Annotated in this window: 53 protein-coding genes, 2 tRNA genes and 2 riboswitches (1 of these 57 only partly in view); of the genes, 28 read left to right on the top strand and 27 right to left on the bottom strand. The window is 64.0% G+C overall.

The annotated features are described in order from the left end of the window. The 3 genes in view from cobT to GQO94_RS16530 are tightly spaced (at most 1 nt apart) and all read right to left on the bottom strand, a layout consistent with a single transcriptional unit that may run on beyond the window. Positions 1-784, bottom strand: the 5' portion of a protein-coding gene (gene cobT, locus GQO94_RS16540) for a nicotinate-nucleotide--dimethylbenzimidazole phosphoribosyltransferase (protein WP_156842538.1). 233 nt of this gene lie to the left of the window's left edge; the window shows 784 of its 1,017 coding nt (coding positions 1-784); it begins with the start codon at positions 782-784; its stop codon lies off the left edge, out of view. Next, on the bottom strand, positions 781-1,188 hold the full coding sequence (locus tag GQO94_RS16535; protein ID WP_156842537.1) for a DUF1636 domain-containing protein: 408 nt from the start codon (positions 1,186-1,188) through the stop codon (positions 781-783). Before GQO94_RS16535 ends, cobT begins: the two co-directional genes overlap by 4 nt. 1 nt (position 1,189) lies before the next feature. After that, positions 1,190-3,154 (bottom strand): TonB-dependent receptor plug domain-containing protein, encoded by a 1,965-nt coding sequence (locus GQO94_RS16530; protein WP_232332978.1) that lies wholly within the window; start codon positions 3,152-3,154, stop codon positions 1,190-1,192. Between the two features lie 176 nt (positions 3,155-3,330). Next, positions 3,331-3,520, bottom strand: a riboswitch (cobalamin riboswitch). A 72-nt stretch (positions 3,521-3,592) separates the two neighbouring features. Beyond that, a riboswitch (cobalamin riboswitch) is annotated at positions 3,593-3,792 on the top strand. An 80-nt stretch (positions 3,793-3,872) separates the two neighbouring features. Between GQO94_RS16530 and GQO94_RS16525 the strand changes: the two genes are divergently transcribed. The 6 genes from GQO94_RS16525 (at position 3,873) to GQO94_RS16500 (ending at position 10,060) form a co-directional block, all read left to right on the top strand. Continuing rightward, a complete protein-coding gene (locus tag GQO94_RS16525; protein WP_156842536.1) occupies positions 3,873-4,445 on the top strand; it encodes a hypothetical protein in 573 nt (190 codons plus the stop codon). Beyond that, positions 4,445-5,050: a cob(I)yrinic acid a,c-diamide adenosyltransferase gene (cobO, locus tag GQO94_RS16520; RefSeq protein ID WP_156842535.1), complete on the top strand. Its 606-nt coding sequence runs from the start codon at positions 4,445-4,447 to the stop codon at positions 5,048-5,050. The genes GQO94_RS16525 and cobO overlap by 1 nt, the downstream gene beginning before the upstream one ends. Continuing rightward, positions 5,047-6,357 carry a cobyrinate a,c-diamide synthase gene (locus GQO94_RS16515; RefSeq protein ID WP_156842534.1) on the top strand — a complete coding sequence of 437 codons (1,311 nt, stop codon included), beginning with the start codon at positions 5,047-5,049 and terminating at the stop codon, positions 6,355-6,357. The genes cobO and GQO94_RS16515 overlap by 4 nt, the downstream gene beginning before the upstream one ends. Positions 6,358-6,543: 186 nt before the next feature. After that, a complete protein-coding gene (locus GQO94_RS16510) occupies positions 6,544-7,974 on the top strand; it encodes a phospholipase D-like domain-containing protein (protein ID WP_156842533.1) in 1,431 nt (476 codons plus the stop codon). A 10-nt stretch (positions 7,975-7,984) separates the two neighbouring features. Further along, a complete protein-coding gene (locus GQO94_RS16505; RefSeq protein ID WP_232332984.1) occupies positions 7,985-9,358 on the top strand; it encodes an ABC1 kinase family protein in 1,374 nt (457 codons plus the stop codon). Between the two features lie 63 nt (positions 9,359-9,421). Further along, on the top strand, positions 9,422-10,060 hold the full coding sequence (locus GQO94_RS16500; protein WP_156842532.1) for an SOUL family heme-binding protein: 639 nt from the start codon (positions 9,422-9,424) through the stop codon (positions 10,058-10,060). On the opposite strand, the gene GQO94_RS16495 is transcribed toward GQO94_RS16500, so the two are convergent. Together GQO94_RS16495 and GQO94_RS16490 are read right to left on the bottom strand one after the other, a co-directional pair. Beyond that, a complete protein-coding gene (locus GQO94_RS16495; RefSeq protein WP_156842531.1) occupies positions 10,057-11,478 on the bottom strand; it encodes a sigma-54-dependent transcriptional regulator in 1,422 nt (473 codons plus the stop codon). The genes GQO94_RS16500 and GQO94_RS16495 overlap by 4 nt on opposite strands. Continuing rightward, the gene (locus GQO94_RS16490) at positions 11,478-12,011 is read right to left on the bottom strand and encodes a heme NO-binding domain-containing protein (RefSeq protein ID WP_198046005.1); all 534 of its coding nucleotides are present in this window, start codon (positions 12,009-12,011) and stop codon (positions 11,478-11,480) included. Before GQO94_RS16490 ends, GQO94_RS16495 begins: the two co-directional genes overlap by 1 nt. Positions 12,012-12,278: 267 nt before the next feature. Between GQO94_RS16490 and GQO94_RS16485 the strand changes: the two genes are divergently transcribed. The 3 genes from GQO94_RS16485 to GQO94_RS16475 are packed head-to-tail and all read left to right on the top strand — an operon-like array spanning position 12,279 to position 16,230. Next, positions 12,279-13,526, top strand: coding sequence for a polysaccharide biosynthesis/export family protein (locus GQO94_RS16485; protein ID WP_156842529.1), 1,248 nt, complete (start codon positions 12,279-12,281; stop codon positions 13,524-13,526). Next, positions 13,526-14,947 (top strand): GumC family protein, encoded by a 1,422-nt coding sequence (locus GQO94_RS16480; RefSeq protein WP_156842528.1) that lies wholly within the window; start codon positions 13,526-13,528, stop codon positions 14,945-14,947. The genes GQO94_RS16485 and GQO94_RS16480 overlap by 1 nt, the downstream gene beginning before the upstream one ends. Then, entirely contained in the window at positions 14,902-16,230 is a 1,329-nt protein-coding gene (locus GQO94_RS16475; RefSeq protein ID WP_232332977.1) for an O-antigen ligase family protein, read from the top strand. Before GQO94_RS16480 ends, GQO94_RS16475 begins: the two co-directional genes overlap by 46 nt. 497 nt (positions 16,231-16,727) lie before the next feature. Here the strand turns inward: GQO94_RS16475 and GQO94_RS16470 are convergent, their stop codons facing one another. From GQO94_RS16470 to GQO94_RS16455, 4 genes are read right to left on the bottom strand one after another with little or no spacing between them, the layout of a single operon-like run. Continuing rightward, complete coding sequence (locus GQO94_RS16470; protein ID WP_156842527.1) at positions 16,728-17,765, bottom strand: glycosyltransferase family 4 protein; 1,038 nt, start codon at positions 17,763-17,765, stop codon at positions 16,728-16,730. Beyond that, entirely contained in the window at positions 17,762-18,751 is a 990-nt protein-coding gene (locus GQO94_RS16465; RefSeq protein ID WP_156842526.1) for a glycosyltransferase family 2 protein, read from the bottom strand. Before GQO94_RS16465 ends, GQO94_RS16470 begins: the two co-directional genes overlap by 4 nt. Before the next feature lie 26 nt (positions 18,752-18,777). Continuing rightward, entirely contained in the window at positions 18,778-19,707 is a 930-nt protein-coding gene (locus tag GQO94_RS16460; RefSeq protein ID WP_156842525.1) for a glycosyltransferase family 2 protein, read from the bottom strand. A 16-nt stretch (positions 19,708-19,723) separates the two neighbouring features. Beyond that, a complete protein-coding gene (locus GQO94_RS16455; RefSeq protein WP_232332976.1) occupies positions 19,724-20,917 on the bottom strand; it encodes an oligosaccharide flippase family protein in 1,194 nt (397 codons plus the stop codon). Between the two features lie 366 nt (positions 20,918-21,283). On the opposite strand from GQO94_RS16455, the gene GQO94_RS16450 reads away from it, so the two are divergent. Then, entirely contained in the window at positions 21,284-22,711 is a 1,428-nt protein-coding gene (locus GQO94_RS16450) for a WecB/TagA/CpsF family glycosyltransferase (protein WP_156842523.1), read from the top strand. On the opposite strand, the gene GQO94_RS16445 is transcribed toward GQO94_RS16450, so the two are convergent. Further along, positions 22,705-24,456, bottom strand: a complete 1,752-nt coding sequence (locus tag GQO94_RS16445) for a response regulator (protein WP_156842522.1) — start codon at positions 24,454-24,456, stop codon at positions 22,705-22,707. The genes GQO94_RS16450 and GQO94_RS16445 overlap by 7 nt on opposite strands. 368 nt (positions 24,457-24,824) lie before the next feature. Between GQO94_RS16445 and GQO94_RS16440 the strand changes: the two genes are divergently transcribed. From GQO94_RS16440 to GQO94_RS16425, 4 genes are read left to right on the top strand one after another with little or no spacing between them, the layout of a single operon-like run. Then, entirely contained in the window at positions 24,825-25,208 is a 384-nt protein-coding gene (locus GQO94_RS16440; RefSeq protein WP_156842521.1) for a response regulator transcription factor, read from the top strand. Further along, positions 25,201-26,313 carry a YaiO family outer membrane beta-barrel protein gene (locus tag GQO94_RS16435; RefSeq protein WP_156842520.1) on the top strand — a complete coding sequence of 371 codons (1,113 nt, stop codon included), beginning with the start codon at positions 25,201-25,203 and terminating at the stop codon, positions 26,311-26,313. Before GQO94_RS16440 ends, GQO94_RS16435 begins: the two co-directional genes overlap by 8 nt. Further along, positions 26,314-27,285, top strand: coding sequence for a HEAT repeat domain-containing protein (locus GQO94_RS16430; RefSeq protein ID WP_156842519.1), 972 nt, complete (start codon positions 26,314-26,316; stop codon positions 27,283-27,285). Further along, complete coding sequence (locus GQO94_RS16425) at positions 27,285-28,706, top strand: glycosyltransferase family 2 protein (protein ID WP_156842518.1); 1,422 nt, start codon at positions 27,285-27,287, stop codon at positions 28,704-28,706. The genes GQO94_RS16430 and GQO94_RS16425 overlap by 1 nt, the downstream gene beginning before the upstream one ends. A gap of 38 nt (positions 28,707-28,744) precedes the next feature. Here the strand turns inward: GQO94_RS16425 and GQO94_RS16420 are convergent, their stop codons facing one another. The 4 genes from GQO94_RS16420 to GQO94_RS20830 all read right to left on the bottom strand — a co-directional run bounded on the left by GQO94_RS16420 (position 28,745) and on the right by GQO94_RS20830 (position 33,948). Next, positions 28,745-30,250, bottom strand: a complete 1,506-nt coding sequence (locus GQO94_RS16420; RefSeq protein ID WP_156842517.1) for an ATP-binding protein — start codon at positions 30,248-30,250, stop codon at positions 28,745-28,747. After that, the gene (locus GQO94_RS16415) at positions 30,235-33,069 is read right to left on the bottom strand and encodes a PAS domain S-box protein (RefSeq protein WP_156842516.1); all 2,835 of its coding nucleotides are present in this window, start codon (positions 33,067-33,069) and stop codon (positions 30,235-30,237) included. Before GQO94_RS16415 ends, GQO94_RS16420 begins: the two co-directional genes overlap by 16 nt. A 3-nt stretch (positions 33,070-33,072) precedes the next feature. Further along, positions 33,073-33,585 (bottom strand): GAF domain-containing protein, encoded by a 513-nt coding sequence (locus tag GQO94_RS16410; protein WP_232332975.1) that lies wholly within the window; start codon positions 33,583-33,585, stop codon positions 33,073-33,075. 96 nt (positions 33,586-33,681) lie between these two features. Continuing rightward, positions 33,682-33,948, bottom strand: coding sequence for a hypothetical protein (locus GQO94_RS20830; RefSeq protein WP_198046004.1), 267 nt, complete (start codon positions 33,946-33,948; stop codon positions 33,682-33,684). A gap of 21 nt (positions 33,949-33,969) precedes the next feature. On the opposite strand from GQO94_RS20830, the gene GQO94_RS20825 reads away from it, so the two are divergent. Then, the gene (locus tag GQO94_RS20825; RefSeq protein WP_198046003.1) at positions 33,970-34,158 is read left to right on the top strand and encodes a hypothetical protein; all 189 of its coding nucleotides are present in this window, start codon (positions 33,970-33,972) and stop codon (positions 34,156-34,158) included. 89 nt (positions 34,159-34,247) lie between these two features. Here the strand turns inward: GQO94_RS20825 and GQO94_RS16400 are convergent, their stop codons facing one another. The 4 genes from GQO94_RS16400 to GQO94_RS16385 form a co-directional block, all read right to left on the bottom strand. Next, a complete protein-coding gene (locus GQO94_RS16400; protein ID WP_156842514.1) occupies positions 34,248-34,919 on the bottom strand; it encodes a spermine/spermidine synthase domain-containing protein in 672 nt (223 codons plus the stop codon). Between the two features lie 29 nt (positions 34,920-34,948). Beyond that, complete coding sequence (locus tag GQO94_RS16395) at positions 34,949-35,281, bottom strand: DUF6481 family protein (RefSeq protein ID WP_156842513.1); 333 nt, start codon at positions 35,279-35,281, stop codon at positions 34,949-34,951. Between the two features lie 209 nt (positions 35,282-35,490). Then, positions 35,491-35,577: transfer RNA gene (locus GQO94_RS16390), tRNA-Leu, on the bottom strand. Between the two features lie 131 nt (positions 35,578-35,708). Beyond that, on the bottom strand, positions 35,709-36,638 hold the full coding sequence (locus GQO94_RS16385) for an MJ0042-type zinc finger domain-containing protein (RefSeq protein ID WP_156842557.1): 930 nt from the start codon (positions 36,636-36,638) through the stop codon (positions 35,709-35,711). Between the two features lie 171 nt (positions 36,639-36,809). Here GQO94_RS16385 and ftsE point away from each other — a divergent pair, with 171 nt between their 5' ends. Genes ftsE through GQO94_RS16365 form a run of 4 tightly spaced genes read left to right on the top strand, consistent with a single transcriptional unit; the run spans position 36,810 to position 39,710 of the window. Continuing rightward, complete coding sequence (gene ftsE, locus GQO94_RS16380) at positions 36,810-37,532, top strand: cell division ATP-binding protein FtsE (RefSeq protein WP_156842512.1); 723 nt, start codon at positions 36,810-36,812, stop codon at positions 37,530-37,532. Continuing rightward, positions 37,529-38,467 (top strand): cell division protein FtsX, encoded by a 939-nt coding sequence (locus GQO94_RS16375; RefSeq protein WP_408636647.1) that lies wholly within the window; start codon positions 37,529-37,531, stop codon positions 38,465-38,467. The genes ftsE and GQO94_RS16375 overlap by 4 nt, the downstream gene beginning before the upstream one ends. Positions 38,468-38,478: 11 nt before the next feature. Beyond that, positions 38,479-39,012: a YdcF family protein gene (locus GQO94_RS16370; RefSeq protein ID WP_156842511.1), complete on the top strand. Its 534-nt coding sequence runs from the start codon at positions 38,479-38,481 to the stop codon at positions 39,010-39,012. After that, entirely contained in the window at positions 39,009-39,710 is a 702-nt protein-coding gene (locus GQO94_RS16365; RefSeq protein WP_156842510.1) for a lysophospholipid acyltransferase family protein, read from the top strand. Before GQO94_RS16370 ends, GQO94_RS16365 begins: the two co-directional genes overlap by 4 nt. A 6-nt stretch (positions 39,711-39,716) precedes the next feature. Here the strand turns inward: GQO94_RS16365 and GQO94_RS16360 are convergent, their stop codons facing one another. From GQO94_RS16360 to hisC, 3 genes are all read right to left on the bottom strand, one after another. Continuing rightward, a complete protein-coding gene (locus GQO94_RS16360) occupies positions 39,717-40,493 on the bottom strand; it encodes a transglutaminase-like domain-containing protein (protein ID WP_156842509.1) in 777 nt (258 codons plus the stop codon). A gap of 84 nt (positions 40,494-40,577) precedes the next feature. Next, positions 40,578-41,498 carry a prephenate/arogenate dehydrogenase family protein gene (locus tag GQO94_RS16355; RefSeq protein ID WP_156842508.1) on the bottom strand — a complete coding sequence of 307 codons (921 nt, stop codon included), beginning with the start codon at positions 41,496-41,498 and terminating at the stop codon, positions 40,578-40,580. After that, entirely contained in the window at positions 41,495-42,613 is a 1,119-nt protein-coding gene (hisC, locus tag GQO94_RS16350; protein WP_156842507.1) for a histidinol-phosphate transaminase, read from the bottom strand. Before hisC ends, GQO94_RS16355 begins: the two co-directional genes overlap by 4 nt. A gap of 110 nt (positions 42,614-42,723) precedes the next feature. Here hisC and metX point away from each other — a divergent pair, with 110 nt between their 5' ends. The 3 genes from metX to metW are packed head-to-tail and all read left to right on the top strand — an operon-like array spanning position 42,724 to position 44,863. Beyond that, positions 42,724-43,830, top strand: a complete 1,107-nt coding sequence (metX, locus tag GQO94_RS16345; RefSeq protein ID WP_156842555.1) for a homoserine O-acetyltransferase MetX — start codon at positions 42,724-42,726, stop codon at positions 43,828-43,830. Further along, positions 43,827-44,276: a GNAT family N-acetyltransferase gene (locus GQO94_RS16340; RefSeq protein ID WP_156842506.1), complete on the top strand. Its 450-nt coding sequence runs from the start codon at positions 43,827-43,829 to the stop codon at positions 44,274-44,276. Before metX ends, GQO94_RS16340 begins: the two co-directional genes overlap by 4 nt. Next, positions 44,273-44,863, top strand: coding sequence for a methionine biosynthesis protein MetW (gene metW / locus GQO94_RS16335; protein ID WP_156842505.1), 591 nt, complete (start codon positions 44,273-44,275; stop codon positions 44,861-44,863). The genes GQO94_RS16340 and metW overlap by 4 nt, the downstream gene beginning before the upstream one ends. A 37-nt stretch (positions 44,864-44,900) precedes the next feature. On the opposite strand, the gene fdhD is transcribed toward metW, so the two are convergent. Both fdhD and GQO94_RS16325 read right to left on the bottom strand, forming a co-directional pair. After that, positions 44,901-45,683: a formate dehydrogenase accessory sulfurtransferase FdhD gene (fdhD, locus tag GQO94_RS16330; RefSeq protein WP_232332974.1), complete on the bottom strand. Its 783-nt coding sequence runs from the start codon at positions 45,681-45,683 to the stop codon at positions 44,901-44,903. 11 nt (positions 45,684-45,694) lie between these two features. After that, the gene (locus GQO94_RS16325) at positions 45,695-46,081 is read right to left on the bottom strand and encodes a VOC family protein (RefSeq protein ID WP_156842503.1); all 387 of its coding nucleotides are present in this window, start codon (positions 46,079-46,081) and stop codon (positions 45,695-45,697) included. Positions 46,082-46,353: 272 nt separating this feature from the next. Here GQO94_RS16325 and GQO94_RS16320 point away from each other — a divergent pair, with 272 nt between their 5' ends. Continuing rightward, a complete protein-coding gene (locus GQO94_RS16320) occupies positions 46,354-47,022 on the top strand; it encodes a glutathione S-transferase family protein (protein WP_156842502.1) in 669 nt (222 codons plus the stop codon). Positions 47,023-47,089: 67 nt separating this feature from the next. Here the strand turns inward: GQO94_RS16320 and GQO94_RS16315 are convergent, their stop codons facing one another. Then, positions 47,090-48,055, bottom strand: coding sequence for a complex I NDUFA9 subunit family protein (locus tag GQO94_RS16315; RefSeq protein WP_156842501.1), 966 nt, complete (start codon positions 48,053-48,055; stop codon positions 47,090-47,092). 173 nt (positions 48,056-48,228) lie between these two features. Here GQO94_RS16315 and GQO94_RS16310 point away from each other — a divergent pair. The 3 genes from GQO94_RS16310 (at position 48,229) to GQO94_RS16300 (ending at position 50,838) form a co-directional block, all read left to right on the top strand. Continuing rightward, positions 48,229-48,315, top strand: a tRNA-Leu gene (locus GQO94_RS16310). A gap of 166 nt (positions 48,316-48,481) precedes the next feature. Further along, positions 48,482-49,705, top strand: a complete 1,224-nt coding sequence (locus GQO94_RS16305) for a tyrosine-type recombinase/integrase (RefSeq protein WP_156842554.1) — start codon at positions 48,482-48,484, stop codon at positions 49,703-49,705. Between the two features lie 122 nt (positions 49,706-49,827). Then, positions 49,828-50,838, top strand: coding sequence for a hypothetical protein (locus tag GQO94_RS16300; RefSeq protein ID WP_156842500.1), 1,011 nt, complete (start codon positions 49,828-49,830; stop codon positions 50,836-50,838). Here GQO94_RS16300 and GQO94_RS21420 read toward each other — a convergent pair. The 3 genes from GQO94_RS21420 to GQO94_RS16290 form a co-directional block, all read right to left on the bottom strand. Further along, a complete protein-coding gene (locus tag GQO94_RS21420; RefSeq protein WP_408636645.1) occupies positions 50,835-51,035 on the bottom strand; it encodes a DUF6961 family protein in 201 nt (66 codons plus the stop codon). The two genes, GQO94_RS16300 and GQO94_RS21420, sit on opposite strands and share 4 nt — an antisense overlap. After that, on the bottom strand, positions 51,029-51,388 hold the full coding sequence (locus tag GQO94_RS21065) for a thermonuclease family protein (RefSeq protein WP_332310849.1): 360 nt from the start codon (positions 51,386-51,388) through the stop codon (positions 51,029-51,031). Before GQO94_RS21065 ends, GQO94_RS21420 begins: the two co-directional genes overlap by 7 nt. A 282-nt stretch (positions 51,389-51,670) precedes the next feature. After that, the gene (locus tag GQO94_RS16290) at positions 51,671-52,261 is read right to left on the bottom strand and encodes a lytic transglycosylase domain-containing protein (RefSeq protein WP_198046007.1); all 591 of its coding nucleotides are present in this window, start codon (positions 52,259-52,261) and stop codon (positions 51,671-51,673) included. Between GQO94_RS16290 and GQO94_RS16285 the strand changes: the two genes are divergently transcribed. Together GQO94_RS16285 and GQO94_RS16280 are read left to right on the top strand one after the other, a co-directional pair. Further along, a complete protein-coding gene (locus tag GQO94_RS16285) occupies positions 52,163-53,308 on the top strand; it encodes a DUF7146 domain-containing protein (RefSeq protein WP_332310848.1) in 1,146 nt (381 codons plus the stop codon). The two genes, GQO94_RS16290 and GQO94_RS16285, sit on opposite strands and share 99 nt — an antisense overlap. A 74-nt stretch (positions 53,309-53,382) precedes the next feature. Beyond that, entirely contained in the window at positions 53,383-55,857 is a 2,475-nt protein-coding gene (locus GQO94_RS16280) for a strawberry notch-like NTP hydrolase domain-containing protein (RefSeq protein ID WP_156842499.1), read from the top strand. Positions 55,858-55,998: the final 141 nt, after the last annotated feature.

Raw genomic sequence — 55,998 nt, 5'->3', positions numbered from 1 at the left:
GCGGCGCGATCGCGGCGCAGCAGATGAACCCGTCGAGGAGCACCGGAATGCGCTGCCGTCGCGCTTCCAGGATCGCACCCGCCATCGCGGCAATCTCGCGACCGCCCAAGCGGCGCAGCGTCTCGAAAGGCGTCGTGCAATGGGAACCGTGCAATTGCAGCGCGGCATCGACGGCCTGCCGCTTGCGGTTGAGCCCGTCCAGATCGACGCCGGTCCCCCGGCCGACCCAGGCTTCGGCGCTTTCTCCAAAGCCCTGCGCGCAGATCGCCGAGGCGGGCGTGGTGTTGCCGATGCCCATTTCGCCGACGATCAGCAGATCGGCATCGCCATTCACCGCCGCTGCTCCCGCCGACAGCGCGGCCAGACATTCGGCTTCGCTCATCGCGGGGGCCACGGTGATGTCGCAAGTGGGGCCATCGGCCGTCAAGTCGACCACGGAAAGCTCGGCACCGCAGGCACGGCTCAGCGCGTTGATCGCGGCACCACCGGCGCGGAAATTTGCCACCATCTGGCGCGTGACTTCGGGTGGAAACGCGCTGACCCCGCGTGCGGCCACGCCGTGCTCGCCTGCAAAGACGATCGCCTGGACCAGGTTCAGTGCCGGGCGTTCGGTACCGTCCCAGCCGGCCATGAACGTCGCGATCTCCTCCAGTCTGCCGAGCGATCCGGCAGGCTTGGTGAGGTCCGCCTGACGCGCTACCGCCGCCTCGATCATCGCCGGATCGGAAGCCGGCAAGTCGGTGAGCGCCGCCGCGAACGCTTCTTGCGTGACGAACCCGCTCATGTCGCGACGAACCCTTCGGGCGGGACGCGCACGAGAAAATGGCCCTTCACGCCTTCGGGCCAATCGGCATAGCGCACTTGGCCTTCTTCGCTTTCGGCATGCTTCAGCGAATAATCGAGGATCGCCCGCGCCGAACTTTCGTCCGGCGCGAATTTTCCCAGGACATAGCCGATCTTGCCGGGCGCCCGGACCATGACCGTGCAATGCGCCGCGCAGGCGAACAGGCACGGCATGTCCTGCACGGCGATCCCGGCATAGTGTGGCTCACTCGCCTGCATGTCGCGGAGTGCTTGGCTGAGACGCGCGCCGCCGCGCAGTCCCTGCTCGTCTTCGCGGGCTTCGGGAGAGTGGCGGCATGTCGAGCACACGACCACGGAGCTCTGGTTCCGGACAGCTTTAAGCATGTCAGAATCGCCCCCGCACGCCGAGATAGACGCTGCGGCCGAGCGTGCCGTAATTGCCGGCCGTGTTGTATTGTTCGTCGAACACGTTCTCGACCCGGCCATAGATCGAAAATGCCGGTGTAACCTCGTACTGCGCGCGGATGTCGGTGAGCCAGTAATCGTCGAGCACGGTCGGATCGGTGCTCAGCCGGTCGAAGCTGTCGCTCGAATACCGCAGCGCGACATTGGCGCTCAGTCCGAAGGCAAACTGGTAGCCCACTTCGGCATTGGCGAGATATTCGGGTACGCGCGCGAGCTGCATTCCGTCGGTGGGCCCGCCCGATGCGTCTTCAGCGTCGATCCAGCTGAAATTGCCGGTCAAGAACAGTCCGCCGAAGCGCGCGGATCCTGCCAGTTCGATGCCGCGCGTCTCGGTGCGATTGACGTTGGCATAATAGCCGAAGCGCGTCGTGGTGGTGCCGGGAATGAAGCATTCGGGTGGCAAGGGCGTGGTCGAGGGGCAATAGGCAAAATCGATCAGATTGTCGGTATTGCGCTCGAAATAGGTCGCCGAAAGCCGCACGCGGCGATCGAGCAGCGCCTGATCGACACCGATCTCCCACCCTTCGGCCTCTTCAGGCTGAAGCCCGGTGAAGCCATACGTGCTGAACAGCTGGTAGAGCGAAGGCGCCTTAAAGCCCTCGCTGTAGTTCGCGCGCAGCACGGTGTTGCCGTCCCAGGGCGCCAAGGCCGCGCCGCCGCTCAGCACGGTGTTGCCGCCGAAGCGCGAATGATCGTCGTGGCGCACCCCGGCGCTCAACGTCAGCGGTTCGACGGGGCTGACACGAAGCTGCGCATAAGCGCTGTCGATATGCGCGCTAGCGTCGATGATGGCGTAGCTCAGCGCGTTGTCGCCGGGCGAGCCGCTCCGGATGTCCTGCTCCTCGCGTTCCGCGCCGAACGTCGCTTCCCAACTCTCGTCGAGCGAGAGGGTGCCCTGATATTCGTAGCGGCGGGTTTCGCCTCTGGCGTCGAACGTCAGTTCCCGGACCTTGCGGGTCGGATCGTAATTCTGGCGGTCGGTCGCGTTCTGAAGAATGGCGACACGATTGCGCCAGCGACCGTCCAGAAGGTCGAAGTTGAGCCCCGCATAGATGGTGTATTCCTCGGTCTCGCCATAAGCGAGCGTATCTCCCGAAGTGCCGTCGAATTCATTCCGTCCGGCGGCATAATAGCCGCGCAAGTCGAGCGTGACCGTGTCGGACAGATGGACGCTGGCGTTGCCGCTTGCCGCGCGGCGTCCATAGCCGTCGCGCTCGGTACCTTCGGCCTTGGCGGAGATGCCGTCGGTGGTGAACAGCGAGCCGGCGATGCGCCAATCGACGAGATCGCTTGCACCGCCGATACCGGCGCGCGCATTCACCGTGTCGCGCGAACCCGCCTCGATATCGAAATCGCCTTCCAACGGTGTGTCCGGCCGGCCAGTGACGATGTTGATGACCCCGCCGATGGCATCGCTGCCCCACAGGATCGATTGCGGGCCTCGCAAGATCTCGATGCGCTTCGTATCCCCGACGAGCAAGTTGGCGAAGTTGTAGCCGCCGCCGGTCGAGGCCGGGTCGGCCAGCCGCATACCGTCGATCACGACCACGGTCTGCTCGCTGCTCGCGCCGCGCACGCGAACCGACGCCGCAGTGCCGAAGCCGCCGTTTTGCGTCATGCTGATACCGGGCGTTCGCAGCAGGATATCGCTGACCGCTATCGGCTGCTCGCGCTGGATATCCTCCTCGTCGAGGACGGTCACGCTCGCTGCCACGCGGTCGCTGTCGACCGGGACGCGCAGCGCGCTGACGATGATTTGGTCGCTCTTCGCGCCCAGGCCAAATTCGGCCTCTTCGGCGATCGCCGGAGGACTGCATAACAGCGCGGCAAACGGCAGAGCGAGAAAGGATTTCGAGGAATTAAATCGCAGGTATACTTCGGACAAAGTCAGTCCCTCCAGTCAGACGGTTCGAGACTTGCTCGACCGCGAACCGCAAGAGGGAGCCAGAGCCCACGCGCAAAGCGCACGACACACCGCCCCTCGAGCGGCCGTGGCCGCGCAAGGCGAAGCTGTCGTTGCGCGAGGAACATCCTCGTTCGGCCGGCACACCCTGTCCGGACGAAGAACGACCGCGACAGGCAGGTCTCCTGGCTAGCGGGTCGAAGCCGGTCCGGCGCCTTCTCGGGACGACGTGTCCCAATGGCATGTGCCGGTGGCTATCCGCTTACAGTTGCAGGGGCAGCGCGGGTCTTTGGACACCCGACTTCCCTTTCAATCCCCTTTCGGGGAACCTGTCGCGTCGGCGCCGATAGAGGGCGCCAGCGATCTCGGCAAGCCTGAAATATCGCGCGTGGGGACTTGCCCGATCGCGGCTGCGCCTCTACTCCCGGCCACGCTACGGGTGCTCGAAAGGGCTTAATCGGGAAGTCCGGAACAAGGCCATGCGGCCTCAGCCGGCACTGCTCCCGCAACTGTGATCGGCGAGCTTTCGCCAAGTGCCATTGAAGCTGCAAGGCTTTGAGAAGGCGGCGAGAAAGCGAAGAACCGAGAGTCAGGAAACCGGCCCGTCGCCGTCGTTCTTCGCGCGGGCGGGATGTACCGAGCGGACGAGGGCTTCCCTTGACGAGCGACTGTGTTCGAACGTTTTTCAATGGGAGGTCCCATGACCCGTTTTGCTCGTGCCGATTCCATCATCCTGGCCATACTCGCCGCGCTCATGCTGGCGACGCGCCCGCATCCGCTGGACCAATATTTCCACGTGCCCGACACCGCTTGGGCGAGCTTCTTCGTGCTCGGCTATTTCGTGCGCAACAAGCTTGCCTTTCCGGCCCTGTTCGGCCTCGCCTTCGGTATCGATGTCGTTGTGATCTACCTGCTGGGCGGGTCCGGCTTCTGCTTCACCCCGGCCTACGGGATGCTTCTGCCGGCCTATGGCACCATGTGGCTCGCGGGCCGCTTTGCCGCTCGCAAACTGGAACCGAAAGCCGGTTCGCTTCCCGGTTTCGCCATCCTCGCAACGGCGGCGGCCTTCGTTGCGCATGGCTTTTCGAGTGGCGGTTACTACTTGCTGAGCGGACGTTTCGATCACCCTACGCTGGCTGAGTTCGCGGGACGCGTGGAGCAGTACTTCCCGGGCAATCTGCTTTCGATGTGGGTCTGGCTCGGCATCGCCGCGGCGGGCCGCATGGTCTGGACCATGGCCGGTGGGCAGTTGCCGTCTGCGGCCCGCAAGTGATGGACGAGAGCGAGCAGGATCGCCGCCACAAGGAACGCGCGAAGAAGCACAAGGCGGTCGTCGATGCCAAGATCGCGAAGGCGACCACCGACAAGGGGCTGCTGCTCGTCCTGACAGGCAACGGCAAGGGCAAGTCCTCGTCCGCGTTCGGCATGGTGGCTCGCACACTCGGCTATGGCAGGAAAGCCGCCGTCTTCCAGTTCATCAAGGGCGCGAAACTGGTGGGGGAGCGCGCCTTCTTCAATGCGCATCCCGATGTGCGCTGGGAAAAATGCGGCGAAGGCTTCACCTGGGATACGCAGGACCGGCAGGCGGACATCGCCAATGCGCGCGCCGGTTGGGCCAAGGCGAAGGAAGCGCTTGCCGATCCCGACGTGCATCTGGTGGTGCTCGACGAGCTCACGTACCCCGTGAACTATCGGTATCTGGAGATCGACGAGATCATGCCCGCCATCGAAGGGCGACCGTCGATGCAGCACGTCGTGATTACCGGGCGAGCGGCGCACGATGCCTTCATCGCGGCGGCCGATACGGTGAGCTCGATCCAGGATGTGAAACACGCCTTTCGCGACGGCGTTCGCGCGCAGGAGGGCATCGACTGGTGAGCGATGCGCGGTGCCCGGCGCTGCTGATCTCGGCGCCGGCTTCCGGGCAGGGCAAGACGCTGATCACTGCGGCGCTCGCGCGCCGGCACCGCCATCTCGGTCGCACGGTTCGCGTGTTCAAATGCGGGCCCGACTTTCTCGACCCGATGATCCTGGAGCAGGCAAGCGGCGCGCCGGTCCACACCCTCGATCTGTTCATGGGCGGCGAGGACCATTGCCGGGCGCTGCTGCATGCTGCCGCACAGGAAGCCGACATCATCCTGGTCGAAGGCGTCATGGGCTTGTTCGATGGCGATCCCTCGGCCGCAGACCTGGCCGCGCGGTTCGGCCTGCCGGTCATGGCGGTGATCGACGGTTCGGCGATGGCGCAGAGTTTCGGCGCGCTGACGCACGGCCTCGCGACGTACCGGGACGACGTCGCGCTGGTTGCGGTGATCGCCAACCGCGTGGGGTCCGCGCGCCACGCGGACATGTTGCGAGAAAGTTTGAAGGGCGATGTGCGCTGGCTGGGCACCCTGCCGCGCGATGAGGGCATCGGCTTTCCCGAACGTCATCTCGGCGTAATGCAGGCGCAGGAAATCCGCGATCTCGATGCGCGGATCGACCGTGCTGCCGAGTTGCTGCCGCAGGAGGCGGATTGGCTTCCCGAACCCGCGGTTTTCCGCGCGCCTTCCGTCACTGCTGCTTGCCACCGCTCTCTCCAAAGCGTGCGCATAGCAGTAGCGCGCGATGCCGCCTTTGCGTTTCTCTATCCGGCGAATATCGAGTGTCTGCGCAGGCTCGGCGCCGAGCTTTGCGTCTTTTCGCCCCTGGTCGACACCCAGCTCCCACCATGCGACGCGCTGTGGCTGCCCGGCGGCTATCCCGAACTGCATATTGAGCAGCTTGCGGGCAATTCTGCGATGACGCACAGCATCCGCGCTCATCATGCCGCCGGCAAACCGATCCTCGCCGAATGTGGCGGAATGATCTATTGCGCCGAAAGCCTCGACGATGGGCTTGGGGGCAGGAGCCCCATGCTCGGCCTGTTACCCGGCCATGTCACGATGCAGCGCCGTCTCGCCGCGCTCGGACTTCAGGAAATGGCGATGCCCGGCGGCGCTTTGCGCGGCCACACCTTTCACTATTCGAGCCTTGATTGTCCCCTCGACGCCGACCGGGTCGGGACCAATCCCAATGGCGGCTGCGGGGAACGGCTCTATGTCCTGGGCAGTTTGACGGCGAGCTACGTTCACTTTTATTTCCCCTCCAATCCGGTGGCGGTGGCCGAAATCTTCGGTGCGAGATCCGCCGACGAAGTGGTCTGACGTCTATTATTGGTCCCGACACGCGCCAGATCCTGCGTGCGTGATCGACTTCATGGACATTGCGGTATAGGCGGAAAGCATGGTTACACGTTATAATTTTCAGCGACGAACGGCGAACCCAAAGCTGTTACGTGGCTGTCGTGCGCACGTGGATATGGGTCGACCTCTTATGAGCAGGGGCTTCGCTTGACGGACACTGAGTCCTCCGGCAGCGCGCCGTCTCGCTTATCCGATCACTGCCTTCTACATAATTCGAAAGACGCCTTCGCGGCGCGCCTGTGGCTGATCCGATCGGCCCGGCATTCACTCGATGTGCAGTATTATATCTGGCACGACGACCTTTCGGGATCGCTCGTGTTTGACGAAATAGCGTCGGCTGCGCAGCGCGGGGTGGCGGTGCGGCTGCTGATCGACGACAACGGCATTGTCGGGCTCGATGCCCGGCTGGCCGCTCTCGATGTGCTACCGACCGTCGAGGTGCGCCTCTACAATCCGTTCAAGATGCGCCGCTTCCGCGCGCTCGAATGGCTGTTCGACTTTGGCCGTCTCACCTCTCGAATGCACTCCAAGAGCCTCACGGCGGACCGGCGCGCGACGATCATCGGCGGACGCAACATCGGCAACGAGTATTTCGGCGTGCAGGCCAAAGGGCAGTTCGACGATCTCGATATCCTGGCGACGGGACCGGTGGTTTCCCAGATCGAGGACGTGTTCGAGCGGCACTGGCAGAGCGCCGCGACACGACCCGTAGCCGCCGTGGTGGGGCACATCTCCGCCAAGGCGAAACGCCACGCCGCGCGCAAGGGAGAGGCGATCGCGCAAAGCGGTGAAGCCAAGCGCTATCTCGCAGACATCGAAGCGCAGCCGCTCTATTCGGAATTGCAGCAAGGCCGGGTGAATTGGCAGTCGGCGCCAGCCCATGTCGTCGCGTCCATGCCGGTTCCCGATACCGACAACGAGGACGAGCCGACCGGGCTCAACGAACTGATGCCGCGATCGCTGGCCCGACCGACCAGCGACTTTATCCTGATTTCCGGCTATTTCGTCCCGACCGACCAAGGATGTGCGGAGCTCGGCGAACTGCGACGCGGCGGGGTTCGCATAAGAGTCTTGACCAATTCGTATGCGGCCACCGATGTCGGAGTGGTCCATTCCGGTTATGCGCCACTCCGGGAGAAGCTGCTGCAGCAGGGTATCGAGCTGTTCGAGATGCCCGCGCCGGACGATGCGCCGAAAAGGAACACGAGGAAGTTCATCCGATCGAACTCGATGCGAGCGCGCCGCCACTCGGGAAAATCGCTCCATGCCAAAGTCTACATCGTCGATCGCAAGCACTTGTATGTCGGCTCCGCCAATTTCGATCCGCGGTCGGCGCATCTGAACACCGAACTCGGCTTCGTCATCGAAAGTGCCGAATTGGCCGAAAAGATGGCAGACCAATTCGAGACGGCGTCGGACCACTGCTATCATCTCGGCCTCTTGCCGGACGGTGCGCTGTCCTGGACCGATGTGCGTGACGACAATCCCGTTCCCGAACGCACCGAGCCGGGCACCAATCCCTTGACCAGAACGCTCGTCCGCTTGCTCGCCAAGTTGCCGATCGAACGGCAGCTCTAAGGTCGATGCTCTGACCGACACCCCTTCCAAGGACCGGGAGCGGGCGGTACCGCGCGGACGCTTGTCGCGCCTTGGCCAGTTCGGCCGGCTGGCCGGTGGGGTCGCAGGTGGAATGCTCGCCGAAGGCGCGCGGCGCCTCGCGGGGGGCGAGCGACCCCACATGCGAGATTTGCTGCTGACCCCCGGCAATATCATCCAGATCACCGAGCGGCTTTCGCACTTGCGCGGCGCAGCGATGAAGCTCGGCCAGATGATTTCGATGGATGCGGGCGATATACTGCCGCCCGAGCTCGCGCAGATCATGGCGCGGCTTCGCGACGATGCCTACCACATGCGCCCGCAGCAGTTGCAGCAGGTCTTGGCGAAGGAATGGGGCAAGGACTGGCGCAGGCGGTTCCGGCGATTCGAGGCTCGCCCGATCGCGGCCGCTTCGATCGGGCAAGTCCATCGCGCGACCACTCTCGACGGTCGCGATCTGGCGATCAAGGTGCAATATCCTGGTGTGCGCGAAAGCATCGATGCCGATGTCGACAATGTGGCGACCTTGTTGCGGCTGACGGGCCAGTTGCCGCGCGGGCTCGATCTCGCGCCGCTCCTGGCCGACGCCAAGCGCCAGCTTGCCGAGGAAGCCGACTATCGCCGCGAAGGCGAGCTGATGATGCAGTTCACTGGATTGCTGGCCGCCACGCCTGAAGTCGTCGTGCCGGTGCTCGACCCGGAGTTCTCCACCGACCGCGTACTGGCGATGACCTATCTGGAAGGCCAGCCGATCGAAACGCTGGAAGCGGCGCCGCAGGATACGCGCGATGCAGCGATGCGAACGCTGATTTCCCTCGTCCTGCGCGAGATGTTCGAATTCGGCGTGATGCAGACCGATCCGAACTTTGCCAATTATCGGTATCAGCCCGATACCGGCCGCCTGGTGTTGCTCGATTTCGGCGCTGCGAGGCCGATCGCGCGCGCTACGCTCGAGGGCTACCGGCAGCTGTTTCGGGCAGGCTTGGCGGGAGATCGCGATGCGGTGCGCGATGCGGCGGTGGCGGCAGGCTTTCTGGGCGACGGAGCGGTCAGCCGGCACCGCGCGCGGATCGACATGATGATCGACATCGTCATCGGCGAAGTCACCCGCGAAGGCCCGTTCGACTTCGGCGATCGCCGCCTGGTCGAAGTGCTGCGCGACGACGGGATGGCGATCGCGGCCGACACGGCGACATGGCACGTGCCACCCGCCGACGTCCTGTTCGTCCAGCGCAAGATCGGCGGTACCGCGCTGCTTGCCGCGCGGCTCAACGCGCGTGTGGATGTTCGCAGTCTGGCAAGCCAATGGCTGGACCAACCCGCGAAGGATCTACGGAACGAACCGGACGAGCCGCAGTTGATGTAACCGTCGGACCCGGCTGGCACTGTCGCCCGGCTTCCGAGCTCATTTCCGAGAGGGTGCCAAGCGATGCAAAAGAAATTCGTGCTTCTGACGGCGGCGGGTCTGGCTGGCTTGGCAGGGCTTGCGGCGGCTTCCTGGGGCGTCGTGGCGAGCGACGTCGAAACGCCCGATTACACGCTCATCAGCAAGAGCGGTAAGATCGAAGTGAGACGGTATCCGGCGATGATCGTCGCGGAGACGACGGTCGTCGGCAGTCGCGAGGAAGCGATCAAGCGAGGCTTTCGCATCATCGCGGACTACATCTTCGGAAACAACTTGTCCGATGACAAAGTGGCGATGACCGCCCCTGTCATGCAGCAGTCCAGTCAAAAGATCGCGATGACCGCTCCGGTGATGCAGCAGGGCGAAGGCAACTCGTGGACGGTGAGGTTCGTCATGCCTGCCGAATACACCATGGAAACGCTGCCCAAGCCCGGCAATCCTCAGGTCGTCTTGGTCGAAGTCCCGGAAAAGCGCTATGCGGCCATCCGCTTTTCGGGACTGGCCGGCCAAACGTCGCTCCGGAAGCACGAGGCCGAGTTGAAAAGGTTCATTGCGGACAACGGGCTCACGTCGGCGAGCCCGGTCGAGTACGCGTTTTACAATCCGCCCTGGACGCTGCCCTTCATGCGCCGCAACGAAATGCTGTTGGAGCTGGCAGGCTAGAAGGCGGGCAGCTTCCACTTGTCCAGCTTGCGGTAGATCGTGGAGGGGCTGACGTCCAATTGCTTGGCGGCCTTGACCACGTTGCCCTCGCAGCGCGCGATCGCGGCTTCGATTGCGCCGCGTTCGACTTGTTCGAGGGTCATGCCCGCCCAGATGTCGTGCGCAGGGGCCGGTTCGCCGGGATCAGTCATTGACGGAGCGGGGGCAGGCTGACGGTCGATCGTCGCCGGTTGCTCCATGGCAACGGCGGGCGCCCCTTCGCTTCGAAGCGGATCGAAGTGCAGGGCAGGGCCCGACCCCATGACGACGGCGCGGCGGACGGTGTTTTGCAATTCGCGCACGTTGCCCGGCCAGGACGACTGATACAGTGCAGCCCGGCTCGCTTCGGAGAGTCCGGTCAATTCGCGACCCTCTTCCTTTCCGAACCGCGTCATGAAGTGTTCGGCGATCAGTTGCACGTCCTGCCCGCGCTGGCGCAGCGGCGGCAATTCGAGCGGGATCACGTTGAGCCGATAGAACAAGTCTTCGCGAAAGCGGCCCGAAGCCACTTCCGCCGCCGGATCGCGATTGGTGGCGCACACGATGCGCACGTCGACGGGTTCCACCTTGCTCGAGCCAACGCGCTGGATCGTCGCAGTCTGCAAGAAACGCAGCAATTTGACCTGGAGTTTGAGCTCCATCTCGCAGATTTCGTCGAGGAAGAGCGTGCCGCCGTCAGCGGCTTTCGCGGCGCCGATGCGGTTCTCGACTGCGCCGGTGAACGCGCCTTTGATATGTCCGAACAATTCCGATTCGAGCAGATTTTCCGGTATCGCGCCGCAGTTAATCGCGATGAAGGGGCCGTCGCGCCGGGAGCTTGCAGCGTGAAGCGCCTCTGCGGCCAGCTCCTTGCCGGTACCGCTCTCCCCGGTCACGAACACGGTCGCCTTGGAATCGGCGACACTGGCAATCGTGTTGTAGACGTCCTGCATCGCAGGTGAGCGGCCGATGAAACCGTGAAAGCCGTTTTGCGCGGCCTTGGGTGCGGCAGGTTTGACTTTGCGAAGGCGTTTGCCGCGCTCGGCGGCATTCCTCACCGTAGTGAGCAGTCTTTCACCGGCGATCGGTTTTACGAGGAAATCGTAAGCGCCGAGGCGCATCGCGTCGATCGCGCGGGACAGCGATCCATCGGCGGTGACGATCACGAACGATGGCGCCGGCTGATTGGCGGGCGCGTCTCCCCTCAGCAGTTCCAGTCCATCACCGTCCGGCAATTGCAGATCGAGCAGAACGACGTCGAACGGATCCCTTGCGAGCGCGTTGCGCGCGTCGCTGAGCGTCTCGCTGACGTCGACTTTGTGCCCAGCGCTTTGCAGCTGGGCAGCGTAGCCAAGCGCGATCGAGGCACTGTCTTCGACGATGAGGACTGAGGTTGCCATCAGCCGACGATCCTGAACGTCGCCACGTCCCCCACCTCATTGCAGGTCACCCACTCGATCGCGCGCGGATCCCCGAAATGCTCGAGGCAGCCGCGCATGAGGCCATAGGCAATATGCGCGAGCGGACGGTGCGAGCGGTATTCGATCATGAATTGGCCATCCTGCCTGCCGGCGATGACTTCGGGTGGAGTCGCATCGGGATAGAGCACTTTCACGTCCTGGTGAATGTGCGCGCGCACGTGTTCGAGCAGGCTCTCGGCGGTGGAATAGGAAGAGAGAATGTCCGGATACAAAATAGTGAAGCGGGCGAACAGAAACTTGCCGAATTCCTCGCTCAGCGCGCTCGCGGGCAGACCCGAAAGCTGCGAGGCCGCAGTGACGAGTTTGAGGGCATACGCCGTGGGGTAGACGCCGATGCGCGAAAAGGCTGCATCGTTTGGCAAGTCGGCCGCCGCTATGACTTGTTCCGCGAACAGGGGGCTTTGCTTCTCTTCCATAAAGCGGATGAGCTCGGAGAAGATCAGGCCTTTCATCAATGCGTTCCTTTCGAAGGGATGCCGCACAGGCACGGCAAGCGATTGGAAAGCAAGAATCGCGCCAAGATCAAACATAGGTGGAGCGGGGATCGCCGTGTGCATTGGCCATGCATACTGCGAAAATCTTTGCAAATTGCAAAAACGCCGACGCAAAATGCGAAAATCTTGTCGCGACCATAGGCGAAATCCCTGCCACCGCGGCAATCGGCATTTTGGCACAGTGCTTGAAAAGACCGGTCCAAACGAACCGCAAGGACCTGTTCGATGGCATTCAACGTCTTCAAGCCCGTTTCCATTCTCGCGATGGCAGTCTCGCTTTCGGCCTGTGTTTCCGGGCCGGCTCCGGCCAACATGGTCGGCTCGGCCTGGCTGCCGGGTCAGGATCTGGCCACGGGCCGCGAGCACCCGAAAGGCGACTGGACCGATCGTTCGCCTGTCGCCGCGCGCGCCCCGGCTTGCGAGTGGAACGTTCCTGTCGAGCTGAACCAGCTGCGCCGGGCCGGGCCCGAAGAATTCTTCCAGCGGACCTCGCCGTTGTCGCCGGGCGACCGACTGACTCTGTCCGTGCTGGGCGACGAAGACGAGCTGGGCGGGACATATGTCGTCGAGAGCGACGGCACCGTGATCGTCCCTGGGCATCCGGCGATCTCGGTCATCGGTCGTTCGGTTCTGCAGGCAGAACGCGCCATCCGCGACGTTCTGGTCCGTGAAGGCGTGGTGCAGCCGCTGCGCAATGCCGTCTCGCTGTCGATCGTCGAGAAAGCGGGCGTTTCGGTCGCGGTGTCGGGCGCGGTGTTCGCCGAAGGCGCGGTGCGTGCCGGCGAGCGTTCGCCGGAATCGCGCATCGGCCTCAAGGAAGGCGGCGTCCGCGGCGACGCCAACGTCTCGCGCAGCGTATCGACCGCGATCCGCGCGGCGGGCGGCGTTCGTCCCGATGCCGACGTGGCGCGGGTCTATCTGATCCGCGACGGCGCTTATGCAGAACTCGATCTGTCGGGCTTGGTGCATGGCGGCGCGGCGAAGGACGTGTCGATCAGCGCTGGCGACCGGATCATCGTCCCCAGCCGCGGTTGCTTCGACCCAGGTCTGGCACGCCCGACGCAGCTCACCCCTCCGGGCATCAAGGTCTTCATGTCGAACCTGACGCAGAGCGCTGGCAACAATGCCTCCTCGGCGATCGGCGCGGAAACGACATCGCTCGCCTATGGCACGCGGCTATTGCAGGCGGCAGTGACGATGAACTGCGTCGGCGGCACTTACATGCAGTCCGACCGGCGCATCGTGCTGATGTCGCGCAACCCGCGGACCGGCCAGAGCATCGTGATCGAACGCAACATCGAAAAGCTGGTGCGCAGCGCCGGGCGCGACGATGCCAACCCGCTGCTGATGCCGGGCGATGCGCTCGCCTGCTACGACAGCCGCTGGACCAATTTCAATCAGGCGATCGGCTCGATCGGCAATGCCTTCGGCAGCGTCGCGCCCGCGCTTGTCCTCAGCAAGGCGGTGAACTGATGGACCGCTCTAGCCCCTACTTCAAGCCGACCCCGCGGTGGCTGGTCCGCGCATGGACTTTCGTGCGCGACGGTCTGCCCACGGTCGGTCGCTATCGCCGCTATCTGGTGGCGATGGCGATCCCGCTGGCCGGCATCTGGCTGGTGACCCTGGCCTATCTGGCGCTGGTGCCTGACCGCTTCGACAGCCGGATGACTCTGATCCTGCCGGGCTCGGGCGTGGGGGGATCGGTCAATCTGGAATCGATCGGCCAGGCCACCGCGAATACCGCTTCGGCGTTCTCCAGCACGACGCTGAGCCCGACCGAAAACTACAAGCGTCTCATCACTTCCGACATCGTGCTGCGCGATGCGGCGCGCCGCTCGGGCGAGGAGGAAAGCTCGTTCCCCACCCCGCAGGTCAAGCTGATCGATCAGACGAACCTCATTGAACTCACGCTGCCGGGCCGCTCGCCCGAACAGGCCAAGGCGCGGCTGGAAGCCGTGCGGCTTGCCTTCATGGCCGCGCTCGATACCTTGCGCGAGGACGAAGCCCAGAAGCGGGAGGAAGCCGATGCGGCGCGTATCGCCGAGCTCGAGCACAAGGTCGACGCCGCACAGGCGGCGCTGCTGCGCTTCCAGGGCGAGACCGGGCTGGTTTCGCTCGACCAGTTTTCCGGTCGCGTCTCGGCGCTCGACGACATGAAGGCCAAGGAACGCGATCGCCGCGTCATGCTGGCCGAAAGCGGCGGCACGGCCTCGCGTCTCGCGTCCTCGCTGCGCATCAGCGTGCCGCAGGCGCGCCTGGCGATGCAGCTGAAGGCCGACCCGGTCTTCTCGCAATTGCTCAAGCGCTATGCCGAAACGGTCGGCGAAGAAACCGAGCGGAGTGGCACTCTGGGACCCAATCACGGGACGATGGAGCAATTGGGGGCCGAACACGCCAAATTGCGTTCTGCCCTGGCTCGTCGCGGCACCCAACTGACCAAGGTCGACGGCAAGGCAGTGCTCGCGTTCTCGGATCTCGCCGTTTCGGATACGCGCGAACGGCTGTTCGAGACGCTCACCAACCGGGATAGCGTCAATTCGGGCAACCAGTCGGCACTTTCCGAACTGCGCCGCCAGATCTCGCAGGAAACCAACCGTTCGCGCGAACTCGTATCGCAGGCCTCGACACTCGCCGGCCTGGTCCGCGATCTGCGCGTGGCGGAAGCGGTGTTCAGCTCGGCCTTGGCCCGGCTCGATACCAACAAGTCCGATCCCTTCGCGTCCTATCCGCTGGTGCAGACGCTCGAGGAGCCCTCGCTTCCGCGCACGCGTTCGGCGCCGTCGCCGATCATTGCCCTGGCCGGTGCCGTCGGTGCCAGCTTCTTCGTCCTCTTCGGATTTCTGCTGCTATGGCTCCGCCAGCCGATCATTCGCAAGCTCCTGCCGAACGCCTGATCTCCGTCGCGATACAGTCCACCTGGCTACTCTGGCTGATAGGTGGACTGTATATCGCGGGGCCGGTGCTGGGCTGGACCCTCATGGCCATGGCGTTGTGGCAGGCCTATGTCGATCCGACGGTCGGCGCCCGCTTCGCCCGTTTGCCGCTGACGATCTGGCTCTGGATCCTGGGGATGATCGCTCTGCTGTTCGTGCTGTGGGCGGGCCACAACAACTTCGATCTCGGCACCGGACAGACCATCAAGTCCTCGATCGGCTGGGCAAAGGGCTGGGCGCTGATCGCCATTTTCCCGCTCGCCGGCGCGCTGTTGCAAGTGCGCGAACAAGTGATCTATCGGGCGGTCTGTCGATTGGGCGCGCAGACGCTCATCGCCATGCCGCTCTTTCTGGCCGCGCCGTTCATTGGTCTTCCGGACACCTTGTGGGTGTCCCCGCTCAAGGCCGTCGGCGGGCCGGGCCCCGAATACTTTGCCACGATCCTCTACACGCTGGAGCCCGGCGCAGGCACGCCGCGCTGGCAGTTCTTCGCGCCGTGGTCGCCGGCAGCAGGCATGATCGCGGTGATCTACGTGCTGCTTGCCGCCCGTGAACCCGATAAGGGATGGCGCACAGTCGGCATCGCGGCAGGGCTGTTGCTCGCCATTCTCTCGCAGTCTCGTCTGGCCCTGGTTGCGCTGGCCGTAATCGGGCCGATCGTCTTCGTTTTCGGCCGCATCCATCGCCCCTGGATGTGGTTCCTCATCGCACCGGCGCTGCTTGCCGTGGGCATCATGGGACCGGCGCTGGTGGATTTTGCCGAAGGGCTGAAGAACGACTTTTCCTCGGCCAGGGCGGACTCAAGCCGCGTGCGCGCGGCTCTGGGGCGCATCGCGGTCGAGCGCTGGCATTCCGAAGCGTACTGGTTCGGGCACGGTATCGTCGAGAACGGACCGCACCTGGTCGAATACATGCCGATCGGCTCGCATCACAGTTGGTACGGTCTGCTCTTCGTCAAGGGACTGATCGGAGCGATCGCGCTGGCAGTACCGCTTGCGGCGAGCGCGCTCGTCCTGTCCTGGCGGGCCAACCGCGGCAGCGCGGAGAGGACTGCGCTCTCCATGGTTCTCGTCCTGGTGCTTTACAGCTTCGGGGAGAACCTCGAGATCTTGTCGTACCTCTACTGGCCCGCCCTGGTGCTGGTCGGCAAAGTTCTCGCCAGTCCGACCCCGCGCGACGAGCCGGACGTCCGACCAGTCGCGTTGCTGCCAAAGCCTGAATCCGCCTCACCCGCCGAGCCTTGAGCGGGGTCGATCAGGCCTCGACAGGCGGGGCCGTTCTCCGACGAGGCGGGTCGCACGCTGAGCGCTGCTCGCGCGATGTTATGTTGATGAAACCCCGCGAGTTCTGTCGACATCGTCCTCACGAACGTCAGGCTGCGCCGCCTCGTGCTGACGGCGTTGGCAAGCATAGCGGACTACCGAGACATAGATTGGCGTCGTGACGGGCAATTGCCTGAGGCAAGACCGCCAGTATGCGCATCGTGAGACGTGACTAGGACCTTGCACTTATAAACAGGAACAACCGTCGCGGGACGAGTTGGGCTGAGCCAGCTTCGATCCCGTTCACGCGCATTTGCACGAGAGGTTCGTCGTCCGATTGCCCGCCATCGGATTAGAGCGGCAGGCACCCGTGTTGTGCCGGAAAGACTGCCTCGCAAAGGCGCTTCACAAGACGCGAAAAGGCGCCGCATCCCAAGAGGAGCGGCGCCCGGAGGTTCGACGAACTGGCTTCTCCCTCGTCACCGGTTCGGCAGTTCCCTTACGTCGAACCGCGTATTCGCGTCGCGCCGATGGGACTTCGCCCTGGAGTACAGCGATTGCCAGCTTCCCAGGATCTGGTTCTTGAGCCCGGCGACCTCGCGCCGGCCCGCCTGGCCCATTTCGCAAAGGGAGCTCTCGATCAGCGCGTCGATCGCGCCGGCAATCTCGAGCGGCGTGCGCATCGATCGCGCCAGACCAGCCGCGCCGACTTGCTCCGGCAGCCCGTCCACATCGGCCACCAGGATCGGGCGGCCGGCCATGCGCGCCTCGGTGGCGACGAGACCGAAGGCTTCGTACCGCGAAGGCACGATCACGGCATCGCAGTCTCCAAGAAATGCAGCGGGATCGTCGATGCGGCCCCGGAAGTGGATGTTCGCGTGCCCTTCCGCCGCCTTGCGCATTTCGTCAAGGGCGGGGCCAGATCCGACCAGTTGCAGCTCGACTTCGTCCGCATTGAAATATGAGACGGCTTCGATCAACGGAACGAAGCCCTTCTCCTCGGCAAACCGGCCGTACGCCAGCAGGCGCAAGGGCCGATTGTGTAGCGGCGCGAGGTCCGGGATCAAGGACAAGGTTTCGCGCCCGCACCACGGGTGGATCACCCGCAGCTTTGTACCGGGTATTCCCATGGTGTCGGCAAGCCAGGTCCGCTGCGCGCGTGAAACGCAGATGACTTCGTCATACAGCGCATAGGCAAGCCGTAGCAGCATCTGGAAGCGGCGCGGCGAACCGACGCGTTCCTGCATAAAGCCCTTCGTATAGGTATGCTCGACGTGGACGATACGGGCTTTCGGATTGCGCGCGCGCAGCGACGCGAGAAACGGCAGGCGCGACCAGCTGGGCGGAAAATGCGTGACGATCAGATGCGCGTCATAACGCTTGGCGAGCATTTCGTCGCCGACCACCTCGACCTTGGATCGGCCGAACTTCGTCAGGCTGTCATGGCCGAACACGGTTATGGCGCGAGTAACGCCGCCGAAGGCGAAGTCGTCAAGCAGATGAATGGCCTGGATCACGCTGCCGCCTCCTTGAGATAGCGTTGCGAGATCGCGCTGAAGCGCTCGCGGCCGAGCAGCTTCACGGCAGCCACGGCGCCAGCGGTGGTCGCGCTCTTGCGCGGCTCGGCGATGAGGATGCGCGGCTCCAGCCTGACGGCCTGGGAGAAAAGGTCCGCAGCAAGCTCACCGTCGCCAAGCTGGACGGCGCGACGCGCGAGATAGCGCAGTTGATAGGCGCGGGCGGTATCGCCATGGCGCGCGATCAGCTCGGGCGCATAGACCGTGGCCTTCTTGAGCATGTCGCACCAGCTCAGATACTGCTTCGCCACGTTCGCCGAGAGCGCGCCGCCGATGATGCGATATTCGGTCAACTGGCCGGCGATGCCTTCGAAGCGCACCCCGTGACCGGCCGCCAGACGGACCCACAGTTCGATGTCTTCCGATTGCCGGAAGGTCTCGTCGAACCAGCACTGGCGGCCCATGTCTTCCGGGTGGTAGAACATCGCGGCGTCGATGGCCGACTTCCGCAGGACCGCCGCGCTGCCATTGCCCACCGGGTTGCGGCGCAGGATGTCCTCGGGCCGGATGCCGGTCAGCTTGGGCCGCATGGCGACGGCCAGCTCGTTCCCGGACCGGTCGATCATGCGCGAGCCGGAAAAGCTCACGCCGATCGACTTATCGGCTTCGAGGTGGACGTAGTGCAGGCGCAGCTTTTCCGCGTCCCAGCGATCGTCGGAATCGAGCAGTGCGATATACGGGGAACGGGCCGCGGCGATCCCGGTATTGCGCGCTCCGGCGAGACCACGATTGGCCTGGCTGACAATGCGGATGCGTGGATCGTCGAATGCGCGCACGATGTCCATCGAGCCGTCCTGGCCGCCATCGTCGACGACGATCAGTTCAAACTCCTCGAGCGTCTGCATGAGTACCGATTCAATCGCTGCACCGACATAGGCCTCGACGTTGTAGACGGGCATCACGACGGAAATCTTGGGGTTGGTCATCGGAGTTCTCCTTAGAACGAAAGAAATCAGGCAAAAACGGAAGTGCGCACGCGCTGCGGCAGCAGGCTGCTGCTGATGGCGGCGCTCAGCGTGAGCGCGCCGCGACGCGTGTCGGAGAAAAAGGCGCGCCAGTCGGCCCGCATGCCGTCGAAGGCCATCTGCCGGGCGAGCTTGGCGGAGCCGCCGGCGCGCAGGATGCGGCGCGACAGATACCGGCAGTAGATCGCCTCACCCTGACGCATGTCGAAGCGGTCGGCATATTGCGCCGCCAGGCTGCGCCAGCCGCGCAGCATCGCCTCGTAATTGCACGAGAGACCGTCAGGGCTCATGCGATAGTCGACAAGCCAGCGGTCGATGCCGACGATCTTGCGGCCTTCGGCGACGAAGCGGGCGAGGAATTCCTGATCCTCGGCATGGTTCATGCCGTCCTTGAAACCTTCCATTTCGGTGAAGGTCTTGCGCTGAATCACGAAGTTCGACGTCGTGCACACGGGGTTCTCGGGCAGGACCGTCTGGAGATCGAGCGCTCCTTGCGGGACCGTCGAATAGGTCATCGGGTCTGCAAGTTCGCCGTTGCACTCGGAGCGGAACGCGATCTGCGCGTAGCTCGCTTCGATCGTGGGATCCTCATCGTGCAGCTTCTTGTGGCAAGCCAGCTTGTCCGCGGTCCAGCGGTCGTCCGCATCGAGGAAAGCGAGGTACTTGCCGCGAGCGACGCGCGCGCCGTGATTGCGGGTCGCCGAAACGCCTTCCTGCTTCTTGGCGAACATGCGCATCCGCTTGTTGGCGCCGGCAATGCGCAGCATCTTGCGCACGCTTTCGTCCGTCGAACCATCGTCGATCGCGATGATTTCGAAGTCCTCGAACGTTTGCGCCATCACGCTCTGGAGCGCTTCGCCGATCGTGGCTTCGGCATTGTGGACGGGAACGATCACGGAGAAATAAGGGGTTTTCATCAGGCTTCTCCTTGGGTCAGCACGTTGCAGTTTTGGTCTGGTGGAAATGGACGAAGGCGGCGGGGAGCAGGACGAGGGCCAATCCCGCCGCGTAGGCCGCGCAAGCCGCAGCCAGCGACTGGGTGGAGCCGGCCGCGAGGCCAGCGAGACCCGCCACCGTCGCGGCGATCGCGAGGCCGGTTTCGTGAAGCGGTTGCTTGCGGGCCCGCAGCCAGGCGCCGATCAGCGAGCCGGCGCACAGCGGCAGCGCGGCGAGCGACAGCAGCGCGATGTACGGCGCGGCTTCGAGCCACTCGGCGCCGAATACGACCGGCACGTAGTAGGGAGCGAGCAGCGCCTGGGCGGCCACGACCGGGGCCAGCAGGACGAGGCTCAGCACGAAGGACTGGCGGAACAGGCGGCCGCGATCCTGATCGCCGGACTGCTTGCAGAGCATCGGGAAGATCACGGTGTTGCACGCCGCCACGAAGGACAGGGTGATCCCCAGGCCTGCGTTGAACGCGAAATAGTAGAGGCCCAGCGCTTCGCTGCCGAGCAGCGCGCCGATCACCAGCTTGTCGGCATGGATCCGCAGGGCCGCGACCAGCTCCGAACCGAGGATGGCAGGGCCGAACGAGGCGAATTCACGCAGCGGCGCGTAGCCGGCGGCCGCATCGCTCGACCAGGAGCGGGCACGGCGCGTGAGCACGGTCCACAAGGGGGCGGTCAGCAGCTTGGGCAGGACGATCGCCCAGGCCGTGGGCCAGATCAGAACCAGCGTGACCGTAAGGAAATGGTCGGCCATGGTCTGCGCCGCACCGATCCGCGCGGTGGTGGGCAGTTCGCCGTCGCGCATCAGCAGGAAGACCTGCACCAGCCCCGGCGGCATGCAGATATAGACCCCGGCGAGCACGGCGAGCATCAGCGCCGCTTCGTCGAGCCCGGCGATGAAGAAAAGCCCGGCCGCCACCGTTAGTTGGATGGCGGCGACGGCCAGGCACACCGCCCAGAAGAGGCGTTTGGCGGTGTTACACAGAGCGGCAAGTTCGTCGTCGGTCGCAGCGATGATGCGCTGACCGATGCCGGCATTGCCGAGCACGCGGATCAATTCGAACAGCGTCAGCGCGAAGGCCGCGGTGCCGAGCAGCTCGGGCGACGTGCGACGCGCGATGACCAGGATTGCGAGGATCCGCACCACGCGGGTCGCCGCTTCCGCCGACGCATAGGCCACAAGCCCGTTTGCGATCGGCGCGAGGCCGGCAGGCAATCTGTTTTGAAATGTACGAGCGAGCATGTGCCGCGATCCCCGAATTGGTTTGATGCCAACTCATCAAGATCCGTGCCAAACCCGTAATTCCGGGCGCTTTGGGCAAATCGTCCCCGATCTGGGCGACCGGCGGTACGCAATTCGCATTTTGCGAGAGCAAACTAGGTCAGATTGCGAAAAAGGCTGCTCGCATATTGCGAATACGCCATCGGACGGGCGCCGCCGCTAGCCGCGCTTTGTCTATAAAGATCTGATAAAAAAGGATGATTTGTAACTGGCACAGCCGTTGCTGAGGTCGGGCCATTCGGTGAGAAACAATGGAGTGGTTCGATGAAGTACAATCACAACGGTGAATTCGACACGGTCGATGTGGCGACGCTGCTGAGTAAGCTCGGCAGCACTCGTGCCGAAAAGACCGTCACGCTGTTCGGGCAGAAGCTCGTCAACGCCAAGCGTGAAGACATGGCCGTCAACATCGTGACGATGGCCGCTCGCGGTCGGGCCACCACCATCAACTTCGCCAATGCGCACTGCATCAACACGATGTATCGCGACATGGATTACAGCCGCGCGCTCGCGTCGAGCGACCGTATTCTGCCTGACGGCAGCGGCATGGCCATCGCCGCGCGGATGGCGGGCGTTGAACTGGGCGAAAACCTCAATGGCACCGATCTCTTCCCGGAGATCTGCCGGGTGGCGGAACAGCAGGGCCAGGGCATCTTCCTGCTCGGCGGCGGACACGGCATTGCCGATGCTGCGGCGGCCTGGGCTGCGCGCACCTATCCCGAGCTCAACATCTCGGGGACTTGGCACGGCTTTTTCAGCGCGGCGGACGAGGACCATCTGATCGAGCGCATCAATCGCTCGGGCGCCTCGATCCTGTTCGTCGGCCTCGGCGTTCCGCTTCAGGAAAAGTGGATCGCGCGCAATCGCCATCGCATCGACGTTCCCGTCATCCTGGGTGTCGGCGGACTGTTCGACTATTACTCGGGCCGCATTGCGCGCGCGCCCAAGGCGGTCCGTGCCGTGGGCTGCGAGTGGGTCTGGCGTCTGGCGATGGAGCCGCGCCGCCTTGCCAACCGCTATCTCCTCGGCAACGCCATTTTCCTGGCGCATGCCGCCAACCACGCGCTCGAATGTCGTGGCGTCTTCGACCGGGCCTCTATTGCGGCCAGGCGTGGGCTCGACCTTGCGGTCGCTACGGTTGCTCTGTTGATCTTCATGCCGATGTTCCTGCTGGTGGCGCTCGCCATCAAGCTGGAGGACGGCGGCCCGATCTTCTTCCGCCAAACCCGGATCGGCGAGCGCGGTCGCAACTTCAAGATGATCAAGTTCCGCTCGATGTACGTCGATGCCGAACAGCGCCGGGCGCAACTGCTCGCGCAAAGCGAGCGTGACGACACGTGCTTCAAGATGAAGCACGATCCGCGGATCACCCGCGTCGGACGGTTCATCCGCCGGACTTCGATCGACGAATTGCCGCAGCTCATCAACGTGCTCACCGGCGAGATGTCGCTGGTGGGACCGCGCCCCGCGCTGCCGTCCGAAGTGGCGACCTATACCCGCTCGAGCTGGCGCCGGCTCGGTGGCAAGCCCGGTATCACTTGCATCTGGCAGGTCAGCGGCCGCGCCGAGATCCCCTTCAAGCGTCAGGTCGCCATGGACCGCATGTACCTGCGCCGCCGTGGGATCGTGACCGACGTCATCCTCCTGGCCCTCACCGTTCCGGCGGTGGTCAGCGGCCGGGGAGCCTACTGAGCATGCGCCACCCTGTCTCGATAGAGATCGCCGCTGGCTGCCAGAGTCGCGGCGATCACCTCCCGCAAGGGGGCGAGCAGGGCGCCATGATCTTCCTGGGGCGTTTCGCGCAGTTTCCGGAGTTCCTCCACGACCGCGACCGCGCCGACATTCAAACAGATGCCTTTCAACCTATGCGCAACCTTGTCCGTCATGTCCCCGTCTCCCGCCTCGATGGCCAGCGTCAATTGCTCGCCATTGGTGGTGAGATCCTTGGTGAAGGCCTGAAGCATGCGCTCGCGAAAGGACGGGGGCAGGACGAGGAAGCATTCGAGGAAGGCCTCGACATCGAACAGCGCATCGGCCGCGTCCGGCTCGCCGCTGGCTCCATACGCCTCGTCGCTGACGCCCGAAGGCTCCGCGCCGGCTCCCAAAGCCTCGCGCAAGGCGGCTTCAAGCGCATCGCGCCGGATCGGCTTGACGAGACAGGCGGACATCCCGGCGGCGAGCAGGCTCTTGCGCTCCGCCTGCAGGCTATGCGCGGTGATACCGATGATCGGCGTGCCCGATCGCGGACCCGGCAGAGCGCGGATGGCACGGGTAGCTTCTTCGCCCGTCATCACCGGCATCATCACATCCATCAGCACGGCGTCGAAGGGCTCGTTGCGGACGGCTTCGAGGGCATCGCGGCCATTGAATACGGTCACGACCTCGCCTCCCAGACTTTCGACCAGGCGACTGATGATGAAGCTGTTGCTTTCGGTATCCTCGGCAAGGAGAATCCTGGGCGCTTCCCCATCGATCGTCCGCAGAAGGGACGAATCCGGCCGATCGGAGCTATTCGACTCCACGCGGACGGCTTCGGCAACGCCCGGCTCGAATGTTTCGGGCTCATCGAGGGCCAAGTCGTCACGGCCGGTTTCGTCCGCCGCCTCGATCAGGCTGTGGGCGATCGCGGCCAGACTGTCTGCGGCTTCGAGCGCTCTGCCGGCGATGTCGTCGCCGGGGTAGCGCTGCGCCAGCAATTCCATCGCACCGGTCAAGCCGCCCATCGGCGTGCGGATGCGATGCGCCACATCGGAGATGAACTGGTTGCGCTTGTCCAGTGCCTCTTCGGTTTCGAACCGCGCTTGCGCCAGTGCATCGGTCAGTCTGTCCAGTTGGTCGATGCGACGCTCGGCCCGCAATTGCAGGGCCTTGATCCGACGCGCGTTGGCACGGCTCTCGGTCACGTCGCGCACGGACCCGAACACGGGAATTCGGCCCAGGTCGGATGTACTGTCCCGCCGCACGTGCCACTCGAACCAGCGCACCGCGCCGTCGTTGCGGATGACCCGATGCTCGAAAGTGTGATCGATGTCCGGAGCGAACGTCTCGTAGAAGTTGCCCGCGACGCGCAGGAACCGCTTCTTGTCGAGCGGATGAATCGCTTCGATGAGACGCTCCATGTTCACGGCGGAGCCTTGCGGCAGACCCAGCAGGACCGCCAAATGCGCGGAGACCGTATAACCGCTCTCGGGGTCGCCATAGATTGTCGCCATTCGCGCCGTCCGCTGCGCGCTGAGCAACTGCCGGTTCTCGATGTTCAGTCGCTCGACCAGTTCGCCTTCGCGCTTGCTGAGCTCGCCATTGGCGCGGGCCAGGTCGCGCATGCGCTGCTCGAGCATCGTTTCCGCATCGTCGAGCGCTCTGGTGGCGCGCTCCAGCCGGCGCGACAGGAACTCGACTTGGTCTTCGAGCGGCAATTCGGTCCACGAGCTCTGCATTCCCAATCTCCATCCGTTCCCGAAGGCTGGTTCGGCCGCTTCGGCCGTCGCCGCATTTCGTGCACCCCCAGGGCCTTGCTTGTCTTCACCGGTCTTTCGCAGCGTTTCGCAAGCGAGCCAATTGGACGGCTTTCTAATGGGTTTTGCAATCCGCGTGTAACTCGAACCGGCCCCTGTCGCATCGGATGGTGCGTTCGCGACAAGAGCGCTCGCTGTCCGTCCATGTTTTCAACGGTAACTCACTGCCAAGCACGGCCACCTCCGATCCGCGGCCAATCCGGACTCTGCTGGCCAAAAATTACGGTCAACTTAACTTTATCTTGGCAGTGATTCCCTAGCAATCACTGTCCCTTATCACCGAGGTACAAATGGCTTACATCCTTGTCGCAGACGATGACGACATTCTCGCCGACCTCGTGCAATTTCGGCTCGAAACAGCTGGTCACGAGGTTGTAACCGTTGCAGACGGCGAAGCGGCCCTGGCACAGGCGCGTGCTCGCACACCCGATCTGGTGGTGCTCGATTCGATGATGCCGGTCCTTTCGGGACCCGAGGTACTGCGGGCGTTCAAAGCGGACCCGCAACTCGCGAATGTTCCTGTGCTGGTGCTCACGGCGCGCAAGGAGCAGGAGGACATCGTCAGCGCTTTGCGAGGCGGTGCCAGCGAATATATCACCAAACCGTTCATCCCCGAGGAGCTGTTGGCGAGAGTGGACAAACTCCTCGTCATCTCCAACCCGGCCGATGCGTAGCGGGTTTGCCGCGCTAGCCTCTCTGGCTTTGTTCGCTAGCCCCGCCGGCGCGCAGGAATCGGCTCGCGAGGATTCGCAGCGCGCCCTGAAGGACGGCGATCCGCAACAAGCGATCGCGATCCTCGAAAAAGCGCTTTCCGCTTCGCCCGCCGATGCCGATCTGTTGCGGCGCCTGGCTGTCGCCCAAGCCGCATCCGGTGATTTGCCCCTTGCGCTCGCGACCATCGACGAGGCGCTCGCTTTGGCACCGCGAGACAACGACATCCGGCTCGCGCGGGCCCGTATTCTCCTGTGGTCGAACCAGCGTGACGCAGCGCGCCGGCAAGCCGAGATGGTCGCTGCCGAAAGTCCCGCATATCCCGAGCTCGATCAGGTTCTGCGATCGATCGACAACGCACAAGCTCAGGGCGGGCCTTCGCGAAACCGCCAGGGTCTCGGCGTCTTCGCGGGTCTGTCTCGGATCAAGCTTCGCAGCGGCGTTGCCGACACCTGGGAAAGCTTCGGCATCGATGGCTTTCGACAGTTCGGGGCCAGCACGCTTTCGGTCTCGGCAATCCGCGAGCAGCGCGCGCGCGCCGATACCCGGATCGCCGTGCGGCTCGATCGCCGCCTGGGTGGCGGTTCGGCATACCTCGAGGCTGCATGGACTCCGTCTGCGGACTTCCGCGAGGAATGGGGCGTCTCCGCCGGCGGTGCCGTGCCCTTGGGTGCGAAGGCGACGGCTCTCCTCGACGTGCGCTATGCGCAGTACAGCGACACCACCGTCGGCTCGATCCGGCCTGCGCTTCGCATTGCGGCGACCCCGGGTTTGAGCCTTACTGGCCAGGCGATCGTGCTGCTTCAAAAGGACACGCGCGCCAAGGCCGGAGCATCGCTGCGTGCCGATGCCCTGGGGCCAGGCGCTTCCTCGCTGTTTCTGGGAGCCGCATCCTACCCCGATACCGAAGCCGGCATTACGCGCGAAGTGCGCGCGCTTTACGGCGGGATCAGCGTTCCGATTTCGGACAGAGTGACGCTGCGGGTATCGGCCGAACACGAAAGGCGCAGCCGTACTTATACGAGGGACGGTGCCGTGCTCGGACTGAGCTGGCGGTTTGGTGGCTAGATGGTCCAGGCCGTCACCTATATATCCGCCGTCATCTCGCTGGCCATGTCCGCCTACATGGCATGGCTCATCTTGCGACGCTGGCGCGACGAACGCACCGCAAGCCGGCGCGAGGCAATCCAGCGCGACATTACCCGGCACTATCTGCAGCACTGCGCAGGTGGCGCTCAGGCAGACGAAACCGCGCCAAAAGCGGCGTGGTCGCGCGCAGCCAGGCTCCAGGCGGTTACCCACTTGCTGAAGCTCTTGCGCGGAGAAGAAGGCCAGCGCCTGCTGCGTCTCGTCGAATCCGAAGGCCTGTTCGACGCGGCGCTGGTAAGGACCCAGAACCCGCGCCCCACCGCGCGGGTAATCGCTATTCGGATGCTGGAGGGGTTCGGCAGCCGATTGTGTACGGACGCTCTTGCCACTGTCATGGCGACCGATCCGGCCCCATCCGTGCGCCTGGAAGCGGCAGGAGCATTGGCGCGCCTGGATCGCTTGCCCTCCTTGCGCGATACGATATCGCTGCTGAACTTGTACGAAACGCCGCCGACGCCGCTTCATCGCGCGATCATGCGCTCGCTCGCGCCAGTCAGGACGCCCGAGATCCTGGACGTGCTGGATGGAGACCTACCCGCGCAGTTGCGCATGCTCCTCATCGATGCGCTCGGTTGGAGCGGACAACTCGACGTTCTGGCCACATTGTGCGAGGCTAGTCGCGATGAACATCCTCTCGTCCGCAATGCCGCATTGCAGGCCACCGCTCAACTCGGTCATGCGGGCCGGGGCGAATGGGTGATTGCGATGCTGCGCGACCATGATGAATCGGTCCGGGCCCGCGCGGCCAAAGTCTGCAGCGCGCTCGGGCTTCGTCAGGCGATCGAAGAGTTGCTCCGGCTCGAACAGGATTCGTCCCGCTGGGTGGCGATGCAGGCCGGCCAGGCGCTCGCGCGATTGAAGCCCGCAGCCCCCGCTCAGAAGCGGGCGTAATGCAGGATCCCTGGCTCGTCTGGGTCTCCATGCTCATTCTGGGCCTGGCCTGGAGCTGCTTTCTCATCGTCACGCTGCGCAATCTGATCAGCCTGGGGCAATTGCTGGTCGCGGCCTACGTCTTCTACACCAGGGTACCGCCTGCCAGTCGCTCGATCGACTTGTGGTCGCGTTATGCCGATCTGGCACCACCCATCACCGTCGTGGCGCCGGCCTTCAACGAAGCACTGTCCATCACCGACAGCGTGCGCGCGCTGCTGGCGCTCGAATATCCGCACCACGAGGTCATCGTGGTGAATGACGGTTCCACCGATGCGACGCTGGAAACGCTTATCACCGCTTTCTCTCTGGAACCTGCGTCCATGGTTCAGGTGGCGGAAATGCAGGTGACGAAGATCCTGGGCACGGATCGTTCGGCAACCCACCCGAACCTGGTGGTGATCGACAAGGAGAACGGGCGAAAGGCGGACGCGGCAAATGCCGGAATCGGGTTTGCCACCACGCCCCTGGTCTGCATCATCGATGCCGATTCCATCATCGAGCCGGACGGGCTGCTCCGATCGGCCGAGCCCTTCATGGCCGATGACGGCTCGCTCGTTGCGGTCGGCGGGGCGATCCGGATCGCGAACGGGTGCGAAATCAAAGGCGGATCCTTGCGCAAGATCGGCGTGCCTCGGGCTTGGATCCCGCGTTTCCAGGTGATCGAGTATCTGCGCGCCTTTCTCACCAACCGGGTCGCGAACGCGCACTTCAACGCGCTCATGCTGATCTCCGGCGCGTTCGGTCTGTTTCGGCGCGACAAGCTGATCGAGGTCGGTGGCTATCGCCACGATGTCCTGGGCGAGGACCTCGAACTCGTCGTCCGGCTGCACCGCCATATGCGGGACAAGCAGGAGCCTTACTCGATCGGCTTCGTCCCCGAAATCGTGTGCTGGACCGAAGCACCCGTGACACTGGGCGGCCTGCGCAATCAGCGAGCGCGGTGGCAACAAGGCGCGCTGGAAACCGTCGGTCTGCACCGGTCGATGCTGTTCAATCGCCGCTATGGCCGCATCGGCCTCGTGATGATGCCGCAGCTCGTGCTGGAGGACGTCATCGGTCCCCCATCCGAACTGATCGGCTATTTCGTGTTCCCCGTCGCCTACGCATTCGGGATCCTGTCCGGACAGGCCGCACTGGCCTATCTGTTCCTCACGTTCGTCATGGGGACCGGGCTGAGCGTGGGAACGCTAGCGCTAGAGGAATCGCAGCTGAAACGCACGCCGACAGCGCGGGATCTGTTTCGCATTTCCGTGGCCGCAGTGGTCGAGAACTTCGGCTATCGCCAGATCAATCTCGTCTTCCGGCTGGTCGGCATCAAACGCCACTTTCGCGGCGAGACGGCCTGGTCGCCAGTGCCGCGCGTCGGGTTCAACGCCTAGTCACTCTCGCGGACGACGATCCTCTCGAACGAGCGCGATCATGCCGGATCGGCCAAGGCGCGGGCGGCGTTGCGCACGGTGTCTCGCAATGTGTCGGGATCGGCTGCGAGCAGAACTTTCTCATGCTTCGCCGCGATCTCGCCGAGCTTGTCTTCACCGAACATGCCCGCAGAGCCGGCCAGCTTATGCAGCATTTGCGCGACGGTCTCGATCTCCTGGCGAGCCGGCGGTTCGTCGCAGTCCAGACGCGACAGCGCCTCGATCGTCTTGTCCCGCCGATCGAGGTAGCGCTGGCGCAGCGCCTGTTCGAAGTCGGCGGACTCTTCCTTGGCAGTCGTCGTCTCCAGCGCTTCTGGCACCCTGTTCGGCATCCATTTGTGAATGGCGGCCTTCAGCTCCTGGACGCGGATCGGCTTGGCGAGATGATCCTGCATTCCGGCATCGAGGCACCGTTCGACATCTTCGCGATAAGCGTTCGCCGTCTGCGCCAGGATCGGCAGTTCCTCGGCCGTGATGCCGTCCTTGCGCAGCATGGCCGTCGCTTCGAGACCATCCATGACCGGCATCTGCACGTCCATGAGCAGCAAGTCGTATGGCTTCCCGTTCGCTTTCGCCTCGTGAACCATCCGCACGGCTTCCTGGCCATTCGCGGCGATCGACAGCGCGAGGTTCATCCGCTTGCCCATCGAAAGGATCAGGACCTGGTTGATGTCGTGATCCTCCGCGACGAGGATGCGGGGGCGGCGGGCGAAGTCGATCTGCTGCTCGCTTCCGGGCGTGGCCTTATTCGGGACGCCGGTTTCGACGCGCAGCAGGGGGATGCGCAAGGTGAAGACCGAGCCTTGCCCCGCGACACTACTGACTTGCAATTCGCCGTCCATCAGCTTGGCAAGCTGGCTGCTGATCGTGAGACCGAGACCGGTTCCGCCGAATTCCCTTGCCGTGGAGTCGTCGCCTTGGCTGAATTCGCGGAAAATGGCTTCCAGCCGGTCTTCGGGGATGCCGATCCCCGTATCCTCGACGGCGATGTTCAAGATCTCCTGGCCGCCAGGCAGGCTTTCGATCGAGACGCGCGACCGGACCGAGCCCGTCGCGGTGAACTTGATCGCGTTTCCGGCCAGATTGGTGAGGATCTGCCGCATACGCAACTTGTCGACCAGAACCGAGGTCGGCACGTCCTCGTCTATCGAATAATCGAACTTCAGCCCTTTTTGCCGCGCGGTGGGTTCGAGCAAACCCATGCACGATTCAAACGTATGGCGCAGGTCGACGGGCTCCCTGACGATCTTCATCTGACCGGCATCGATCTTGGAAATATCGAGAATGTCGTTGAGAATCTGCATCATCGCGCGGCCGGATTCGGCGATGAGCTGCGCACTTTCGCGCTGTTCGGGCGTCAGGTCTCCTTCCAGCAACATATCGGTGAAACCGATCACGCCATTCATCGGCGTGCGGATCTCGTGACTCATGTTGGCCAGGAACGTCGCCTTGGCAGCCGTCGCCGCTTCCGCGTGCCGGCGTGCTGAAATCAGGTCGAATTCCATTTTCTTGCGATCACCGATGTCGCGGACCGAGGTGGAGATCTCTTTAGGCGTATCGAGTTTCGCATCCCGCACGAGCGCGGCTGTGGCTTCGAACCATCGATATTCATGGGCGGTCTTGTGGACTCTCGATCTGTACGCGACCACGATCCGGTCGACTTTGCCGAGCGCAGATTGCCGAAGGCGGAATAGACCTTGGCTTTATCCTCGGGATGGACCAGCGCGAAAGCCGGCTCGCCGATCACACTGTTGGGCTCGACTCCAAGCACCTCCTTCACCGACGGCGACGCATAGATGCAGCGATAATCGAGCCCGATGCGGAACACGGCATCGGTTGCGTGCTGCGCGAGCAGGGCCAGCTGTTCGTCGCGTTCGGCGATAGCCATTTCGAATTGCTTGCGCTCGGTGATGTCGATAGCGACGCCGATATAGCCTTGCAGGACGCCTGCATCGTTCACTTGCGGCTTGGCGATGGCATCGACCCAGGTGACCGTGCCGTTCTGGTGGAGCCAGCGGAACTCGCCGCGATAGAGCGCGCCATCCTGAACAGCCTGCCCCCAATCCGTCACGAGCCGCTTCGCGTCGTCGGGATGGATGGCCTTGTGCCAACCGTGGCCTAGAGCTTCGTCTTCGGTCAGCCCGGCCATCCGGCACCACGCCGGGTTTACATAGCTGCACGCGCCATCCGCCTTCGTACGGAAAATGGCCGCGGGGGCGAAACTCGCCAGCGACTGGAAGCGTTGCTCACTCTCCCGCAGAGCGTCGACCGCATGTTTGTGCTCGGTAATGTCGATACCGACGCCGATGAAACCTTCGACGTCGCCGTTATTGTCGAGCCGCGGGGCGGCGATGAGGTCCACCCAGTGATTGACGCCGTTGGCCGCCAAGAACTGCACTTCCATGCGCAACGGCTCCACCGCGTCGACCGCGCTGAGCCATTTCTGCCGCACCCGTGGCCGTGCTTCGGGATGAACCGCATTCAGCCATCCGGCTCCGAGAGCTTCGGACGCGCTCAGTCCGGTGGCCTCGAGCCAGGCTTCGTTGACGTAGCTGCAGAACCCGTAAGGATCGGTTCGGAAAATCCCTGCGGGCGAAAGGCCCGCCAGATCGCCGAAGTTGCGTTCGCTCTCCGCCAGTGCGGCGACGGTGTGCTCCAATTCCCTCGTGCGCTGCTCGACTTGCTGGCGGGTAGAAGCCTCGCGACGCGAACTGGCGAGCAGCAATCCGGCAAACAGGACGGTGAGAATGAGGCCGCCACCCAAGACCAGATTCGCCTCGTTCGTGGTCGCCGAGCGAACGAAAGCCGGTTTACTGGTCCATACCACCGTCCACGGCTGTTCCATCACCTCGAAAGTGCGCTGGATGGCGTATTTGGACGGCTTGGCCCGACGATCGGCTGGCATACTGCTGAAAATCAGGCGGTCGGGATCGACGCGCGATCCATCGTAGATCGTGATATCGAACAAGGCGTCCTGGCTTGCGGTCAAGGCATCCATGAAACGTGGAGCAATGAAGGGGGCGTATATCCACCCGTCGAACGCCGCCCGCCGCTGTTCGATCGTCGAAGTCGGCATTCCTGATCGGTAAAGCGGGCGTAGCAAGAGGAAGCCCGGGCTTTCGGTCTTGTCCTGCACCAGCAGGACGCGCTTGGTGATCGTGGGCTGGCCGGTGTCGCGCGCATGCAGCGCGGCTTCCCGGCGGCTCTGTTCGAAAGCGATGTCGAGGCCGAGCGCTTCGACGTTCTGCGCTCTGGGCTCGATGGCCACGATGACGAACTTTTCGGCTCGCGACGTCACCGGATGGATGCGCAAGTCCTCGAAGCCGCGCTCGGCGAAGCTGTCGAGGAATCGGCTTTCTTGGCCAGCGCGCACCGGCATGATCAGTCCGAGCCCTTGAATGCCGGGCAGGTTCTGCGAGAGATTCAGGGTCGTGACATATGTGCGCCATTGGTCCGCACTGACGTTCTCCGATGCTTCGAACAGAGCCGCCGCGCCGTTGAGCGCCCTGGCATAGGATTGCATCCTGTAGGTAAGCGCCTGCTGGCTATCGGTGGTCAGCGCATCGAAAGATGTCAGGTTTCGCTGATAGGCGGCTTCCGTGTTCAATCGCCAGGCTGTCAGAGTGCCGCCAAGCAGGATCAGAATTGCGGCAAACGCCGCGGTAGAAAAAGGGGAAAGCGCATCGCCGCGCCACCAAACCTTGTCGCGGTTTCCCGGAGCCAGCAGACACAGCGGCAGAACGATGATGACGCCGCCGACATCCCCCAACCACCAGCTCAGCCAGAAGCTGGGCAGCGCCTGGGGCGACAGCACACCGGTGGCATAAAGGGTTGCGCTGCCGACCGTCGCCGAAATGAGGCAACTGAGCGGACCGATTAGCAGGACGAGGCGAACCGTGTGCAAGGCACCGGAAAGCCGGAGCGGATAGCCGGCGCGCGCCTTGAGACAGTGCTGCGCGACAAGGGCCTGCACGGTCGCACCCGCCGCAATGCAGGCAGTGCTGAGGATTACCGTGACGTCGGCAAGAAGCGCTTGCGAATTGACCGACATGCTGTTGATGAACAGCGCGCCCAGGAAGACACCGGGCCAGGCGCGACGTCCGAACGCAATAAGGCCTGCGATCGCCAAGCCCGAAGCGGGCCAGATGAGCGAGGCGTATCCCGGCGGCGGCGCGAGTTTCTGGCCGACCCAGCCCAGCAGCGCGTACCCGATCGCCAGCAGAACGACTTGCATCGCGTAGTGCTGGGGAGCCCGGCTTACACGGCTGAAAACCGCGGCCGGGGTCTTAACATCATCCTCGGGGACGATCGCTCGCTCGAACATGCATCATCCGCCGCCGTATGGCGTGCCCTTTCTGGAAATCAGCAATTGGGTCAGTTCGGCCGATAATTTGCGCAATTCTTCTTTTTCGCAATCGTCGAATTCATGCCGCGGTTCTCGGTCGATCACGCAGATCGTGCCCAATTTGGACCCGTCTTCCGCGATTACCGGGGCACCGGCGTAAAAGCGGATCCCGGGGTCGCCGGTCACCAGAGGGTTGGCGTGGAACCGTTCGTCGAGAGTGGCATCGCTCACCACCATCACGCCGGAATCCTCGATCGCATGAGCGCAGAACGAGACCGAACGGGGCGTTTCGCGCGCGTCGATGCCGACTTTCGCCTTGAACCACTGCCGATGCGTATCGACCAGAGACAGGAGCGCGATCGGCACTTTGAAGCGCTCTGCGGCCCGCAGGACGATCTCGTCGAATTCAGGCTCGGGAGGTGTGTCGAGCAGACGATAGCCGTGGAGCGTTTGAAGCCGCTTGAGTTCGTCGTCGCGCATACTGAATCCTGCCATTTCCCCTCTCATTCGTTAAAGCCTTTGGGTTGCAAAACATTTAACTCGATGATCGATGCCTAGATCGGGCGCCGACCGCGCACGGCGAGACGCGCGCTACGTTTGGCCCCGGAGATACTTCTCGCGAAAATACTCTTCGCTACCCGGCTTTACGGGCCGAATCGCGCGCCGGTGACGCCGCGCCAGACAAAACAGCAAGGTCGGCCAGAGCACCGTGTTGGCGACATCGACGGCCGGCTCCCAGCCACGGGCTTCCGGACTCGCGCACAGCGCATCCATCGATTCGTTAACGAGGGCGAGAAGGTAAACCATCGCGATCGGCAGCCGCGATCCCACGCCGCGCCCGAACAGCACGGTCGCCACGACCAGTATCAGCAGCCCGGCATGGAGATGAAGAAGATCATCGCTCGCCCCGATGGCGGCTTCCAGGCTCCGCTTCGTCTCAGCATACAAAACGAGCGGATTCATCGCGGCGGACCCAAACGCAACTTTCTCATGCCGATCCATCGCATCAAGGCGTTGCGTAAGGATTGCGGCCCCATCGGGAAAACACCGGAGGGGGCTCGCAAATGAAGGGCAGCCTGGGCAGATGGCGCCAGCGAGCGAACGTTTGGGATTGTTGCTGGAAGCGGCCCGTTGCCGGGCCGCTTTGACCCAGTCGTCTACGGCTTCTGGGCGAACCAGATGACGTGACTGGCGGCACCGGTTTCGTCGGTTTCGTAGATCATGGTTTCGTGCACTTCGAACCCGGCGTCGCCGAGCCTCAATGCAAAGGCGGGATCCGGGTAGGCGGACCAGACGGCGAGAATGCCGCGGGGGCGCAGGGCATTCATCGCGGCCCTGAGACCGGCGCGATCGTAGAGATTGTCGTTGGCGGGGCGCGAAAGGCCGTCCGGACCGTTGTCGACATCGAGCAGGATCGCATCGTAAGCCTGTCGCGCCGCGCCGATCAGCATCGCGACGTCTTCGTTGACGAGCATGATTCTGGGATCATCGAGGCAGCCGGCGGTCAGCTTGTGCATCGGCCCGTGGGCCCAGGCGATGATCTCGGGCACGATCTCGGCGACGATCACATTGGCATCGGAACCGATCACGGCAAGCGCGGCGCGCAGCGTGTAACCCATGCCGTAGCCGCCGATCAGCCATTCGGCCCCGACGCGTGCGCCCAGACGGGCGAAGGTCATGCTGGCAAGCGCGGCTTCCGAAGTGCTGGCCCGCGTGCTCATGAGCTCGGCATTGGCGAGCAGGATCGTGAACTCGTCCTCGCGTTGCATCAGGCGCATCTCGACGCCGTCGGGCACATGGGCGGTCGCGATCCACTCGTGACCGTCCATCGGGTCGGACCCGCTTTCGCTGAGCGAGGCTATTTGCGGGCCTTGCGCGCGGCATAGCGCGCGTCGCGAGCGGCCTTGCGCTCGGCTTCGGTCAGCTTGGGCTTGGCCTTGCGAGCCGCTTCGGCTTCGGCGCGGGCCTGTTTTTCCGCCTTGGCCTGGGCCTGGCGGGCTTCGCGTTCGGCCTTTGCAGCTTCGCGCTTGGCGGCCAGTGCGGCTTCGCGCTCAGCGGCCTTGGCGCGCAGCGCGGCCTGTTCGGCCGGATCGGGGGCGGGCTTGGCCTTGAGCATTGCCAGCGCCTTGGCGCGCGCGGCCTGGGCCGCGTTCACCCTGTCGTTCACTCCGGGTTCTTTGTACTTCGCCATCGTTCCTCGCTTCAGCACCACGCCCGTTCTGGCGGGCCATACGGAAAGAAGCGGGGAAGGGGGCCAGGGGTCCGAATATTCGCAAACCGACTTCGCACTGCTGGCTACCGGCACTTCGGGGCCCGCAATTTCCGGTTCTTAACCCAGCCAGTGGCGGGTGCCGAAGAACGGCCTTGCCCGATACTGTGCCAAGTTCGACTTGGACTGCCTGGTGCGGTCGAGAAGACTCGAACTTCCACGGGCTTTCGCCCACAACGACCTCAACGTTGCGCGTCTACCAATTCCGCCACGACCGCTAAATCATCGGGGTCCGGAAAAAGGACCGGCCCCAAGGCAGGAGCGCGCCCTTAGCAAGCGACGTTCAGGGCTGCAAGCACTCATGGTCGCAATGTCGGAATTGTTTTTGCGGCCGTCTCCAGCCGCCCGGTCAGGCGGGCTTCCAGCCGATCTCGGCGACGACGGCCGCCTTGGGCACGTCGGTGACGGCCTCGTTGATCTTGATCGATTCGCCCGGGCGCAAAGTGCGGCGCGGCGGCACCACTTCCCAGCTGTAGACCACGCGGTTGCGGGCGTCGCGCAGCACGATGAGAATAGTCGGCACCGTGCGGGTTTCGCTGCCCACATTGGTCACCGTACCGCTTGCGCCGAAAAACTCGGTGCCGTTCGGCAGGGTCCGCTTGTCCTGCCGGTTGCGCGGGAAATCGAGCTGCAAGTCGCGCTGCGCCTCGGCGAACGTGGGGCGCGGGATCGGCATCCAATCCGGCACGCCGCTCCAGGCGACCACCGCCGCGAGACCCAGCGTCACGACGCCGAATATGACTGCGAGGTAAGTGCCGATCCGAGCCCAGTTGCGCCGAGGACGGAACGGTGGCGCGTAATCGAAGCTGGACGGGCCTTCGTCGGAATACGTGAAAGCTTCGGTGTCGTCGTAGACCCGAGGGGGTTCGGCGCCCTCAGGAATCCGCGACGGGGCCGAATCGAAGGAGGGAGCCGGCTCTTGCTCCGGCTCGTGCGGCATATCGGCAACGGATGGCGGCTCTGCGACCGGCGGCGCTGTCGGGGGTGCAGTCGGAGCCGGCCGGGCCGCGGCATCGTTCGGCGACGGCGAAGGTGAGGGCGAGCCCGAACGGGCGGGGGCGGGTGGCGCGGCAGGGGCTGCATCCTGTGCCTCCCGACGGACCGGTGCCTCCTGACGCGGCGCGTCGCGGGACGGCGGGGTCTCGGCCTCGGCCAGCTGCGGCCCTTCCTGGAACCAGCTGTGGCGGCACTTGGCGCAGCGCACGGTCCGCCCGTCTATACCGATCGCGCTATCGGGGACCGCGTAACGCGTGGAACAGGCCGGGCAAGTCAAGATCATGTCTGGCTTAAACATGACTGTTGCATGGCCGACAAGCGGCACGGCTGTGGGCGGAGCGCAAGACTGCCTTTTTTCCACATTCATTGCTGTCTATGGGACAGCTCGGCATTCGCGACAGGTCCGTTAACGTAAAGCGACATGCGGTTAAGGATGGGTATTGAGTTCGGGGCGATGACACAGGGGGCCGACACCGAGATCGTCCAGTTCGACAACGTCGGCCTGCGCTACGGCACCGACCGCGAGGTCCTGAGCGACTTGTCGTTCACGCTCTATCCCGGCAGTTTCTACTTCCTCACCGGCGCGAGCGGGGCCGGCAAGACGTCGCTGCTCAAGCTGCTCTATCTTTCGCTGCGCCCATCGCGCGGGGCCATTCGTATGTTCGGCTCGGACGCCATTACTCTGCCCCGGGGCAAGCTGCCCGAACTGCGGCGCCGGATCGGCGTCGTCTTCCAGGACTTCCGGCTCGTCTCGCACCTTTCGGCTTACGACAACGTGGCGCTGCCGCTGCGGGTTTCGGGTTTCACCGATGCGGAACTGCACAAGCCGGTATCGGACATGCTCGAATGGGTGGGGCTCGCCGGGCGGATGAACGCGCGGCCCGCGACGCTTTCGGGCGGCGAGCAACAGCGCGTCGCGATCGCGCGCGCGATCATCGGACGACCGCAGATGCTGGTCGCGGACGAGCCGACCGGCAACGTCGATCCCGACATGGCGATCAAGCTGCTGCGCTTGTTCGAAGCGCTCAATCGCCAGGGCACCACCGTGGTGGTCGCGACTCACGACGTTCACTTGCTCAGGAAAGTGCCCGAGTCCCTGATCATGCGGCTCGACAACGGACGGCTGTTCGATCCCACCGGGGCCTTGCGCTATCCGCCGCGAAGGGCCGGGCGGTGAGCCGGCCGACCAGCATCGGCGCGGTGGTCAGCCGCGGGCGGCGCACGTTCAGCGGGGGCGGCTCCGAAATCGTGCCGCAGTCGCGCTTGTCCGGACCGATGCCCTGGGTGATAGCGATCATGGTGGCGTTGACCGTGATCGCGCTCGCCGCCGGTCTTGCGCTAGGCAACGCGGTGAGTTCCGCGCGCGCCGAGCTCGAAGGCGGGTTGACCGTGCAACTGGTCGAAGCGCGCGAGGAAGAACGCGATGCGCAGGCCGAGGCGGCACTGGCAGCACTGCAGGACATGCCCGGCGTCGTCTCCCTTCGCCGCGTGCCACGCGAAGAAGTCGATGCGCTGATCGAACCCTGGCTCGGCGAGGACATCGGCGGCACGGCGGGGGACAGCGTCCCGGTCCCGGCCCTGATCGACGTGCGTCTCGACGGCACGGCGACGCAGCAGCGATTGCGCGAGGTCGAACAGCGCTTGCGCCCGGTCGCGCCTTCGGCCCGGATCGATGCGCAAGCGAACTGGCTGCGCCCGGTGTTCGCGGCCATCACCTCGCTGCAGTGGCTGGCCATAGCCCTGGTCGCCTTACTGTTCGTAGCCCTTGCGGCGGCCGTGCTGCTGGCGGCGCGCACGGCCTTGGGCACGAACCGCGAAACGATCGAGATCGTGCACTTGCTGGGCGGAACCGACGGACAAATCGCGCGCGTCTTTCAGCGTTCGATCGGGGTCGACGCGCTGGGCGGCGGCGTGGTCGGGCTGGTTCTCGCCGCGGCGGTCATCCTCGCGCTCGGACGCCGGTTCTCGGGGCTCGGCGCGGGCATGGTCGACAACGGCGCGCTCGGCCTGGTCGATTGGCTGCTGCTGGCGCTGGTTCCGGTCGTTACGACGCTGCTCGCGATGGTGACGGCCCGCATCACCGTCATTCGCACATTGCGCAAGATGCTGTAACCGGCGTCGTCATGTATCGTCGTCTCGTCGCTGCGATCGTTCTTGTATGGGCGATCGGATTCCTCTGGTTCGCGGTTGCCCTCCCGTCGCCGGCGGGGGATGCGCGCACCGATGCCATCATCGTCCTGACGGGCGGCACGGGACGGATCGACCGCGCGCTCGACTTGCTGCGCCGCCGCCAGGCGCCGCAGCTTCTGGTCTCCGGCGTCGATCCCGAAGTACGCGCCGTCGATTTCCTTGCGGAATACACCGTGTCTCCCGAGCTACTCCACTGCTGCGTAACTCTGGGCCGCGATGCTTACGACACGGAAAGCAACGCGATCGAGGCAGGCGACTGGGTTCGCTCGCGCAAGGCGAAGACCGTTCGGCTGGTGACGTCAGACTGGCATATGCGCCGCGCAGCGCTGGAGTTCGAACGTGAGATGCCCAAAGGCGTGGTCGTGATGCGCGACGCGGTCGCCACGCAGCCGAGCCTCAGGATCCTGTTCCTCGAATATCACAAGTGGCTGGCGCGTCTGGCGACGAACCTGTGGAAGGCAACATGAAGCCGACGCTTGGCGAAAGGCTGCGCACGGTCGCGTTCTGGGTCGTTTTCTATGGCGGCAGTCTGTTCTACGTGCTGGCGGCCCTTGCCGCTTTGTCGATCGCGCGCAGCAGCTTTCGCCGCATCGTTCGCGGCTGGTCTGACTGGCACCGGTGGTGCGCCAGGCATCTGCTGGATATCGAGATCGTGCTCGAAGGGGACCTTCCCGAGCATGGCGCGCTGATCGCCATCAAGCACGAGAGTTTCTTCGAAGCGATCGATCTGCCCGCGCTGATCCGCGAACCTGCGGTCTTCGCCAAGGTGGAGTTGCTGCGCATTCCCTTGTGGGGGCGCGTCGGGGCGGCGTACGGTCTGGTCCCGGTCGAGCGCCAGCAAGGCGCGACGGCGCTGCGCAAGATGCTGGCCGCGGCGCGGCACTATCTGGCCGAGGGGCGCCCGCTCGCCATCTTTCCCGAAGGCACGCGCGTCCCGCAAGGAACGCGCGCGCCTCTTGGGGCGGGGTTCGCGGGGCTGTATAAGCTGCTCGGCCTGCCGGTCGTCCCCGTGGCGACCGACAGCGGGCGGCTCTACCAGCGCCGCTGGAAACGGAGCGGCGTCGTCACGTATCGCGTCGGGCAGACTATTCCGCCGGGCCTGCCCAGAGCGGAAATGGAGCAGCGCGTGCTCGATGCGATCAACGCGCTCAACCCGACGCCGTAGTGACGGTTACGCCGCTTCCACCTCGACCGTCTGCGAATTCATGTCGGCCCGCGCATAAGACGTGAGGAACGACACGTCGGCGGCATCGCGCCCGACGCCGATCTTGGCCATGCCGTCGGACGACGACATGCCCGTGGCATCGACCATGTACCAGGTCCCGTCGAGGAAGACTTCGGCGACGGCATGGAAATCCTGCGGCGTAACGCCCAGGCCATAGACGCTGACGAAGCGGGCCGGAATCGTGCTGGCGCGAGCGAGCGTGATCATCAAGTGCGCAAAGTCGCGGCACACGCCCTGGCGATCGACATAGGTCTGCATGGCGCCGGTTTCGGCATTGCTGCTGCCTGCCGCATAAGTGATGTGCGAATAGATCCAATCGCTGATCGCCGCGATCCGCGCCCCGCCCTCGAGCGAGCCGAAATCGGCGTTCGCCAAGGACTGGAACCGATCGGACGGGCAGAACCGCGAGGGAAGCAGATACTGGATCGTCTCGCCCGGCAGGAGATGCGGCGGAACCGCGGAGAGGCTGGCGATATCGCCGCTGAGGCGCTCGATCTCGACTTCGGCTTCGTAGCGCACCGTCAATTGACCCTCGTGCCGCAGCCAGATGCGATCGCCGATCGAATCATGCCCCGGAACGCGCGCGAAATGCTGGGTCGGCGGCAAGTCGATATGCGCGTGACGCACGGTCTGTTCCGGAATCATCGCGGCTTCGACTTGCAGCAGGACATCGGTGCAATCGGGAAGGTAGTAGTCGAGCTCGGACTTGATCTTGAGTTTCATAGGATGAGGTGGCCCCGAATGAATGGCGTTCGCCCGCCAAAAGCGCGAGCGAGATTGTGGCTCCCGGTAAGGAGTAAATAATAATCAGCGCTGGTTTCGACGATGGTCGCCGCGACCGAAATCGGGGCGCGCATCGTCTTGACCTTCCTCGATAATCGAGCGGCGCGTGGCCCGCGTACGCTCGAAATGGCTGAACAAGGCTTCGCCGTCCCCGACACGGATCGCGCGCTGGAGTGCGGTGAGATCTTCGGTAAAGCGCTGCAGCATCGTCAGCACCGCGTCCTTGTTGGACAAGAAGACATCGCGCCACATCGTCGGATCGGACGCGGCGATCCGGGTAAAATCGCGAAAACCGCCCGCGGAATACTTGATGACTTCGCTGCGCGTGACTTCTTCGAGATCGGACGCCGTGCCGACGATGGTGTAGGCGATGAGGTGCGGCAAATGGCTGGTCACGGCAAGGACCAGATCGTGATGCTCGGCATCCATGATCTCGACATTGGCGCCAAGCGTCTCCCAGAACTCGACCAGCGCCGAAAGCTTGAGCAGGTCGGTCTTCTCGGGCGGCGTGACGATGCACCAGCGGTTCTGGAACAGGCTGGCGAAGCCGGCGTCCGGGCCCGAATTCTCGGTGCCGGCGACCGGGTGAGCGGGGATCACGGTGTGATCGGGTAGGGCTTCCGCCAAGGCCGCCGCGATCGAGGACTTGCTGGACCCGACGTCGCTGACGAGCGCATCGGGCCGGATCGCGTCGCGCAGCGCTTGGGCGACCGGGCCGATCGCGCCGGGCGGCACGCAGAAGATCACCAGGTCGGCACCTTGCACCGCGTCTTCCGGCGTATCGCAGACTTGCGAGACGAGGCCACGCTCGGCGGCGCGGGCGCGGGTTTGCGGGCTGATGTCGTAGCCGCTCGTCGCGACGCCGGGCAGGCAAGCCTGGACCGCGAGCCCGATCGAGCCGCCCTGGAGGCCAAGGCCGATGATCGCGACGTGCCGAAACATCAGCTGGCCTGTTGCGCCATGTCTGCAAGCGCTGCGGCAATCGCGTCCATGTCGGCGGTCTTGCCGATGGTGATGCGCAGTGCCTGCGGCAGACCTTGTCCTGGCAGCCAGCGAACGATGTAGCCGCGCTCGGCGAGGCCCTGGTAGGCGCTCTCGGCAGTCAGCGCGCCCTCGAACAGCACCAGCACGAAGTTCGCTTCGCTCGGCACCGCGCGCAGTCCGCGATTGCCCAGCGCCTCGATCGCGGCGACGAAGCGCGCGCGCTCGGCGGTGTTGTGATCGCGGCTGCGCGTGACGAAATCCTGATCGTCCAGCGCGGCAAGCGCCATCGCTTGTCCGGTGGCGGTCACGTTGAAGGGTCCGCGAATGCGGTTCAGCGTCGCGACGATCGCAGGCGCTCCCGTGCCCCAGCCGATCCGTTCGCCGGCGAGCCCGTAGATCTTCGAGAACGTGCGCGTTACCAGCACGTTATCGTGCGCTTCTGCCAGCGCAAGGGCACCGTCATCGTCCGCTTCGCCGAGGTATTCTCCGTAAGCCTGGTCGACGACCAGCAGAACGTCCCGGGACAAGGCGGCGTGAAGCCGTTCGAGCTCGGCTCGGGGGAGGAAGCAGCCCGTCGGGTTGTTGGGATTGGCAAGGAACACCACGCGAGTCCGCTCGCTGACGCAAGCCAGCAGAGCGTCGACGTCGGTACCGAAGTCGCGATCGGGTGCGACCACGGGGTTGGCGCCGCAGCGCCGCGCCGCGATGTCGTAGACCGAAAAGCCATAGCGCACGTAGAGCACGTCGTCGCCATGGCCCGCATAGCCTTGCGCCGCGAGATTGAGCAATTCGTCGGACCCTGTGCCCATGACTACGCGCGCCGGATCGATCCCGTGCCGCGCGCCGATCGCAGCGCGCAGGGACGTGCTGTCGGGATCAGGGTAAAGCGAAGCCGCTGCCGCGCTGCTCCGCGCGGCCAGCGCCGCCTGGCTGCTCCCCAAGGGGTTTTCGTTGGCCGACAACTTGATCAGTGGGCGACCGTCCGCTCCGGTCGATTTGCCGGGAACGTAGGCGTGGATCTGTTCGATCCAGGGCTTGGGCACGGGGCCGCGCGAAAGGGTTTTGATATCGCTCATGGCGCCGGTGCCCATAGCCGAGCTTCGCGCCGATGGACAGCCGCGACATCGCTTGAAGAGCCAAGCCGTGATTGACAGCCCGCTGCGGCTGGATCAATCCGCACCGCACCATGGCCAGTGTCTCTGAAACCGATACCAGCAAGGTCCTCGCGCTGTCCGCGCCGCTGCCGCTCGATGGCGGGCAGACGCTTGAGAACGCGCAGATCGCCTATGAGGCTTACGGCACCTTATCGGCCGCGAAGGACAACGCGATTCTCGTCACGCATGCGCTGACGGGAGACCAGTACGTCGCGAGCCGCCATCCGATTACCGGCAAGGCCGGCTGGTGGACGCGCATGGTCGGGCCGGGCAAGCCGATCGATACCGACCGCTATTTCGTGATCTGCGCCAATGTGATCGGCAGTTGCATGGGCTCGACCGGTCCCGCCAGCACCGCGCCTGACGGCAAGCCGTGGGGCATGCGATTCCCGGTGATCACGATCCGAGACATGGTGCGCGGCCACGTCGCGCTGCTCGACGCGCTCGGGATCGAACGGCTCCATGCGGTCGTCGGCGGTTCGATGGGCGGTATGCAGGCGGTCAGCCTCGCGGCGAACTTTTCCGAGCGGATTGGCGCGGCGCTGATCATCGCCTCGACCGCGCGACATTCGGCGCAGAACATCGCCTTCCACGAAGTCGGGCGGCAAGCGATCATGGCCGACCCAGCCTGGCGCGAAGGGGATTACTATTCGCACGGCAAGGGCCCCGAAAAGGGCCTCGCCGTCGCGCGCATGGCGGCGCACATCACCTACTTGTCCGAGGCGGGGCTGACCGAGAAGTTCGGCCGACGCCTGCAGGATCGCGATGCGAAGACCTTCGGTTTCGACGCCGATTTCCAGGTCGAAAGCTACCTGCGGTATCAGGGGCTGTCGTTCACCGATCGTTTCGATGCGAACTCCTACCTCTATATCACGCGCGCCATGGACTATTTCGATCTCGCCGAGGAGCACGGCGGCTTGCTCGCGCGTGCGTTCAGCGGATCGCGAGCGCGCTTTTGCCTCATCAGTTTCGATACCGACTGGCTCTACCCGACCGCCGAATCGCGCAACATCGTCCACGCGCTCAGCGCGGCGGGTCTTCCAGTGAGCTTCGTCGAATTGTCCGCGCCGTTCGGCCACGATTCCTTCCTGCTCGACGTGCCCGCGCTCGATAAGGTGGTGGCGGGGTTCCTGGGATGATCGCCTATTCGGATGCGACCGATCGGTTCGACATGGACCGGATCCACGCCTGGCTGGCGTCCAGCTACTGGTCACCCGGGATCGCACGCGAAGCTGTCGAGCGGCAATTCGCCGGATCGCATAATCTTGGCGCGTTTCATCGCGACAAAGGTCAGGTCGGGTATGCCCGCGTGGTGTCGGACAAGGCGAGCTTCGCCTGGATCGCGGACGTGATCGTCGATCCCGATGCCAGAGGCGAAGGTGTCGGCCGCGGTCTCGTCGGCTGGTTTCTCGAGCATCCCGACTACGCCACGGTACGCCGATTCGCGCTGGTCACTGCCGATGCGCACGGCGTCTACGCCGGGGTCGGTTTCCACGCACCCTTGCGGCCCGAGCGCTACATGGAGCGACTATCGCCCGAGTTCGCGCGCCAGATCAGCGTCGGGATGCCGGAACCTCGCTCATGACCAGCCTTCGCCCCGACCTCGCGATCATCGCCGAGAACGTCGCGCCGAGTTCGCGAGTGCTCGACGTCGGGTGCGGCGACGGTACGCTGCTTGCCGCGCTACGCGACCGCAAGGGTTGCGATGCCCGAGGCATGGAGATCAACGCGGCCAACGTTGCGGAATGCGTGGGTCGCGGCTTGTCGGTGATCCAGGGTGATGCGGACAAGGATCTGCCCTTCTACCCGGACCAGTCGGTCGACTACGCGATCCTCAGCCAAACGCTGCAGACGACGATGCGGCCGGCCGAAATCCTCGAACAGCTCTTACGTATCGGCCGCAAGGCCTTCGTCAGTTTCCCGAATTTCGGACACTGGCGAGTGCGGACCTCGTTGCTGTGGAACGGCCGGATGCCGGTCACGCGGCTGCTGCCGGTCGCCTGGTACGAGACGCCCAACATCCATCACCTGACGGTCGAGGACTTTCGCGGCCTGATTGCCGAGCGCGGCATCCGCGTCGAGAACCAATGGTTCCTGCGCGGCGATCGCGATTGCCACCCGGCTGCGGCCAACTTCCGCGCCGAACACGCCGTGTTCCTGCTGAGCAACTGACCGGCGCGATCTCCCGCTCGGCGGCTTGATGAAGGCGTCAGTTGCTCCGCCCGGCGTCGTGGACCAGCAGCACACTGTCGTCGCGCGCCAAGGCCCATAGCGACAGTCCCGCCCCCCGCGCACGCTCGACCGCGAGCGATGTCGGCAGCGAGATCGTGACCAGCGTCGTCGCCTCGGCGCGCACCGCCTTCTCGACGATTTCGTAGCTGCACCGCGCCGTCGAAAGCAGGAACCCAGGCGTCAGCGGCGTTCGCTGGCGCAGCGCCGCCCCGGTGACCTTGTCGATCGCATTGTGCCGGCCGACATCTTCGCGCACCAGGCGGAGATCGCCCTCCGGCCCCGCCAGCGCTGCGGCATGCGCTGCGCCCGTCGCGCGGCCGAGGCGCTGGTGCCCGGAAATCGCGCCGACCGCCGCGAAAATCGCGCGACTATCGATGCGGACGTGGGCGGCGACCCGGGGCAGGGGGCTCGCCAGCGCTTCGAGATTCTCGATCCCGCACAAGCCGCAACTCGATTCCGCGACGCGCCGGCGGACGCGCTCGTTCAATCGTTCTTCGCCGAGCCCATCGATTATCGTCCGCACGATCCAGCCGTGCTCGACCTCGGCCACCGCCGTGTCGACCACGGCCCGCGCATCCTGTGCCAAGCCTTCGGCGATCGCGAAACCGCACGCGAAATCCTCGAGGTCTTCGGGCGTCGCCATCATCACGGCATACGCGACGCCGTTGAACTCCAGCGCCACCGGCGCTTCCGGAACCCAGGCGCGCGAAACCACGCGGCGGCGACCGTCCCGTCCAATCTCGGTGGGCTGTTGCGTCACGGCCGTCGCAGTCAGCCCATGTTGAGGCCGTGATAGGCTCCAAGCTTGTTGCCATCCGGATCGCGAAGGTACGCGCCGAACGCACCGCGCGCTTGCGGCTTGGCTTCAGGTTCGCCTTCGCTGGAGTCGCCGTTGGCGATCCCGGCCGCATGCCATGCCTTCACTTCGTCGTCGCTCTGCGCTTCGAAGATCACCGTCCCGCCATTGGCGTGCGTTACCGGATTGCCGTCGCGCGCCGGCCCAAGCACGAACTTGATCCCGCCGGGCAAGGAATACATCACGATCGGGTACTGCGCCGGCGTTTCTCCGGGTTCGACGCCTAGGGCACCGAAGGTCGCATCGTAGAAAGCCCTAGTTTTCTCAAGGCCGGCGCTGCCCAGTCGCATGCTCTTCAACATTACTCGTACATCCTCTCGATCGGGCGCCGTCAGCCGAATGCGTGAAGCACGCTTTCGCCGGCCTCGGTCTTGCGCATGCGATATAGGAGGGCGCGAATGGCAGGGTCAATGCGGCGGGAAGCGCCAAGGCGAAGGCCTGACACCGTTGTCACCGTGCTCCCTCGCAGGGGCGCGGCACACGCACTGCGCCCCCATCTTATCCACGCCTATAACCCGGCCCTTCGCCAACCGGCGGGTGGACGCGCCCCGGCCGCTTTGGCATCCCTGAAGGAATGTGGCACATCTACCAGTTCCCCCTCTGTCCGTTCAGTCGCAAGGTGCGCCTGTTGATGAGCGAGAAGGGCCTCGCTTACGAGCTGCGCACCGCCTGGCCCTGGAAGGACGGCGAGCTTCTCCATCAGCTGAATCCCGCCGGCCGCACGCCGATCCTGCGCGACGAGGAAAAGGACGTCACGCTGTCCGACAGCCGGGCGATCTGCGAATATTTCGAGGAAACGGTCGACCGCGCGCCGCTGATCAGCGGTACTTCGGCGCAGCGCGCCGAGCAGCGCCGGTTGATCGCGCTGTTCGACGAGAACTTCTTCGGCGACGTCGCCGCCCCGCTGCTCTCCGAAAAGATGATCAAGCGGCTTTCGGGCGCATCCCCGGTGGCGAGCGCGCTGCGCGACGCGATGAAGCTGGGCCACGACTATCTCGACTATATCGATTACTTGATCGACCACCGCCCCTGGCTCGCCGGGCCGACGATGACGCTGGCGGATCTCACCGCCGCAGCGCACATCTCGGTGGCCGACTACCTGAGCGGTCTCGATTGGTCGTCGCACAAGCAGGCGCACGGCTGGTACATGGTGATCAAGAGCCGGCCGAGTTTCGGCCCGCTGCTGAAAGAGCGGATGGACGTGATCCAGCCGCCGCGGCACTATCCCGACGTCGATCTTTGAACGATTGCTGGTTGCAGCAGGCTCGGCGAGTACCGCGCCGGTTTCCGCCTTGCCCAGGCAGTCGTGCCTAAGGCGCAGGCGTAGCGTCGCCGAACCGGCCGTGCTTGCGGTAGGGGACCATCCAGCGATCTAGAAACAGCTCGAGCGGTCGCGGATGCACGCCGAGATCGGTGATCTGCGGCAAGCTGCCCCCGGCAACGCTCCCCGCCTTGAGCAAGGCATACTGGTCGCTCGAGATCGGCCCGCCCGGAAGAAAGCCCATCACCGTTGCCAAGCCGCTGCCGATCGCATCGGGCAGTTCGATGAAGGAGCGGTTGCGGCCTTGCGCGTGAGCAATGCGGCGATGCAGTTCGATCATCGAGATCGCCTCTGGCCCCGCGACTTCGAAAGTCTTGCCCGCGGCCGTTTCCGGCACGGCGATGGCGTTGCTCACCGCATCGGCGAGATCGTCCACGAATAGCGGCTGTACGCGCGCCTCGGGCGCGAAGACCGGCAGGAACGGCGCGCTCGAAATCAGCCGCGCGAACATCTGGATGAACTGGTCGTCAGGACCGAACAGCAGCGAAGGGCGCAGGATCGTCGCTTCGGGAAAATGCGCGCGAACCGCCTCTTCGCCTTGCGCCTTGGTACGCGAATAGGCGATCGGCGACTGCGCGTCGCAACCGAGCGCGGAAATGTGCACGAAGGACTGCGCGCCGGCCTGCTTCGCCGCCTCGGCCACTTGGCCGACACCCTTTCCCTGCAACGCGTCCAGATTGCCCGAGAACGCGCCCACGAGGTACACGACCGCATCCGATCCCGCGAGGGCAGGGCCCAGCGTTTCCGGGCGCGTCACGTCGACGCGGGCGAAAGCGACCTGCCCGAGGTTGCCGAGCGGCTTGATCATGTAGGCTTTTTCGGGATTGCGGCTGGCGATGCGCAGCCGCGCGCCACGGGCGAGCAACTCTTGCGCGAGATGCCGCCCGACGAAGCCGCTGCCGCCGAGCACGGTAATGACCTTGCCGGTAAGGGGGGGTATCGCGCGATCGTTCATGGCCGTTCTGAATCCTTCGTGCGTTGCCTGGGCCTGCCTGCAACGGCCCTTGGCACAGCCCCCCGGCAACGGCAACCGGGCAATCGTGCCTCTCCCGCTCGTGACCGTTGACAAGCCTTCACGCACCCCCTATCGGCCCCCTCCTACCCGCGGCGCTGCATGGCGTCGCCCGTGCCCAGATGGCGGAATTGGTAGACGCACCAGCTTCAGGTGCTGGCGCTCGCAAGGGCGTGGAGGTTCGAGTCCTCTTCTGGGCACCATTTGTTCTTCTCGGAACATCCCAAAAAGTGTATTAAACCCGCAGAAATCCAAGGGAATTGGCCCTTGGATCGTGCCGGATCGTCCCGCCTTTTCTCGGGGGTTCCGCACATTTTTGCGGGCCTTTTGCGGGCCTTTGCAAAAACCACATTGGGAAAAGGCCCGCACATGCCTCTGACCGAAACTCGGCTTCGCGCGCTCAAGCCAAAGGACAAACCGTACAAGGTCGCCGATGATCGCGGATTGTACATCGAGGTCTCTCCATCGGGCGGCAGACTCTGGCGATTTCGCTATCGAATCGGCACCGTTGAGAAGAAGCTCTCCATCGGCTCCTATCCCGAAATCAATCTTAAGGACGCGCGCCAAGCCGCCTACGAGGCTCGCGTCAAAGTCGCGTCGGGCGGTGACCCCGCGATGGACAAGCGCAAGCAGAAGATCCGTTCGGAATTCCTGTCCGCCCAGACATTCGAGGCGGTGGCACGCGAGTACATCGATGAGATGATGGTGCAGAACGGCCGGGCGGATGCGACGATCATCAAGGCGAACTTCTTCCTCGACCAGCTGACAGATGCCATCGGCAGTCGTCCGATTGACGAGATCGAGCCATTCGAGGTGCTGGCTCCCCTCAAGCGCCTCGAAGCGAAGGGCAAGCACGAGACCGCCAAGAAGACCCGATCCTTTGCGAGCCGTGTATTTCGCTATGGGGTTGCCACGACGCGCTGCAAAGGCGACCCTACGACCATGCTCCGCGGGGCGCTGATCACGCCCAAGGCAAAGCACTATGCCGCGATCCTTGAGCCGAAGGACCTTGGCGGGCTGCTGCGCGCGATCCAGGACTACACTGGCAACTTCATCACCCGGTACGCCCTGCTCATCGCACCCCATGTCTTTGTACGCCCTGGCGAGCTGCGGCATGCCGATTGGAAGGAGATCGACCTGGAAGAAGGCGTCTGGCGCATCCCAGAGGGCAAGATGAAGGCGCGCCGTCCTCATGCCGTGCCGCTGTCCACGCAAGTGGTCGGGTATCTCAAGGAACTTGCGGAGATGGTCGGTACCGAGGGCTATGTGTTCCCCTCCGCCCGTGCTTCTGTTCGCCCGATGAGTGAGAACACCTTGAATGCCGCCTTCCGCCGGATGGGCTTCACAAAGGACGAGGTCACCGCTCATGGTCTGCGGGCAACCGCTTCAACCATGCTGAACGAGAGCGGTCTCTGGAATCCGGACGCGATCGAACGAGGATTGGCACATGGTGATAGCAACGCCGTTCGCGGCGTCTACCACCGTGGCAAGCACTGGGATGAACGTGTCCGCATGGCGCAGTGGTGGAGCGACTACCTCGATACGATCCGGGAGGGCGGTAAGGTCATAAATGTGGCGTTCGCCAAGGGATAAGCTCAGTTTGACGGAGCTCGGTTCCAAACTGGCAAGCGATATTGTGGTGGGTTTCGAATTCCTCACGCTGGCGAACAAAACAAAAACACGATAGTCTTCCCCTGCATTCCGCGGAGGGCCGCATGTTCGATGAGCTATCCCGTATCCTTCGTCAGTTGGATGGGCAGAAGATTACCGTCACGCCGGATATCGCAGTCGACGAAGACGGATACATCGACCGCGAGTGTCCTCACGACGACTGCATGTTCGAATTCAAGGTTTATGATCAAGACTGGCGTGAAATCGTGCGCGATGAAGAGGTGTTCTGCCCTTTTTGCGGACACGCGGCCGATGCTCAGAAATGGTGGACAACCGAGCAAATCGAGAAAATTCAGGAGCAGGCCCTCGCGCATGTAAAAGGCACAATCAACCAGGCGATGCGCCGTGATGCTGACGCCTTCAATCGGCGCCAGCGCAAAGGCAGCTTCATCACCATGAAAATGAAGGTCGATCGTGGCTTTCGTGAAGTTGTCCTCCCCGCGTCTGCAGCGGAGCCGATGCGACTCAAGCTGACTTGCGAGGAATGCTCTTGCCGCTTCGCGGTGATCGGTTCTGCGTTCTTTTGCCCCTCGTGCGGCCACAACAGCGCTGACAGAGTGTTTCGGCAATCGCTCAACGCCATCCGCGCTTCTCTTGACGCAATCCCTGCAATCCGGAGCGGGATTTCTGATGCCGATGCGTCAGAGAATACCATTCGCCTGCTCACCGAAGCAGGCCTTCAAAACGTCGTCATGGCTTTCCAGCGTTTTGCAGAAGCACATTACCAACGTCAGCCAGCTCCAATCAGAGTCCGACGAAACGCGTTCCAGAATCTCTCTGAAGGAAGCCAGTTATGGCGAACGGCCTTCGGAAAGGGCTTTGACGATCACCTGAGCACCTCGGAACTCACCGAACTGACACGCCTCTTTCAGCAGCGGCATCTCTTGGCGCACCGCGAAGGCATTGTTGATGCAGACTATATTTCACGGAGCGGAGACCCGACCTACCGTGAAGGACAGCGCTTGGTCATCCGGGAGTCGGTTGTGCGAATGGCGCTGCAACTCGTCGAAAAGCTTAGTGTAGGAATGGCCGCGGACCTCGCGCCCTCGGATTAGCTTGCCTTGCCTGCGCCCGGGTTCTTTCTGAGCTGCTCGAATCGATCAGCCACTTCGCGCCACATGGCGACACCACCGTCATCGTTTACAGACGTAAGGCGCTCGACCCGACCCAAAATGTAGGTCCCACCTTGATCACCGTGGTTCTTTTCGACCCACAAAGCCACGGCCCAGAGTTCCTGGTCACGGTTCAACACCAAGGTTCGCGTCGTCCCGTCCAGGTGCGAGCAAGGCCTTCGCTAACGAGTTGATCGCCCAGCGATCGGCCGCCCCGAACGACAACCCGCAGCTTGCGCCCAAATCGGTGTTCATCGCGATTTCCGATTGGTCGGACCTCGAAAGCGCCCTCGTTCAACAGGTCGCGAAGCCGGTAAGTCGCCTTCATGCCAAGCTGGTACTCAGAATCACAATTGGGTTCGCTAATCTCGGGGGTGTCGATGTCAGCGATCCTGATCTTCTCGCCCTCGAGCCAGAAGGTGTCGCCATCCACGACGCAAGTGCGGCGCGTGATTCCGCAGAGCTCGAAGCGAGGTGAGGTGCTTCCGGCCATCAGCGAAAGCTTAGGTGTAAGTTCTGAGGGCGCGACCGAGCTCAGACCGGACATCGGCCAATTCAACGCCAACATCCCGCCAGCGAATACAATCGAAAACGCGCCTAGTCCCAACATCCACTCCTTGCGCCGACGCCTGTCGCGCTGCTTCTTCAGTTAGTCCCGGAAATCGAAGCGAAGGACATTGTCATCCTTCGCGCCTCGATCTTCTTTTCGAGCCATCAAACTCGGCCTTCCCCACTCCAGCAATCCATTCTTCATTCATCCCTAGACGAACACCTTTCAGATGCGCGAGCCAATTGCTTGCCATCGATCGAGCACGCTGCGGACATAGCCGGGCGTCTCGCTGTTTCGGGGAATGCCGCCAGCACGCATAACCGCTCCAGGCCCTGCATTGTAGGCTGCGAGGGCGAGATGGATCTGCCCGAACTTGTCCAGCATCTCGCGTAGGTAGCGTGCCCCTCCATCAATGCTCGCGACAGGATCATGCCGGTTTGTGACGCCGAGGTAGCGAGCCGTACCCGGCATCAACTGTGCCAGCCCCGCCGCGCCGGCAGGGCTGATCGCCATCGGATTGAACCGCGATTCGGTCCAGATCAGCGCCTGCAATAGGCCAGGGGGAATCGCGTATCGAAGCTCTGCCTCTCGGACATTTGCCGAATAGATCATCTCGCGAAAAGAGGGCTCAATGACCGCCTTGCGCGGACCCACATTCATCTGGCCCGGGGCCGTAAGGGCCGGCTCGACAGCATCAGGCATTGCAGGTGTTGGTCGATGCTCGAAAATCGCAAAGGATGGCTCTTCGACCTGGGCCGAGACCTGCACCGCTGGAACGGCAGCCAGGAGCATCCCGATCATTCCAAATCTGCTCATCTTCCATCTCGTCGCATTGCTTCGAATCGGAATGGAACGTATAGTGAACACGAGGGTGTAGGAAAGCGCTTTGCGCGCGTGTCCGGGAGGAGAGTTCGCTCGCAAGGGGACGGTTTTTCGAGCTTGAGGAGCTTGCCAATGTCCCCTGCGTTCTCCAGTCCTGCCAACTCGTCCCTTACTTCAGTGGCAATGCAGCTTTGCGAGGAGCTGGGAGGGTATTGGTCCGGCTCCAAGGGCATGGCGCGATGTCCCGCCCACGATGACCGAACGCCCTCGCTCGGCGTGACCCTGGGCCGGCGCGCCATCCTTTTTCATTGTTTCGCGGGCTGCAGCCAGGATCAGGTCCTTACCGCGCTCGCCGCACGAGGTGTTTCGCCGGCAAGCATGTTTTCCGGGAAGGTCGAAGCCGATGCAGGTGCCAGTGTCGGCAAGCCCGCCTACCATGCGTTCGCAGAGCGCATCTGGCGTGAAGCAAGGCCAATCGACGATACTCCCGCCAAGGCCTATCTTCAGGCCCGCGGCATTCGTGCGGTCTCCCGCGTCCTCAGATTTCACCCCCGCACTCCGCTCGGACCGAAGGGAAACACGCAGTATCTGCCTGCTTTGATCGCGGCTGTGACGATGGACCATGGGCTGGTCGGAATTCACCGCACGTTTCTCAATCAGGAAACGCCTACGGTGGCACCTTTCGACAATCCTAAGCGCGCACTTGGGAGTTTGGCAGCGGGTGCCGTTCGCCTCTTCGATCCCGTCGATGGGCGGCTTGGCCTTGCCGAAGGTATCGAGAGCGCGCTTGCGGCCAAGGCGCTGACCCAGATCCCTTGCTGGGCTTCGTTGGGCAATGAGCGTTTTGGCCTTGTGTCTATCCCCGAGAGCGTGCGCGAATTGCACTTGTTTGTCGACAATGATGCAGGTGGCGATCTCGCTGAGGAACGCGCGCGTAGCGCCTACACCAGTGAAAGCCGGAAGATCATCACGCGTCGCCCGCGCGCTCACGGAACAGACTGGAACGACGCATTGCAGGCCTGGCTGCAATCCAAGCTTTAAGCGGGAAAGAGGAGAGAAGGCCTTTGGCCTGATGAAGCCCGACAAACGGACTGGGCTTCGTCAGGAGGTTCCAAATGCTCAGTTCTGCTCCCGTTCTTTTGCTTCCTCCACCATCTGAACCGCTGGTCTTGCTGGCCGCTCGCGCCATCGCCGTAAACCTGGCATCCGGCGAGCCAATCACACGTCGGCAGTTACAGGCGCTTTTGACCGATCATTTCGGCGGCACTGACGCCGAGGGGCGCTGGTCGGTGCGCGATGCGCATCTCGCGCTGGAATTGGCTCAGACCGCGTGCCTGTTGGCCGACGCACTGATCAGCTTGACCGCCCCGGCGGCCAGCGCGGACGGAATGTTTGCGGCGCTGGAAAACATGGCTCCTGTCCAGACTAACCGCAGTCACGAACAAATCGAATGGCAGCAGTTTGCGACGCCGCCGCGCCTTGCGTGGCTTGCCGCCCGGGCTTGCGCGCTAATCCCACACGAGCTCGTGTTGGAACCCTCTGCCGGGACCGGGATGCTCGCTGTCTGGGCGGCAAAGTCTGGTACGCGCCTCGCGCTCAACGAGATCTCTCCGCTACGCCGGGACTGCCTCAGTGCCTTGTTTCCAGACGCGCGGCTGACCGGCCATGATGCCGAACTGATCGACGAATTGCTCGATCGAGCCATCGCGCCAAGCGTGGTGCTCATGAACCCACCCTATTCGCACGGGATCGAGCGAGGCCACGACGCCCGCACGGGGGCGCGGCACTTGCGCTCGGCATGGAGCAGGCTGGCAAACGGCGGCCGTCTCGTTGCGATCATGCCGGAATGGTTCGATTGCCCCAAGTTTCTGGCGGGTCTGAAAGGGCCAGTTTCGCTGCGGCTGAATGCCGCGGTCGAACGTGCGTTCATCAAGAACGGCACCAGGATCACCACGCGACTGCTGGTCATCGACAAGGTGGGAGGCGCCAACGAACCTGTCGCTATTCGCACGAACGAGTTCCGCGAGCTGGTCGATCTTGTTGATGCCTTGCCTGCTCGCGACAGCAGGCAGACAGCCTCTGAACAATCAATCCTCCCGGCTCGTGCGCCGTTCCGCTTGGTAACTGGCCCGCGCAGACCGCTTCCGGCCCCGGCGAGGATCACGCCTGCAGCGTCGATGACCATCGGCGCGCTGACCTACGAGGCGCTTGAAACCCCTGCGCCGCTTGGGACCCAAGTCGGCCACTATCTGCCCTATCGTCCAAGCCGGATCGTTATCGATGGCGCGGCCGAGCATCCAACGCCACTCGTTGAGTCCGTTGCCATGGGTTCGATCTCGGCACCCAAGCCAGACGCGGTCCCGCAGCTTCCCGACGGGCTGGTTGCCAAGGGGCTGCTGTCTGCTGCCCAGACAGAGACCCTGATCTATGCTGCGGGCGCTCATGCGCGCGATCTTCCTGGCCGGTTCGAGCCCGAGGACAAGGGCTGTTCGCTCAAGGCTTCGGCGGAAGGCCAGGTCTACCGGCAGGGCTATTTCCTCGGGGACGGCACCGGCGCTGGTAAAGGCCGCCAGGTCGCCAGTGTCATTCTCGATCGGTGGGTGCGTGGGGAACGCCGCCATATCTGGATTTCGAAGAACGAAGCGCTGCTGGAAGACGCTCGCCGCGACTGGGCCGCCCTTGGCGGTCTCCCGATCGACATCCAGCCGCTGGCGTCCTGGAAGCTGGGCACCCCCATCGCAATGCGTGACGGAATTCTCTTCGTCACCTATCCGACCCTGCGTTCGGGCCGGAGCGACGCAACGCGGCTGGACCAGATCCTCGCCTGGGCCGGTGAAGATTTCGACGGCTTGATCGTGTTCGACGAAGCTCATGCCATGGCCAATGCTGCCGGCGGTGAAGGATCGCGGGGCAAGGTCAAGGGATCGGAGCAGGGCATTGCCGGGGTGCGCCTGCAGAACCTCCTACCCCGGGCAAGGGTGCTCTACGCCTCGGCCACCGGAGCGTCCGACGTCAACAACCTGGCCTATGCGACGCGTCTCGGGCTCTGGGGGCCAGAGACCGCGTTTGCCAATCGCGAGGCCTTCGTGGCCGACATTCGCGATGGCGGAATTGCAGCCATGGAACTGGTCGCGCGGGATCTCAAATCGCTCGGCCTCTATACCGCCCGGGCGCTCTCCTTCGCCGGTGTCGAGTATGAAATCCTCGAGCATTGCCTGACCGAGGATCAGATCGCGGTCTATGATGCCTATGCTGATGCCTGGGCGATCATCCACGCCAACCTGCGCGAAGCGCTGGAGGCCACACGGATCGTCGACACCGAGACCGGGGGGACGCTCAACTCCGGTGCCAAGTCCGCAGCGCTGTCGATCTTCGAGGGAACCAAGCAGCGCTTCTTCGCGCAGTTGCTGCTCTCGATGAAGCTCCCGAGCTTGTTGCCAGCGGTCGATACGGCGATTGCCGACGGGCACGCCGTTGTCGTCCAGCTGGTCTCGACGGCAGAAGCCATGCTCGACCGCCGGCTTGCCGACCTGTCGGACGAGGAACGCGAAGCGCTGGAGATCGATTTGTCTCCGCGGGAATACGTTTAATGTTGAGCTCAACATTAAACGTATTCTTTGCAGTCGCAGTTTATGTCGAGCGTGGCGGCAGGAGGCGCAGGTTTCCTTCGGTTTTCCATGATTTCACTCCAGATAATATATGAGGATCAGGGGAATGTCTGGGGACGGGTC

Origin of the sequence: Novosphingobium aquimarinum, assembly GCF_009746585.1 — a bacterium.
Taxonomy (GTDB): Bacteria; Pseudomonadota; Alphaproteobacteria; order Sphingomonadales; family Sphingomonadaceae; genus Novosphingobium; species Novosphingobium aquimarinum.
This window is presented reverse-complemented; position numbering and strand designations above follow the sequence as displayed.

Bases quoted from the DNA above. Each gene is read 5' to 3' on its own strand.
- GQO94_RS16535 (WP_156842537.1), bottom strand. From the start codon at position 1,188: ATGCTTAAAGCTGTCCGGAACCAGAGCTCCGTGGTCGTGTGCTCGACA.
- GQO94_RS16525 (WP_156842536.1), top strand. From the start codon at position 3,873: ATGACCCGTTTTGCTCGTGCCGATTCCATCATCCTGGCCATACTCGCC.
- cobO (WP_156842535.1), top strand. From the start codon at position 4,445: ATGGACGAGAGCGAGCAGGATCGCCGCCACAAGGAACGCGCGAAGAAG.
- GQO94_RS16500 (WP_156842532.1), top strand. From the start codon at position 9,422: ATGCAAAAGAAATTCGTGCTTCTGACGGCGGCGGGTCTGGCTGGCTTG.
- GQO94_RS16495 (WP_156842531.1), bottom strand. From the start codon at position 11,478: ATGGCAACCTCAGTCCTCATCGTCGAAGACAGTGCCTCGATCGCGCTT.
- GQO94_RS16490 (WP_198046005.1), bottom strand. From the start codon at position 12,011: ATGAAAGGCCTGATCTTCTCCGAGCTCATCCGCTTTATGGAAGAGAAG.
- GQO94_RS16485 (WP_156842529.1), top strand. From the start codon at position 12,279: ATGGCATTCAACGTCTTCAAGCCCGTTTCCATTCTCGCGATGGCAGTC.
- GQO94_RS16480 (WP_156842528.1), top strand. From the start codon at position 13,526: ATGGACCGCTCTAGCCCCTACTTCAAGCCGACCCCGCGGTGGCTGGTC.
- GQO94_RS16475 (WP_232332977.1), top strand. From the start codon at position 14,902: ATGGCTCCGCCAGCCGATCATTCGCAAGCTCCTGCCGAACGCCTGATC.
- GQO94_RS16465 (WP_156842526.1), bottom strand. From the start codon at position 18,751: ATGACCAACCCCAAGATTTCCGTCGTGATGCCCGTCTACAACGTCGAG.
- GQO94_RS16460 (WP_156842525.1), bottom strand. From the start codon at position 19,707: ATGAAAACCCCTTATTTCTCCGTGATCGTTCCCGTCCACAATGCCGAA.
- GQO94_RS16450 (WP_156842523.1), top strand. From the start codon at position 21,284: ATGAAGTACAATCACAACGGTGAATTCGACACGGTCGATGTGGCGACG.
- GQO94_RS16445 (WP_156842522.1), bottom strand. From the start codon at position 24,456: ATGCAGAGCTCGTGGACCGAATTGCCGCTCGAAGACCAAGTCGAGTTC.
- GQO94_RS16440 (WP_156842521.1), top strand. From the start codon at position 24,825: ATGGCTTACATCCTTGTCGCAGACGATGACGACATTCTCGCCGACCTC.
- GQO94_RS16435 (WP_156842520.1), top strand. From the start codon at position 25,201: ATGCGTAGCGGGTTTGCCGCGCTAGCCTCTCTGGCTTTGTTCGCTAGC.
- GQO94_RS16430 (WP_156842519.1), top strand. From the start codon at position 26,314: ATGGTCCAGGCCGTCACCTATATATCCGCCGTCATCTCGCTGGCCATG.
- GQO94_RS16425 (WP_156842518.1), top strand. From the start codon at position 27,285: ATGCAGGATCCCTGGCTCGTCTGGGTCTCCATGCTCATTCTGGGCCTG.
- GQO94_RS16420 (WP_156842517.1), bottom strand. From the start codon at position 30,250: ATGGAATTCGACCTGATTTCAGCACGCCGGCACGCGGAAGCGGCGACG.
- GQO94_RS16415 (WP_156842516.1), bottom strand. From the start codon at position 33,069: ATGTTCGAGCGAGCGATCGTCCCCGAGGATGATGTTAAGACCCCGGCC.
- GQO94_RS16410 (WP_232332975.1), bottom strand. From the start codon at position 33,585: ATGGCAGGATTCAGTATGCGCGACGACGAACTCAAGCGGCTTCAAACG.
- GQO94_RS20825 (WP_198046003.1), top strand. From the start codon at position 33,970: ATGGAGATGAAGAAGATCATCGCTCGCCCCGATGGCGGCTTCCAGGCT.
- GQO94_RS16400 (WP_156842514.1), bottom strand. From the start codon at position 34,919: ATGGACGGTCACGAGTGGATCGCGACCGCCCATGTGCCCGACGGCGTC.
- GQO94_RS16395 (WP_156842513.1), bottom strand. From the start codon at position 35,281: ATGGCGAAGTACAAAGAACCCGGAGTGAACGACAGGGTGAACGCGGCC.
- GQO94_RS16385 (WP_156842557.1), bottom strand. From the start codon at position 36,638: ATGATCTTGACTTGCCCGGCCTGTTCCACGCGTTACGCGGTCCCCGAT.
- ftsE (WP_156842512.1), top strand. From the start codon at position 36,810: ATGACACAGGGGGCCGACACCGAGATCGTCCAGTTCGACAACGTCGGC.
- GQO94_RS16370 (WP_156842511.1), top strand. From the start codon at position 38,479: ATGTATCGTCGTCTCGTCGCTGCGATCGTTCTTGTATGGGCGATCGGA.
- GQO94_RS16365 (WP_156842510.1), top strand. From the start codon at position 39,009: ATGAAGCCGACGCTTGGCGAAAGGCTGCGCACGGTCGCGTTCTGGGTC.
- GQO94_RS16360 (WP_156842509.1), bottom strand. From the start codon at position 40,493: ATGAAACTCAAGATCAAGTCCGAGCTCGACTACTACCTTCCCGATTGC.
- hisC (WP_156842507.1), bottom strand. From the start codon at position 42,613: ATGAGCGATATCAAAACCCTTTCGCGCGGCCCCGTGCCCAAGCCCTGG.
- metX (WP_156842555.1), top strand. From the start codon at position 42,724: ATGGCCAGTGTCTCTGAAACCGATACCAGCAAGGTCCTCGCGCTGTCC.
- GQO94_RS16340 (WP_156842506.1), top strand. From the start codon at position 43,827: ATGATCGCCTATTCGGATGCGACCGATCGGTTCGACATGGACCGGATC.
- metW (WP_156842505.1), top strand. From the start codon at position 44,273: ATGACCAGCCTTCGCCCCGACCTCGCGATCATCGCCGAGAACGTCGCG.
- GQO94_RS16325 (WP_156842503.1), bottom strand. From the start codon at position 46,081: ATGTTGAAGAGCATGCGACTGGGCAGCGCCGGCCTTGAGAAAACTAGG.
- GQO94_RS16320 (WP_156842502.1), top strand. From the start codon at position 46,354: ATGTGGCACATCTACCAGTTCCCCCTCTGTCCGTTCAGTCGCAAGGTG.
- GQO94_RS16315 (WP_156842501.1), bottom strand. From the start codon at position 48,055: ATGAACGATCGCGCGATACCCCCCCTTACCGGCAAGGTCATTACCGTG.
- GQO94_RS16305 (WP_156842554.1), top strand. From the start codon at position 48,482: ATGCCTCTGACCGAAACTCGGCTTCGCGCGCTCAAGCCAAAGGACAAA.
- GQO94_RS16300 (WP_156842500.1), top strand. From the start codon at position 49,828: ATGTTCGATGAGCTATCCCGTATCCTTCGTCAGTTGGATGGGCAGAAG.
- GQO94_RS21065 (WP_332310849.1), bottom strand. From the start codon at position 51,388: ATGGCCGGAAGCACCTCACCTCGCTTCGAGCTCTGCGGAATCACGCGC.
- GQO94_RS16285 (WP_332310848.1), top strand. From the start codon at position 52,163: ATGCTCGAAAATCGCAAAGGATGGCTCTTCGACCTGGGCCGAGACCTG.
- GQO94_RS16290 (WP_198046007.1), bottom strand. From the start codon at position 52,261: ATGAGCAGATTTGGAATGATCGGGATGCTCCTGGCTGCCGTTCCAGCG.
- GQO94_RS16280 (WP_156842499.1), top strand. From the start codon at position 53,383: ATGCTCAGTTCTGCTCCCGTTCTTTTGCTTCCTCCACCATCTGAACCG.